This window comes from Pseudomonas sp. UBA6699 (assembly GCF_002454615.1).
GTDB lineage: Bacteria > Pseudomonadota > Gammaproteobacteria > Pseudomonadales > Pseudomonadaceae > Aquipseudomonas > Aquipseudomonas juntendi.
This window is the reverse complement of record NZ_DKJF01000125.1, coordinates 1-56091: the sequence shown is the minus strand read 5'-3', so window position 1 is coordinate 56091 and position 56091 is coordinate 1. Positions and strand designations below refer to the sequence as shown.

At 59.6% G+C, this 56091-nt stretch carries 58 protein-coding genes and 1 pseudogene (1 of these 59 only partly in view); 37 read left to right on the top strand and 22 right to left on the bottom strand.

Translation table 11 applies throughout. The features are described 5' to 3' along the window. Positions 1–193: the 3' end of a cytosine deaminase gene (gene codA, locus B3361_RS22855; protein WP_009686916.1), read on the top strand. Its footprint begins 1046 nt before the window's first position; 193 of the gene's 1239 nt are visible here — the last part of the coding sequence; its start codon lies off the left edge, out of view; its stop codon occupies positions 191–193. 48 nt (positions 194–241) lie between these two features. Here codA and B3361_RS22850 read toward each other — a convergent pair whose 3' ends face one another. Next, positions 242–1243 carry a threonine/serine dehydratase gene (locus B3361_RS22850; protein ID WP_054904710.1) on the bottom strand — a complete coding sequence of 334 codons (1002 nt, stop codon included), beginning with the start codon at positions 1241–1243 and terminating at the stop codon, positions 242–244. Positions 1244–1360: 117 nt separating this feature from the next. After that, on the bottom strand, positions 1361–1969 hold the full coding sequence (locus B3361_RS22845; RefSeq protein ID WP_054904709.1) for a helix-turn-helix transcriptional regulator: 609 nt from the start codon (positions 1967–1969) through the stop codon (positions 1361–1363). Positions 1970–2221: 252 nt separating this feature from the next. Between B3361_RS22845 and B3361_RS22840 the strand changes: the two genes are divergently transcribed. Beyond that, entirely contained in the window at positions 2222–3208 is a 987-nt protein-coding gene (locus B3361_RS22840) for a DNA-binding protein (protein ID WP_286920384.1), read from the top strand. A gap of 55 nt (positions 3209–3263) precedes the next feature. Next, positions 3264–3425 carry a DUF6021 family protein gene (locus B3361_RS22835; protein WP_166524956.1) on the top strand — a complete coding sequence of 54 codons (162 nt, stop codon included), beginning with the start codon at positions 3264–3266 and terminating at the stop codon, positions 3423–3425. Between the two features lie 98 nt (positions 3426–3523). Here B3361_RS22835 and B3361_RS22830 read toward each other — a convergent pair whose 3' ends face one another. From B3361_RS22830 to B3361_RS22820, 3 genes are all read right to left on the bottom strand, one after another. Beyond that, a complete protein-coding gene (locus B3361_RS22830) occupies positions 3524–3775 on the bottom strand; it encodes a hypothetical protein (RefSeq protein ID WP_054904707.1) in 252 nt (83 codons plus the stop codon). A gap of 14 nt (positions 3776–3789) precedes the next feature. Then, the gene (locus B3361_RS22825) at positions 3790–4290 is read right to left on the bottom strand and encodes a DUF4142 domain-containing protein (protein WP_054904706.1); all 501 of its coding nucleotides are present in this window, start codon (positions 4288–4290) and stop codon (positions 3790–3792) included. Between the two features lie 107 nt (positions 4291–4397). Next, complete coding sequence (locus B3361_RS22820) at positions 4398–5111, bottom strand: MgtC/SapB family protein (protein WP_009686909.1); 714 nt, start codon at positions 5109–5111, stop codon at positions 4398–4400. A gap of 396 nt (positions 5112–5507) precedes the next feature. Between B3361_RS22820 and B3361_RS22815 the strand changes: the two genes are divergently transcribed. Continuing rightward, positions 5508–5975, top strand: a complete 468-nt coding sequence (locus B3361_RS22815) for a sterol desaturase family protein (RefSeq protein WP_009686908.1) — start codon at positions 5508–5510, stop codon at positions 5973–5975. Positions 5976–5986: 11 nt separating this feature from the next. Here the strand turns inward: B3361_RS22815 and B3361_RS22810 are convergent, their stop codons facing one another. Beyond that, positions 5987–6880 carry a bile acid:sodium symporter family protein gene (locus B3361_RS22810; protein WP_154211342.1) on the bottom strand — a complete coding sequence of 298 codons (894 nt, stop codon included), beginning with the start codon at positions 6878–6880 and terminating at the stop codon, positions 5987–5989. Between the two features lie 183 nt (positions 6881–7063). On the opposite strand from B3361_RS22810, the gene B3361_RS22805 reads away from it, so the two are divergent. The 9 genes from B3361_RS22805 to B3361_RS22765 all read left to right on the top strand — a co-directional run bounded on the left by B3361_RS22805 (position 7064) and on the right by B3361_RS22765 (position 14684). Then, positions 7064–7930, top strand: coding sequence for a Dyp-type peroxidase (locus B3361_RS22805; protein ID WP_054904704.1), 867 nt, complete (start codon positions 7064–7066; stop codon positions 7928–7930). 84 nt (positions 7931–8014) lie between these two features. Beyond that, positions 8015–8923: an aldo/keto reductase gene (locus B3361_RS22800; protein ID WP_054904703.1), complete on the top strand. Its 909-nt coding sequence runs from the start codon at positions 8015–8017 to the stop codon at positions 8921–8923. Between the two features lie 4 nt (positions 8924–8927). Then, a complete protein-coding gene (locus B3361_RS22795; RefSeq protein WP_054904702.1) occupies positions 8928–10211 on the top strand; it encodes an NTP/NDP exchange transporter in 1284 nt (427 codons plus the stop codon). A gap of 147 nt (positions 10212–10358) precedes the next feature. Continuing rightward, complete coding sequence (locus B3361_RS22790) at positions 10359–10535, top strand: general stress protein (RefSeq protein WP_009686902.1); 177 nt, start codon at positions 10359–10361, stop codon at positions 10533–10535. A 58-nt stretch (positions 10536–10593) separates the two neighbouring features. Then, a complete protein-coding gene (locus B3361_RS22785; RefSeq protein WP_009686901.1) occupies positions 10594–10794 on the top strand; it encodes a hypothetical protein in 201 nt (66 codons plus the stop codon). A gap of 20 nt (positions 10795–10814) precedes the next feature. Then, positions 10815–12146: an iron-containing redox enzyme family protein gene (locus B3361_RS22780; protein WP_054904701.1), complete on the top strand. Its 1332-nt coding sequence runs from the start codon at positions 10815–10817 to the stop codon at positions 12144–12146. Continuing rightward, positions 12146–13099: a methyltransferase gene (locus tag B3361_RS22775; RefSeq protein WP_054904700.1), complete on the top strand. Its 954-nt coding sequence runs from the start codon at positions 12146–12148 to the stop codon at positions 13097–13099. Before B3361_RS22780 ends, B3361_RS22775 begins: the two co-directional genes overlap by 1 nt. Before the next feature lie 80 nt (positions 13100–13179). Continuing rightward, a complete protein-coding gene (locus B3361_RS22770) occupies positions 13180–13767 on the top strand; it encodes a nucleosidase (RefSeq protein ID WP_054904699.1) in 588 nt (195 codons plus the stop codon). 95 nt (positions 13768–13862) lie between these two features. Beyond that, positions 13863–14684 carry a Ku protein gene (locus tag B3361_RS22765; RefSeq protein WP_009686897.1) on the top strand — a complete coding sequence of 274 codons (822 nt, stop codon included), beginning with the start codon at positions 13863–13865 and terminating at the stop codon, positions 14682–14684. Positions 14685–14707: 23 nt separating this feature from the next. Here the strand turns inward: B3361_RS22765 and B3361_RS22760 are convergent, their stop codons facing one another. From B3361_RS22760 to ligD, 5 genes are read right to left on the bottom strand one after another with little or no spacing between them, the layout of a single operon-like run. Next, positions 14708–15367, bottom strand: coding sequence for a glycosyltransferase (locus tag B3361_RS22760; RefSeq protein ID WP_054904698.1), 660 nt, complete (start codon positions 15365–15367; stop codon positions 14708–14710). Then, a complete protein-coding gene (locus B3361_RS22755; RefSeq protein WP_054904697.1) occupies positions 15364–15963 on the bottom strand; it encodes a class I SAM-dependent methyltransferase in 600 nt (199 codons plus the stop codon). Before B3361_RS22755 ends, B3361_RS22760 begins: the two co-directional genes overlap by 4 nt. Before the next feature lie 11 nt (positions 15964–15974). Then, entirely contained in the window at positions 15975–16730 is a 756-nt protein-coding gene (locus B3361_RS22750; RefSeq protein WP_286920383.1) for a PIG-L deacetylase family protein, read from the bottom strand. Then, positions 16727–17770 carry an acyl-CoA dehydrogenase family protein gene (locus B3361_RS22745; protein ID WP_054904696.1) on the bottom strand — a complete coding sequence of 348 codons (1044 nt, stop codon included), beginning with the start codon at positions 17768–17770 and terminating at the stop codon, positions 16727–16729. Before B3361_RS22745 ends, B3361_RS22750 begins: the two co-directional genes overlap by 4 nt. Before the next feature lie 25 nt (positions 17771–17795). Beyond that, positions 17796–20297, bottom strand: coding sequence for a DNA ligase D (ligD, locus tag B3361_RS22740; RefSeq protein WP_054904695.1), 2502 nt, complete (start codon positions 20295–20297; stop codon positions 17796–17798). A gap of 128 nt (positions 20298–20425) precedes the next feature. On the opposite strand from ligD, the gene B3361_RS22735 reads away from it, so the two are divergent. Both B3361_RS22735 and B3361_RS22730 read left to right on the top strand, forming a co-directional pair. Further along, on the top strand, positions 20426–20890 hold the full coding sequence (locus B3361_RS22735) for a hypothetical protein (protein WP_054904694.1): 465 nt from the start codon (positions 20426–20428) through the stop codon (positions 20888–20890). Next, positions 20887–21111: a metallothionein gene (locus tag B3361_RS22730; RefSeq protein ID WP_009686889.1), complete on the top strand. Its 225-nt coding sequence runs from the start codon at positions 20887–20889 to the stop codon at positions 21109–21111. The genes B3361_RS22735 and B3361_RS22730 overlap by 4 nt, the downstream gene beginning before the upstream one ends. A gap of 60 nt (positions 21112–21171) precedes the next feature. Here B3361_RS22730 and B3361_RS22725 read toward each other — a convergent pair whose 3' ends face one another. Genes B3361_RS22725 through B3361_RS22710 form a run of 4 tightly spaced genes read right to left on the bottom strand, consistent with a single transcriptional unit; the run spans position 21172 to position 25026 of the window. After that, a complete protein-coding gene (locus tag B3361_RS22725; protein ID WP_054904693.1) occupies positions 21172–22125 on the bottom strand; it encodes a lysylphosphatidylglycerol synthase domain-containing protein in 954 nt (317 codons plus the stop codon). Then, positions 22125–23330: a cardiolipin synthase ClsB gene (clsB, locus tag B3361_RS22720; RefSeq protein WP_054904692.1), complete on the bottom strand. Its 1206-nt coding sequence runs from the start codon at positions 23328–23330 to the stop codon at positions 22125–22127. The genes B3361_RS22725 and clsB overlap by 1 nt, the downstream gene beginning before the upstream one ends. Continuing rightward, on the bottom strand, positions 23327–24100 hold the full coding sequence (locus B3361_RS22715) for an endonuclease/exonuclease/phosphatase family protein (RefSeq protein ID WP_033691360.1): 774 nt from the start codon (positions 24098–24100) through the stop codon (positions 23327–23329). The genes clsB and B3361_RS22715 overlap by 4 nt, the downstream gene beginning before the upstream one ends. Before the next feature lie 8 nt (positions 24101–24108). Beyond that, positions 24109–25026: a DUF72 domain-containing protein gene (locus B3361_RS22710; protein ID WP_286920382.1), complete on the bottom strand. Its 918-nt coding sequence runs from the start codon at positions 25024–25026 to the stop codon at positions 24109–24111. A gap of 195 nt (positions 25027–25221) precedes the next feature. On the opposite strand from B3361_RS22710, the gene B3361_RS22705 reads away from it, so the two are divergent. Beyond that, complete coding sequence (locus B3361_RS22705) at positions 25222–25773, top strand: ATP-dependent Clp protease proteolytic subunit (RefSeq protein WP_054904690.1); 552 nt, start codon at positions 25222–25224, stop codon at positions 25771–25773. A gap of 19 nt (positions 25774–25792) precedes the next feature. On the opposite strand, the gene B3361_RS22700 is transcribed toward B3361_RS22705, so the two are convergent. Then, the gene (locus B3361_RS22700; protein ID WP_154211339.1) at positions 25793–29572 is read right to left on the bottom strand and encodes a CheR family methyltransferase; all 3780 of its coding nucleotides are present in this window, start codon (positions 29570–29572) and stop codon (positions 25793–25795) included. Positions 29573–29880: 308 nt separating this feature from the next. Here B3361_RS22700 and B3361_RS22695 point away from each other — a divergent pair, with 308 nt between their 5' ends. Both B3361_RS22695 and B3361_RS22690 read left to right on the top strand, forming a co-directional pair. Continuing rightward, on the top strand, positions 29881–30087 hold the full coding sequence (locus B3361_RS22695) for a general stress protein (RefSeq protein WP_054904688.1): 207 nt from the start codon (positions 29881–29883) through the stop codon (positions 30085–30087). A 141-nt stretch (positions 30088–30228) separates the two neighbouring features. Continuing rightward, positions 30229–30498 (top strand): DUF6555 family protein, encoded by a 270-nt coding sequence (locus B3361_RS22690; protein ID WP_029886814.1) that lies wholly within the window; start codon positions 30229–30231, stop codon positions 30496–30498. A gap of 127 nt (positions 30499–30625) precedes the next feature. Here the strand turns inward: B3361_RS22690 and B3361_RS22685 are convergent, their stop codons facing one another. The 3 genes from B3361_RS22685 to B3361_RS22675 are packed head-to-tail and all read right to left on the bottom strand — an operon-like array spanning position 30626 to position 34346. After that, the gene (locus B3361_RS22685) at positions 30626–32830 is read right to left on the bottom strand and encodes a xanthine dehydrogenase family protein molybdopterin-binding subunit (protein ID WP_371105797.1); all 2205 of its coding nucleotides are present in this window, start codon (positions 32828–32830) and stop codon (positions 30626–30628) included. Next, the gene (locus B3361_RS22680) at positions 32827–33822 is read right to left on the bottom strand and encodes an FAD binding domain-containing protein (RefSeq protein ID WP_054904687.1); all 996 of its coding nucleotides are present in this window, start codon (positions 33820–33822) and stop codon (positions 32827–32829) included. Before B3361_RS22680 ends, B3361_RS22685 begins: the two co-directional genes overlap by 4 nt. Further along, positions 33819–34346: a (2Fe-2S)-binding protein gene (locus B3361_RS22675; protein ID WP_054904686.1), complete on the bottom strand. Its 528-nt coding sequence runs from the start codon at positions 34344–34346 to the stop codon at positions 33819–33821. Before B3361_RS22675 ends, B3361_RS22680 begins: the two co-directional genes overlap by 4 nt. Before the next feature lie 493 nt (positions 34347–34839). On the opposite strand from B3361_RS22675, the gene B3361_RS22670 reads away from it, so the two are divergent. Together B3361_RS22670 and B3361_RS22665 are read left to right on the top strand one after the other, a co-directional pair. After that, a complete protein-coding gene (locus tag B3361_RS22670) occupies positions 34840–35382 on the top strand; it encodes a hypothetical protein (RefSeq protein ID WP_054904685.1) in 543 nt (180 codons plus the stop codon). A 145-nt stretch (positions 35383–35527) separates the two neighbouring features. Further along, complete coding sequence (locus B3361_RS22665; RefSeq protein ID WP_286920381.1) at positions 35528–35758, top strand: hypothetical protein; 231 nt, start codon at positions 35528–35530, stop codon at positions 35756–35758. Between the two features lie 370 nt (positions 35759–36128). Here the strand turns inward: B3361_RS22665 and B3361_RS22660 are convergent, their stop codons facing one another. Then, positions 36129–36503, bottom strand: coding sequence for a helix-turn-helix domain-containing protein (locus B3361_RS22660; protein ID WP_286920379.1), 375 nt, complete (start codon positions 36501–36503; stop codon positions 36129–36131). Between the two features lie 160 nt (positions 36504–36663). Between B3361_RS22660 and B3361_RS22655 the strand changes: the two genes are divergently transcribed. The 11 genes from B3361_RS22655 to B3361_RS22605 all read left to right on the top strand — a co-directional run bounded on the left by B3361_RS22655 (position 36664) and on the right by B3361_RS22605 (position 46326). Then, positions 36664–37788 carry a phage/plasmid replication domain-containing protein gene (locus B3361_RS22655; protein WP_286920378.1) on the top strand — a complete coding sequence of 375 codons (1125 nt, stop codon included), beginning with the start codon at positions 36664–36666 and terminating at the stop codon, positions 37786–37788. Continuing rightward, positions 37785–38015, top strand: coding sequence for a hypothetical protein (locus tag B3361_RS22650; protein ID WP_286920377.1), 231 nt, complete (start codon positions 37785–37787; stop codon positions 38013–38015). The genes B3361_RS22655 and B3361_RS22650 overlap by 4 nt, the downstream gene beginning before the upstream one ends. Before the next feature lie 320 nt (positions 38016–38335). Next, positions 38336–38620 (top strand): propanediol utilization protein, encoded by a 285-nt coding sequence (locus tag B3361_RS22645; protein ID WP_286920376.1) that lies wholly within the window; start codon positions 38336–38338, stop codon positions 38618–38620. A gap of 234 nt (positions 38621–38854) precedes the next feature. Beyond that, the gene (locus tag B3361_RS22640; RefSeq protein ID WP_286920375.1) at positions 38855–39082 is read left to right on the top strand and encodes a hypothetical protein; all 228 of its coding nucleotides are present in this window, start codon (positions 38855–38857) and stop codon (positions 39080–39082) included. 135 nt (positions 39083–39217) lie between these two features. Next, a complete protein-coding gene (locus B3361_RS22635; protein WP_286920374.1) occupies positions 39218–40567 on the top strand; it encodes a hypothetical protein in 1350 nt (449 codons plus the stop codon). Positions 40568–40575: 8 nt separating this feature from the next. Beyond that, complete coding sequence (locus B3361_RS22630; protein WP_286920373.1) at positions 40576–40863, top strand: hypothetical protein; 288 nt, start codon at positions 40576–40578, stop codon at positions 40861–40863. Then, positions 40863–41954, top strand: a complete 1092-nt coding sequence (locus B3361_RS22625) for a zonular occludens toxin domain-containing protein (RefSeq protein ID WP_286920372.1) — start codon at positions 40863–40865, stop codon at positions 41952–41954. The genes B3361_RS22630 and B3361_RS22625 overlap by 1 nt, the downstream gene beginning before the upstream one ends. 79 nt (positions 41955–42033) lie before the next feature. Then, entirely contained in the window at positions 42034–43269 is a 1236-nt protein-coding gene (locus B3361_RS22620) for a hypothetical protein (protein WP_286920371.1), read from the top strand. Between the two features lie 832 nt (positions 43270–44101). Then, positions 44102–45382, top strand: a complete 1281-nt coding sequence (locus B3361_RS22615; protein WP_047149825.1) for a tyrosine-type recombinase/integrase — start codon at positions 44102–44104, stop codon at positions 45380–45382. A 73-nt stretch (positions 45383–45455) separates the two neighbouring features. After that, entirely contained in the window at positions 45456–45767 is a 312-nt protein-coding gene (locus B3361_RS22610; protein ID WP_009681873.1) for a hypothetical protein, read from the top strand. Between the two features lie 118 nt (positions 45768–45885). After that, the gene (locus B3361_RS22605; RefSeq protein WP_009681872.1) at positions 45886–46326 is read left to right on the top strand and encodes a hypothetical protein; all 441 of its coding nucleotides are present in this window, start codon (positions 45886–45888) and stop codon (positions 46324–46326) included. 351 nt (positions 46327–46677) lie between these two features. Here the strand turns inward: B3361_RS22605 and B3361_RS22600 are convergent, their stop codons facing one another. Continuing rightward, positions 46678–46953, bottom strand: a complete 276-nt coding sequence (locus B3361_RS22600) for a helix-turn-helix domain-containing protein (RefSeq protein ID WP_016487079.1) — start codon at positions 46951–46953, stop codon at positions 46678–46680. A gap of 142 nt (positions 46954–47095) precedes the next feature. Here B3361_RS22600 and B3361_RS22595 point away from each other — a divergent pair, with 142 nt between their 5' ends. The 6 genes and pseudogenes from B3361_RS22595 to B3361_RS22570 form a co-directional block, all read left to right on the top strand. Continuing rightward, the gene (locus B3361_RS22595; RefSeq protein WP_172828431.1) at positions 47096–47557 is read left to right on the top strand and encodes a hypothetical protein; all 462 of its coding nucleotides are present in this window, start codon (positions 47096–47098) and stop codon (positions 47555–47557) included. Between the two features lie 150 nt (positions 47558–47707). Then, positions 47708–48469, top strand: a complete 762-nt coding sequence (locus tag B3361_RS22590; RefSeq protein WP_033690120.1) for an SIR2 family NAD-dependent protein deacylase — start codon at positions 47708–47710, stop codon at positions 48467–48469. A 122-nt stretch (positions 48470–48591) separates the two neighbouring features. Then, entirely contained in the window at positions 48592–51012 is a 2421-nt protein-coding gene (locus B3361_RS22585; RefSeq protein ID WP_009681867.1) for a TerB N-terminal domain-containing protein, read from the top strand. After that, positions 51009–52304, top strand: a complete 1296-nt coding sequence (locus tag B3361_RS22580) for an ATP-binding protein (RefSeq protein ID WP_009681866.1) — start codon at positions 51009–51011, stop codon at positions 52302–52304. Before B3361_RS22585 ends, B3361_RS22580 begins: the two co-directional genes overlap by 4 nt. Then, a complete protein-coding gene (locus B3361_RS22575; RefSeq protein ID WP_033690117.1) occupies positions 52279–54519 on the top strand; it encodes a DEAD/DEAH box helicase in 2241 nt (746 codons plus the stop codon). Before B3361_RS22580 ends, B3361_RS22575 begins: the two co-directional genes overlap by 26 nt. Positions 54520–54742: 223 nt before the next feature. Next, positions 54743–55111: pseudogene (locus B3361_RS22570) on the top strand (IS66 family transposase); the annotation flags it as partial. 259 nt (positions 55112–55370) lie between these two features. Here the strand turns inward: B3361_RS22570 and B3361_RS22565 are convergent. Further along, a partial coding sequence (locus B3361_RS22565) for a hypothetical protein (RefSeq protein ID WP_286920370.1) occupies positions 55371–56091 on the bottom strand: 721 nt, incomplete at its 5' end.

The following is a 56091-nucleotide window of genomic DNA, read 5'->3' as shown; positions in this document are numbered from 1 at the left end:
GGACAACAGCGCCCGCACCCTGAACCTTGGCGAGCACTATGGCATCGAGGTGGGGCGCCCAGCCAACCTGCTGCTGCTGTCGGCACCCGATGACTACGAGATGGTGCGCAGCCAGGGGCATGCGCTGGTCTCGGTGCGCCATGGCAAGGTGCTGATGCAGCGCACGCCAGCCCAGGTGCAGCGCCTGCTCTGAGCGGTTGAGGTTGGGGCCCGGCGCTATGTCGGGCCCTGGCGTCAGCTGTCACCCGACCGCTTCGAGGAACTTGTCCAGAACAATGTTGCGGCCACACAGGACCACCGCAACCCGCTTGCCTTGGTACTGCCTGGCCAATTTCTGCATGCCGGCGACGGCAACTGCCGCAGCGCCTTCGATGATCCAGCGCTCGTGGCGGGCGATGTCGCGCATGGCTGCACGGATTTCGTCCTCGCTGACCAGCACCGTCCCGGTGACCAGCGCCTGGCACAGCGGGAAGCTGACAGCACCTGGCTCGATGCCACCGGCGGTGCCGTCGGAAAGGGTTTCGCGCGCCTGCACTTCGATGATCTCACCCGCCTGTAGCGAGCGCGCCAGTGCGGGGTCATTTTCGGGCCAGCAACCAATGATCTCGGTGCCCGGCTTGAGCACGCGCAGGGCGGCGCCGATACCGGCAATCAGCCCGCCGCCGCCCACCGCGACGAATACCGCGTCCAGGTCGGGTGCCTGCTCGAACAACTCCATTGCGAGGGTGCCTTGGCCTGCGATGACCTGCAGGTCGTTGTACGGCGACACGAACGGCACACCCTGCAGCCGCGCTTGCCTTGCGGCCTCCAGTTCTGCACCCAGTGGGTCGGTGGGCAGGCAGATGACTTCGGCGCCCAAGGCACGCATCGCTGCCAGCTTGTAGGCCGACGCTGAAGCGGCGCTGTACACCGTCACCGGCACCCCTGCGGCGTTGCCGGCCATTGCCAACGCCTGCCCGTGGTTGCCCGAAGACGCGGCGATCACCCCGGCAGCCCGCTGTTCGGTTGGCAGCAGGCGGATCTTGTTGCTGGCGCCGCGAAACTTGAACGAACCGGTGTGCTGCAGGTGTTCGCATTTAAGCAGTACATCGCAACCGGTCTGCTCCGAGAGGCGGGCGCTGCGGGTAAGTGGCGTCACACTGACGGCAGGGCGCAGTGCCGCATGGGCTTCCTTTATGGACCGAAAAAGCCCGTCCAACTGGGTGGCATCGATAATGGGCGCAAGAGCGGGAGTGGCTGCCATGCTGTAAACCTACATAGAGATGGAATATTCGTCTACCGTAGACGTTTATTCTATACGAGACAAGCAGGCGTGCACATGCGTCGCGGTGCTCATCCCAGCAAGCCAGCGATAGCGGGTTTAAAGGGCCTTGACCTCTTTCAGGTACTTGTACACGGTCGCGCGCCCCATGCTCAGTACGTTGGCCACATAGTCCACGCCACTGCGGCCTTGGAACGCGCCCTCGGCATGCAGCGCCTGCACCAGGCTGCGCTTGTCCTTCATGCGCAGCGTTTGCAGTGACAGGTTGCGCGCCTGCAGCCAGCCATGCAGGAAAGTGTTGATGCGTTCCTGCCAGTCATTGCGGAACAACGCGTCCGGTTGCGGCACCAGCCGGCTCATCTGGAAAAACGCATCCAGCGCAACACGGGCCTGCTCCAGTACCGACACGTTCAGGTTGATGCACATCAGGTGCTCGGCTTCGCCCTGGGCATTGCGCAGCACGGTGCTGATCGAACGGACCTTCTGGCCGTTCCAGTTGAGTTTCTCGTAAGGGCCAAGGTTCGTGCCCTGGAGCAAGTCGCCCAGTTCATGATCGATCGCCGAGTCGTCACCCAAGGTGCGTTGGGAGAAGTTGTTGGCGATGTGCACCACTGTCTGGCTGCGCAGGTCGTGGACGATGACTTCCGCGTGCGGGTACAGCAACAGCGCGATGCTGTCGGCAATTGCCTTGTAGTTATCCAGGGTCATTTGTTTCGGGTGCTTTTTCGCAGGGGCAGGAACCGGACCTTCATGGTGGCGGCAAAGCGACTGGGACACAAGGCGGGTGGTTGCAGAGCCTCGTACCGCTGCCAGCACTACCAAACACACAAATTCACCCCTCACATGCGATAAGCCGTGATTATTCCATGTGAGAAAACCTTTACTGACCAAGGCCGTCATTGGCATAATCAGTACGTAATTACATGCTACATAACACAGTACGGAATTGTAGGAGCACTCATGGCCCGGGGCGGCATAAACAAGGTGGTGGTGCAGCAGGCACGCCAGGCGCTGATAGCCCGGGGCGAAAACCCCAGCATCGATGCCATTCGTATCGAACTGGGCAATACCGGCTCGAAGACCACCATTCATCGCTACCTCAAGGAGCTGAACGGCCAGCAGTCGGTTGCCGCGGAAGGTGGCGTTGCATTGAGTGAGGTGCTGGCCCGCATGGTTGGGCAGTTGGCGACCCAGTTGCAGGACGAGGCCGATCTGACCATCGAGCAGGCCGAAAGCACGTTTACCCAGCAGCGTGAACAGCTGCAGGCGCAGCTCGAAAGCGCGCAGCAAGCCCTGGCCGCAGCGCATCAGCAGCACCAGATCGATGCCGCGGCACTGGCTGCCGAATCCGAGCGGCTGCTGTCCACGCAAAGCACGTTGCAGGCCGAACAGCTACGTAGTGCGAGCCTCAACCAGTCGCTGGGCGAGCTGCAGCTGCGCCTGGCAGACAAGGACGAGCAGATTCAGTCACTGGAAGACAAGCACCGCCATGCCCGCGACGCCCTCGAGCATTACCGCAGCGCCAGCCGTGAGCAGCGCGAGCAGGAACAACGCCGGCACGAGGCGCAATTGCAGCAGTTGCAGGTGGAAGTGCGCCAATTGCAGCAGGGCATGATCGTCAAGCAGGACGAACTGACCCGCCTGCACCGCGATAACGAGCGCTTGCTCGGTGAGCACCGCCAAGTGGCCAGCGAATGCCGGGCGCAGGGGGAATTGCTGGAGCAACGTGATGCGCAGATCCAGGGTTTGCGCACGATCCTGGCGCAGGCGCAGGGCGCCAGTGAGGAAATGCGCCGGCAACTGGAGACCCAGGCACAGAGCCTGGAACAACGGCGCGAGCTGTGTACCGAGCAAGCACGGCAGCTGAAACACTTCGAGGAACAACTGCGCGAGCGTGACGAGGCGTTGGCGCAGTGCCGGGCGCGGGTGGCCGAAGCAGCAGGTTAATCAAACTTTTTCGTGGCAGCGCTTTCTTCCCTAAACACCTCAAGGAGATAGCGCCATGTCTGATAAACAACCACCGCACAAACAGGGGCCGCACTCGTCGGAGCAGGCGGACAAGCAGAGTGACCTGGATTTCGACCCGGATTCGCCGGACCTCGACGATCCGCAGGTTGACCCGCAGGGCCCCGCCAAACCACCCAGGGATGTGGAGAAGAAATAGGGAATGCCCGCCAGCTGAGCGAAATGGGCTGGCGGGTTTACCGAGGAATTTGCCCGGCCTGTAAGACCAGGCGGCGCAAATCCCCGGTTTGCCAGCGCTTAGCCCTCGGCCCGCCTGGCGGCGTCCACACCGGCCGCCGACAGCTTGATGGGGTATTGGACGCTGATTTGGTGGTCGCTGCTGACCACCACGCTGCCATCATGAATCAGGCCGTCGTCCTGCAGGGTCTTGAGCATGCCTGCAACGGCCTTCTCGCCACGATAGTTGTCCAGCACTTCCTTGCCCAGCCCCTGTGGGTGAGCATGCAGCAGGCGGGTGAGTACTTCGCTTTTCAGTGCATCGTTACTCATGTCGAACCTCACGTTCACTTAGCGTGTTTGGCCTGTAGTGCCTTGGCGTGCTCCAGGTGCTGTTCCAGCTTGGGCAAGGTTTCGCTGGCGAAGGCCTTCAGCTCAGCCTTGTCGGAGGACGCAGCTTCTTTCTTGAACAGCTCGACCGCTTTCTCGTGCGCATCGACCTGGTTGTTGAGGTAAGACTTGTCGAACGACTCGTCACGCCATTCCAGGATCATCTTCTTGACCTTGTCGGTCATCGCCGCGTCGTCGGGTACCGAAATATCCAGTTTACGGGCGATGTCGCCGAGCTTCTGGTTGGCCTGGGTATGGTCGGTGACCATTTGCTGGGCGAAGCTCTTGATCTCTGCGTTCTGGCTTTTCTCCTGGGCCAGGTTGCCGGTAACCACTTCGGCGATGCCGGATTCTACCGCTGCATCGACGAAATCATTGGAGCTGGCTGCCAGCGTGTGGGCCGATACCAGGCCCAGCACCATCGATAACCCGACCCGCTTGATGAAAAGACTGCTCATGCTTCACTCCTTAAACCTTGGCGCGACCTCAGTGTCGCGTACGGTTGAGGGGCGGGGCAGGGCAAAGGTTTAATCTTTTTCACCACCGGCAGCGAACCCGGTGGCGCTCAATCCACGGCCAGCACCTGTTGCTGGAGTTGCCAACGCACCGAACTCACGCCCTTTTCCAGGCTGACCCGGCTGACCAGGCGCTCCAACTGCGCCGGTGCCTGGGCGGTGCCCAACAGCTCTGCACGCACCTCAAGCCTGGCCGGGTTGTCCAGGTCGGCACTTTGCAGCGACTGCAGGCGTAGCTGCGGTTCGGCCAGGCTGTGCAGCATCAGGCTGCGCACTTGGATCTCGTCCTCGGCGCGGCAGACGATGCGCACTTCGAAATGCTGTTCGTGCTCGCTGGCGGGCACCACGCCCTGGCGGTCAAGGCGTTGGGCGATGTCGCGCAGCAGGATATTCGCGCACAGCACCACCAGGCTGCCCAGCGCGGCCTCCAGCAACAGCCCCAGGCTGCACAAGACACCGACCGCTGCCGTGCACCACAGGGTGGCGGCGGTATTCAGGCCGCGCACATTGAAGCCGTCGCGCATGATCACCCCGCCGCCGAGAAAACCAATGCCCGAGACCACATAAGCGGCAACGCGTGAGGCATCGGCAGCGGCCATGCCGGGCACTGCCTGGGTCATCAGCACGAACAGGCAGGCCCCGGTACTGACCAGTGCATTGGTGCGCAGCCCGGTCAGGCGCTGGCGCAACTGGCGTTCGGCGCCGATCAGCGCCCCTAGCAGCAACGCGACACTGACGCGCAGCAGAAAAACGTTCCAATCCATAGCTCACCTCTTCCACGGGCACAGGCCCGCATGAGCGCCTTCACTGGGCGCGGTTGAAAAACCAGAAAGATGCGCAGGACCACGGGGGGAGGGAGGTGAAGCGGGGGTTACACGAAACCACCGTCTTGCCAGGCTGGCCAGACAGTAGAGGACACTGCCGGGCTAGCGCGCCACGTGGGCCTGTCGCAAGCGACTGGGGCTACTGTCCAAAGCGGGTCTCCTGTTGGGATGGCTAAATTGCGACGCGGACCATACGCCCCGCGGCAAAGCCGGTCAAGGGTGCAAAGATGACAATGGCTTAATCGGCACATGCCCTGCGGCAGCGCCTGCCACATGGAAAAAAAAACCATCAGCCGGTAACCTTGCGCCACCCTATGCGATCACCCGGACCGTTCCATGCTGCTCAATCTGACCGTGCTGTTCGGCACCCTGGTGGCCATGGAGGGCGTAGGCACGCTGGCCCACAAGTACATCATGCATGGCTGGGGCTGGTGCTTGCACCGCTCGCACCATGAGCCACAGCTGGGCATGCTCGAAACCAATGACCTCTACCTGCTGGCGCTGGCGCTGATAGCCGCCGCCCTGATCGCCCTGGGCAAGGGCGGCCATGCGCCGCTGCAGTGGGTGGGCGGTGGCGTGGCGGGCTATGGCGTACTTTATGTACTGGCCCATGATGGTTTCTTTCATCGGCACTGGCCGCGCCGGCCACGGCCGGTCAACCGCTACCTCAAACGCCTGTACCGGGCGCACCGGCTGCACCATGCAGTGAAGGGGCGCACCGGAGGGGTGTCGTTCGGTTTCTTCTACGCGCCGCCGTTGAAGGTGTTGAAACAGCAACTGCGGGGCAAGCGCAACCGGCGCTGACTGCCTGGCCGTTACCCGGCGGTGCCGCCTTCAGGCTGCGCCACGGCGTGCCCACGGCTCACCCACCAGCCGAAACCGGCGGCGGTGAAGAACATGATCAGGCTGTACAGTGCTGCCGGCACTGCCATGGTCGGGTTGTTCAGCAGCGACGGGCTCAGCGCCAGGGCAATGGCCAACGTGCCGTTGTGTATGCCGATTTCCATGCCGATGGCGATGGCCTGGCGCTTGGGGATGTTGAGCAGGCGCGGCACCCAGTAGCCCACCGCCAGGCTCAAGATGTTGAACAGCAGCGCCGCCAGGCCCACGACCGGTGCGTACTCGACCACCGTCTGCCAGTCCTTGGCCAGCGCCAGGACAATGGTGAATGCCAGAAACAATGCCGCCACCAGCTTCATCGGCTTTTGCATGCCCGCGGCAAACGCGGGGGCAAAGCGGCGAATCAGCATACCCAGCGCCACCGGCAGCAGAACAATGGCGAACACCTGCATGACCTTGGCGAACTGCAGCGGTATGGCCTGGTCCGACGCCATGAACCAGCTCAACGACAGGTTGACCAGCAGCGGCATGGTGAGAATCGCGATCAATGAGTTGACCGCTGTGAGGGTGATATTCAACGCCACATCGCCATGTGCCAGGTGGCTGAACAGGTTCGCCGTGGTGCCGCCCGGCGAAGCGGCCAGCAACATCAACCCCACCGCCAGCGCCGACTCCAGGCCAAAACCGTTGGCGATCAGGAAGCACACCAGCGGTAACAGCAGAATCTGGCAGGCCAGGCCCACCACCACGGGCTTGGGGTATTTCACTACCCGTGCGAAGTCGGCCAAGGTCAACGACAGGCCAAGGCCCAGCATGATGATGCCCAGGGCCAGGGGCAGAACGGCGGTGAGCAGGGGCGAGGCGGTCATCGGTAGTCTCTCGGGTGAAGGATCCGAAGCAGTCTAGGTGGGCCGGGGTGGATAGGTGATTGCAAAGAGCCAGCTCTTGGTAACCATTTGTTACCAGAGACATCCCTCATCGGCGCTGTATGGCGCGTTGCAGCAAGCCCGCAGGCGCAGTAGCATGCCGCCTTTTTCGAGGATTAGCCTGTCATGCCGTTCCAGCAAGGTCTGCTTGCCACCCCGGTGCCGGCCCACGCCCGCCACCTGTTCTTCACCCTGCAATCGCCCGAGGCGTTGCCTGCCGCCCTCGATGCCTTGCTACCGCAGGTCGATGGCGTGCAGGTGATTCTGGGCGTAGGCGCGCCCATGGCCAAAGCCCTGGGGCGTGAAGTACCTGGCCTGCGTCCTTTCCCGCTGCTGGATGCGGCGGTAGAGAACCCCAGCACCCAGCATGCGTTGTGGCTGTGGCTGCGTGGCAATGAGCGGGGCGACCTGCTGCTGCGGGCCCAGGCACTGGAGCAGGCGTTGGCGCCGGCCCTGCGCCTGGCCGACAGCGTTGACGGTTTCCTGCACCGGGGTGGGCTGGACCTGACCGGGTACGAAGACGGCACTGAGAACCCGGTGGACGAGGATGCGGTGCAGGCAGCGATCGCTGCCGATGGTTCCAGCTTTGCTGCGTTTCAGCTGTGGAAGCACGACCTGGCGTACTTCAAGTCGCTGCCCCAGGCCGACCAGGACAACATCATGGGCCGCCGCCTCAGTGACAACGAAGAACTCGACGACGCGCCCGAGTCGGCACACGTCAAGCGTACTGCCCAGGAAAGCTACGAGCCCGAGGCCTTCATGGTGCGCCGCTCGGTATCCTGGGCCGATCAGCGCGGCGCCGGCCTGGCCTTCGTTGCCCTGGGCCGCAGCTTCGATGCCTTCGAAGTGCAACTGCGGCGCATGAGTGGCCTGGAGGACGGCATCATCGACGGCCTGTACCGCTTCAGCCGGCCCCTGAGCGGCGGCTACTACTGGTGCCCGCCAATCAGCGCCACCGGTGTCGACCTGAGCCCGCTGCTGCAGGGCAGGTAAAAACATCCGGACACAGAAACGCCCACGCGCGCCGGGTAGAGCGACTAGCCTTGCAAGTTTCCCTGGCATGACGGGAGCTTTTCCATGTATGCACGTCGTGATGTCCTACGCGCGGGTGCTACGTTAGGCCTATTGGCCAGCGCCCCTTGGTTGCACGCGGCCACGCCGGCAGGCATGTTGACCCGCGCCGTACCGTCCAGCGGTGAAGCGCTGCCGGTCATTGGCGCCGGGACTTCCGGCAGTTTCGAGGTTGAAGCCGGTTCGGCTGCCTACCAGCAACTGCGGGCAGTGCTCAAGGCCTTTTTCGACGGTGGCGGGCGGGTGATCGACACCTCGCCCAATTACGGTGGCGCCGACAGCATTCTTGGCCAATTGCTGGAGGAGGGGGGTTGGCATTCACGCTGCTTCATTGCCACCAAGATTGCCGCCGACAGCCGCGCAGAAGCCCAAGCGCAATGGGCTGACAGCCTGAAGCGGCTGCGCACCGACAAGGTCGACCTGTTGCAGGTGCACAACCTGCGTGACTGGCGAACCCAACTGCCCTACGCGCGCGAACTCAAGCAGCAGGGCAAAACCCGCTATGTGGGGATCACCCATTACCTGAACAGTGGCCACGCCGAGGTCGCCGAGCTGGTACGCAGCGAGGCGCTGGATTTCATCCAGATCAACTACTCGGTCAGTGCCCCCCAGGCGGCCCGTGAATTGCTGCCGTTGTGCCAGGAGCGGGGTGTGGCGGTGCTGATCAACCGCGCGTTCGACGATGGGCGCCTGTTCACCCGCGTCAAAGACCAGCCGTTGCCCGGCTGGGCCGCTGAAGCGGGCATCGGCAGCTGGGCGCAGCTGTTTCTCAAGTTCGCCATCAGCCACCCGGCGGTGACGACGGTAATTCCCGCCACGGGTCGGCCAGATCGCCAGCTCGACCAGCTCAAGGCTGGCCAGGGCCCACTGCTTACCCAGGCGCAGCAACAGGCGCTGATCAGGCAATTCACCTGAGCGTATGACTGCCTGGCGGCGGCGCCTGAATCAAGGGCTGAACATACAGCCCGGCGAAGGCCCGGCGGTTGTCGCCGGCTTGCTGCTGTTCTATTGCCTGTTTACCGGTTACTTCATGCTGCGCCCTGTGCGCGAAACCATGGGCGTTGCCGGTGGCGTTGACAACCTGCAGTGGTTGTTCACCGGAACCTTCATCGCCAGCCTGGCATGCCTGCCGGTGTTCGGCTGGCTGGCCAGTGGCGTGCAACGCCGGTTCATCCTGCCTTGTACCTATGGTTTTTTTGTCAGCAACCTGCTGCTGTTCGCGGTGTTGTTTACCCGCACACCAGACAACCTGTGGGCGGCGAGGGCGTTCTACATCTGGCTTTCGGTGTTCAACCTGCTGACCATCTCGCTGGCCTGGAGCGTGCTCGCCGACCTGTTTTCTACGGCCCAAGGCAAGCGCCTGTTCGGCCTGTTGGCCGCCGGGGCCAGCCTGGGTGGCCTCAGCGGGCCGATTCTGAGCACGCTACTGGTGGCACCGCTGGGCCACGCCGGGTTGCTGCTGCTGGCGGCGGGATTCCTGCTCGGCAGCGTCGGGGCAAGCCTGTTTCTGCAGCGCTGGCGACAGCGGCATCCGTTGCCAGCGCATGCCGAGCGCAGCGCCGCAAGGCCGCTGGGCGGCAACCCACTGGCCGGTGCCACTGCGGTACTGCGCTCGCCTTATCTGTTGGGCATTGCGCTGTTCGTGGTGTTACTGGCAAGTGTCAGTACCTTCCTGTACTTCGAGCAGGCACGCATCGTCAGCCAGACTTTCACCGACCCTACCCGGCAAACCCAGGTGTTCGGCTTGATCGACAGCGTTGTCCAAGCCTTGGCCATCCTCACGCAAGTCTTCCTCACCGGGCGGCTGGCACGTCGCCTGGGGGTAGGCATATTGCTGATGGCCGTGCCGCTGGTGATGGCAGTGGGCTTCTTGTGGCTGGCGCTGGCACCGGTGTTCGCGGTGTTCGTAATGGTCATGGTGGTGCGCCGTGCAGGGGAGTATGCGCTGGTACGACCGGGGCGCGAGATGCTGTTCACCGTGTTGCCGGCCGAGGACAAGTACAAGGCCAAGAACTTCATCGACACCGTGGTGTACCGGGGTGGCGACGCCCTCAGTGGCTGGCTCAAGCGTGCCCTGGACGTGATGGGCGAACACCCGCAACTGGCCATGCTGATTGGGGCAGTAATGGCCGTGGCCTGGGCGGCCACCGGCGCTTGGCTTGGCCGCCGTCAGGCCAATATGGATAACCCGCCGCGCGACTGAAAGGCGCGCCAAATAAGGACTTGCCGCTTATTTAACGCCACCGGTCCGAAGCCTGCCAATTGAAACGAATCCCGACCCGAGCCTGTACTCCGAATTCATGTACGGCGCTGAAGCCGTGCATCCCGAAATCATATGAGGTTTCAGACCATGGCCACTAAAGACAATAGCCGTACCGGCAACCAACAAGGCAGCCAGGGCGGTAACAAGAACTCGGGCAACTTCGCCAATGACCGCGAAAAAGCCTCCGAGGCAGGCCGCAAGGGCGGGCAGCATTCCAGCGGCGGCCAAACCAGTGAATCGGGCCGCAAAGGCGGCCGCTCGTAAACGAGGCCCTGCAGTGCCGGGGAACCGGCACTGCCATCGAGTAGCCCTGGAGGTCGTTATGCAATGGTTACCTGTGGCGGCCCTGTCGGGCGCCCTGTTGCTGGTTGGCGGCTGTTTCGACCGAGACAATGGCCACCCCGGCAAAGACGACGCCGACACCACCAAGCCGTCCCTGCAAATGCAACAACCCAGTGAAAAGCCCGCCCCCCAACCTGCGCCCGATCCTGAACCGATGCCAGGTCAGAAACCCAGCCAATAAACGCGCATGAGGAAAACGGCATGACGGTCATGACACGCAAGACCGCCGCGACAGTTCCGGCCTCACTGGCCACAACCAGCCTGCAACAGCGTTACGAAGCCTTGCTGGCAGGCACTGATAACGCTGGCGCGCAATGGTTGAATGAGCAACTGGAGCGTGCCCGGCACTTGCCGGATGACCTGCCAGCCGACCCCGTGGAGCTTGAAGCCTGGGGCGCCCGCCACGCCGGGCAAGTAGCTCAAGGTTTTGCCGCCTACTTGGCACAACGCCAGCAAGGTGGGCCACGCCGCTATTTTGCCACGCGCGCGCAAGCGCTATGGTTCCTGCAACAGGTGGCACCGACCAAGGCGGTGGATGGTGCGTGGTTGCACAGTACCTTGCGGCATTGGGCAGACCCACGCTACCACGGGTTGATCCGGACCTACCTGGAAGAATTGGGCAGCGGTGATGTGCGCTGGAACCATGTGGCGATCTATCAGCGGCTGATGAGCCGCCTGGGTTGCCTGGAACCGTTGCAACTTGAAGACGAACGCTATTTGCAGGGTGCACTGCAGCTGGCACTGGGTCGCTACGGTGAGGACTTCCTCCCTGAGCTGATCGGTTACAACCTCGGCTACGAACAACCACCGCTGCATTTGCTCATTACCACCTATGAACTCGCCGAATTGGGCATCGACGGCCAGTATTTCCAATTGCATGTCACGATCGACAACGCCGCCAGCGGTCACGCCCACCTGTCAATCCAGGCCTTGCGCCAACTCAGCCCGCGCAGTGACCCCTCCGGGTTCTACCAGCGAGTACGGCACGGCTACCGCCTGAATGACCTTGGCGTGGATACACCCACCCTGGTCAGCCTTTTCGACCTTGAAGCGGAATTGGTGCAGGCCTTGGAACAGAAGCGCCAGTTTGGCCAGTTCATGCATTCAGACCGGTGCCGGCTGCAGGGGCGCACCATCAACCAATGGCTGGCGGAACCTGGCGCAATGCCGCACTTTCTGCAGGCGCTGCAGGCGCAGGGCTGGATTCGCCGCGGTGAAGAACCCGCGCAAAGCCGCTGGTGGGCACTCGTGGATGGGCCGTCAGCACCTATGTACGGTGTGTTCACCGCCTATGAAAAGCAGTTGTGGCACGACTGGATCGCAGCAGGTTGGCAGTCGCGGGTTCGTCGCGTGCTACCCGGAAGCTGGCAGTTGCCGGCATGCGCCGATGATGCGGCCATGGATGTCGACGCGCATGATATTGATGCGCTGATCGCACGCATGGCCGGCAACCACCACGCCACGCCTGAAGGGCTGCGGGCCACCCGTGCCTATCTGCAGGCCACAGGGATGATCCAGGAGGCACCGCGCTAATGGTCAGCGACCCTCAACGCCTGGCCAGTGACGGTGCATTATTGCAATTGGGCCGGCGCCTGCGCGCCGATGGCTATCGGTTTACCTGCGTGACACCGGCCACCCACGCGCGGGTCATGGCCCGCTGCGCAGGCGAGCAGGGACGAACGCTGCGGGATGTGTTCGGCTGGAGCAGGCCGTTCAGCGCCGGACTGCTCAGTGGCGATCAAATGGCCCAGCTGGAGCACGCGGGCGTCCTCACTGCTGCTTCTGGTGATGTGTGGCGTAGCACCATACGCTGGTCCACGCTGGATGACCTGATACTGGTCCACTCCGCGTACCCGACCGAGGCCGCGGACGCGGTGTTCTTCGGCCCAGACAGCTACCGCTTCGCCCAGGTTATCCATGACCACCTGCGACACACCCCCAACCGGGTTGAGCATGCCGTAGACATTGGCTGTGGAACCGGCATTGGCGCCTTGCTGATCGCGCGGGCGGCGCACCATGCGCAGGTTTCTGCGGTGGATATCAACCCGCTTGCCCTGCGCTACACCGCCGTGAATGCAGCGTTGGCTGACGTCAGCAATATTTCGGTGAAGCACAGTGACCTGCTGGACGATGTGCCCGGCAACTTCGACCTGATCGTTGCCAACCCGCCCTACATGCTCGATGTGGGCGAGCGGACCTACCGGCATGGCGGTGGCGCCCTGGGGGCCGCGTTGTCGTTGCGGATTGTAGAGCAGGCCCGTGAGCGGCTGACCCCGGGCGGCTCGTTGCTGTTGTATACCGGTGTGGCGATCGTGGACGGCCGTGATCCCTTGCTCGAGGCTGTTCGCCTGCGTCTGGCCGGCACCACGTGCTCTTGGGTGTATCGGGAAATCGACCCTGATGTGTTCGGAGAACAGCTGGCTGAGCCGGGTTATGAAGCCGTGGAACGGATAGCCGCCGTAGCCCTGACGGTTACGCGACTGTAGAAGTGGTACAGCGCACTTGCAATTAGCCTGAGTTGCTCGACAATGGCGCGCCCCTTGCCGCCACACGGACCACCCGCACCATGATGCTGACCACGCTATTCCCCGATATCTCCCTGGATGACACGTTGTTCGTCTTCGCCCTTGAAGCCGAAGCAGGCGAGGTGTTCCGCGAAATGAACACCGTGTTCACCGGTATCGGCAAGGTCAACGCTGCTATCGCCCTGACCAAGGCTATCGCTGTGCGCCGCCCCAGGCTGATCGTCAACCTGGGTTCTGCTGGCAGCCAGCGCCACGGCAAAGGCGCTGTCGTGTGCTGCAACCGTTTCGTGCAGCGCGACATGGACGTGACGCCGTTGGGTTTCGCCCGTTACGAGACGCCACTGGCGAATACCCCGGTGCTACTCGAACACGGTGCGGCCATACCCGGCCTGGCCCTGGAAACCTGCGGCAGTGGCGACAGCTTCGAAACCAACCACGGCGATGCGCCTTACGATGTGGTCGACATGGAAGCCTACGTGCTGGCCTTGATCGCCCGCAGCGAAGGTATTCCGTTCGTGTGCCTGAAGTACATCTCCGATGACGCGGGCAGCGAGGCTGCCGGTGACTGGGCCGTACAGGTTCACCTGGCGGCCGAAGCGTTCAAGCGTGTGCTGTTCAACGCGGTCTGATTGCCGGCCATTGGTGGCCGTGGGGCAATGCCATTAAACCTTCGTCACCCAGCGCAGTCACTGTTGGTATCGGCAGCCAACTTTGGAGCAGTGTCATGGCTCGGGCAATCTGGAAAGGCGCTATCAGCTTCGGGCTCGTGCATATCCCCGTGGCCCTCAACACTGCGGTGCGCACCGAGCGGGTAGACTTCGACTGGTTGGACAAGCGCAGCATGGAGCCTGTGGGCTACAAGCGCGTGAACAAGGTCACCGGCAAGGAAATCGACAAGGACAACATCGTCAAAGGCGTGGAGTATGAAAAGGGCCGCTATGTGGTGATCAGCGAGGAGGAAATCCGCAAGGCTCGCCCTGAAGCCACCCAGACGATCGATATCTTCTCGTTTGTCGAGGCTGGCGAAATACCCCTGCAGCACTTCGATACCCCGTATTACCTCACCCCCGACCGGCGCGGCGGCAAAGTCTATGCATTGCTGCGCGAGACGCTGGAAAAAACCGGCAAGGTGGCGCTGGCCACGGTGGTACTGCACACCCGCCAGCACCTGGCGCTGCTGCGCCCTCTGGATGACGCGCTGGTGATGATCACTTTGCGCTGGCCCGAGGAAGTACGCGGGCTGGAGACCCTGGAGCTGGACAGCAGTGTGACCGATACCAAGGTCGACAAGCGCGAACTGGACATGGCCAAGCGGCTGGTCGAAGACATGAGCGGGCCGTGGAAGCCCGAGGACTACCATGACGCCTTCCGCCAGACCATTCTGGACCTGGTGGAAGAAAAGGCCAGCAAAGGCAAGATCGCTACAGTTGAGAAAGGCAAGGCCGCCAGCGCCGAGAAAGGTGCGGACATCCTCGACCTTACCGAGCTGCTGAAACGCAGCCTCGGCGGCAAGAAGCCGGCGAAGAAGCCGCGCAAGGCTTCCTGAGCGAAGCCCCGCAAGCGCTTCGATCAAACCAGAGCCTGCAGCCCCGCCAGGTAATCGCCAAAGCCTTCCCGGGCGCGGCTGTCACGGCGGCTGCTGGTGGCCACGCTGTGCCTGGCCGTCCAGACGATCTGCGCGCCACTGGCTTGCAGGTCGCTGACCAGTTGCACGTCTTCATGGGCGGCCAAAGCCTGGAAGCCGCCGACTCGCGCATAGGCGTCGGCGCACACGCCCAGGTTGGCGCCATGAATGTGCCGGTGGCCCTCGCGCTGTTCGTAGCGGCTTTGATAGAGCTGGCGCAGGGCGGCCGTCTGCCACGGCTGCCAGTATTCGACGTGTACCGTGCCACAGACAACCTCGGCACTGCAGGCCAGCTGCGACAACAACCAGTGCCCCGGTACCCGGCTGTCGGCATCGGTACAGGCCAGCCACCGCGCACCACGGTCGACCATGTGCGCCGCGCCCACCCGCCGGGCCATACCAACACTGCCAGCCTCCACCTCCAGCACCTGTACACCAAAACGCCGCGCCACGGCGGCGCTGCCATCGCTGCAGCGGTCGAGCACGACCAGCACCTCGACCCGATGGCCAGCCTGCTGTGCCTGCACGGCGGCAATCAGCACCGCACGCAGGCAACGGCCGAGGCGGCGGGCTTCGTTGTGGGCCGGAATCACGACGGCGATCATGGGCAAGTCTCGTCAAGGTCGACCACACTGGGCTGGGCTGACCAGTACTCGAGCACGAAGTCCGCTTCATCATGCTGGAACAGTTTGTACAGGGGCAGGTGGCGGGCCAGCATGCGATGCACTTCACGCCCATCCTGCGGGCAACCGACAATGGGGTGCTTCCAGTGGCATGCCAGCAGGCCGCCGTCGTAAGACAGGCTGGCGACCGCTTGTTCGATGACTTGCAGCCAGTCGGTGGGGTCCAGGTAGTAGCCCACCTCGCTCAGCACGATCAGGTCGAAGCGCCCACCAGGCCAGTCTGCCGGGAGCCGCGCCAGTTCCACAGACGCATTGTGCACCTGAGCCAAGCGTTCGCGGGCCAGCCCCACGGCGGTGGGATCGAGGTCCTGGCATAGCAGTTCCCCGCTGCGTTCGGCCAGCAGTGCACTTAACTCGCCGTTGGCACAGGCTGGCTCGAATACCCGCTGGTAGCATTGACGGGGCAGGCTGGCCATGACCAGCTCGCGCTTGCGCTTCTCGTACCAACGGGTGCGAAAAGCCCACGGGTCTTCATTGGTCGCATACAAGTCGGCGAAATACTGTGGGTCGAGGCTCATGACAACTCCAGTCAAAGGAACACCAGTTCGAAAGGTTGCAGCAGGCAATCCAGCAGGTTTGCCGGTAGCACCGGCGGCCGCTCACCGTCTGCCTGCAACTGGCTGGCATGGGCGGCGAGGGCCTTGCGCTTGCGCGCCAACCGGGCTTCATCCAGCTGCAGGCGGTGGGCACGGGGCCAGGGCAGGCGAGGGTCGTCGGGTTGCGCCCAGTGCCAGGCCCAGACCGGGACCTCGGCCAGTTGCACTTGCCGCGCCAATGCCGCGTGGGCGGCGGCGCGCCCGACGGCCTCGTGGTCGCAATGACCGTCATTGCGCCAGGTAGCCATCAACAGGTCGTCCGGGCGCAACAATTGAGTCAGATGGCTGACGAGGAACGCTTCCTCTCGCGGCAATTGGCCGTCCTTGAGGTTGAGCCGGCGCCAGTCCACGCGGTTCGGGTCCAGGTCAAGCTGCTGCAATGCCAGGCGACTTTCCTGGGGGCGTTGGCGACGCAGGCGATGCTCGCTCCACTGGGTTGAGCCAGGGTGGCTGCTTTCACCATCGGTTGCGGAAATCAGCACCAGGTCGGCTTCACGGCCTTTGAAGCTGCTTAGCAGGCCGCCTGCCATGAGGATTTCATCATCCGGGTGGGGCGCAATCATCACCAGGCGGCGCCCAGGCGGGCAGAGCCGGGCGGGGTCGAGCCATGTGGCCCGGGCGAGGTGGGCCGCCTGCTGCCAGTCGGCCCAAGGGGTGCCGCTGCTGGCCTGGATCAAGTTCTCACTCATAGCTGCCACGCTCCTGCCGGCACCTGCGCCAGCTGGTGGCCCAGCGCTGCCAGGTCACGCTCCGCGTGGCTCTGGCGCAGATACACTGGTAAATCGGCGCTCAAACGGGCGAAGTGGCTGTTGCGGCAGAACGGTGTGGCACCCAAGGCCCGCCCGACATGGCTGATGACCTGGTCCACGGCCTGCTCGACCTGGGCACGGGTGCGCCGCACTTCAAAACTGGCATCTGCACCCGGCTGCCGGTCGATCCAGGCGGCGCATTCACGCAGCGCCGCACGCGCACCATACAAAGCGGCGTCCACCGCCCCGAGGTGGGCATCGGCATGCGGGTCGGGCCGCGGCTTGCGGCAATACTCGCGCAGGTAGTCGGCCAGGGCCTCGGCCGCACCATACCAGCACGCGGCGATACCGCCGCCGCCGTGCCAGAAACCAGGGCGCGCCAGGTACTGGCCAGGTTTGCCGATGAGCGTCGCCGGGGTGTTGTCGAAGGTGACCTCGACGCTGGCCGTGGTAGCCATGCCCACGGCTTGCCAATGCTCGATGTTCAGCCCCTGGTCAGGCTGCGACAGTTCGATGGCGACCAACTGCTGCTGACCCTGCTCATCCCAGGCCGTGAGCAATGCCCGGTCGATCTGCAACGCCCCGGAACACCAGGCTTTGGTGCCTTGCAAACGTACCCTGTCGCCGTCGCGGGAGGTTATGACCGCGCGGGCATCAGGTGGCTCGGCGGCCCACACGCCCCAAATGCCCTCTGCCACGTGATGTGCAGCTGCGCACTCCGCCAGAATCGCCAAAGCATCGGTGTGCCCTTCATACAGCTTGGCCAGGGCCAGGTCGCAACCCGCCACGCGGGCCAACGTCTGCCAACGGCGCAAGGTATTGCCCTGGCCTGGCAACGGCAGCAGGTCCAGGTGGTCGGCCTGCAGCGCCTGCATCAGCTGAGGCAACTGAGTGTCGAGGTTGAGGGGCTGTTGACGATCACCAAATGTACGCAGTAGGCGGTCGAAATGGGTCAGGTTGAAGTCCTGGACGATGCTCATGGGCGGGTCTCCTGATGCGTGGCCACTAGGCAAGCCCCAGCTGTTTGCGCATGCGCGCCGTAATGGATTGGCGGACCTTGCCCAGGTCCGCCCACGGGTCGTCGACCTCTGCCAGGCGCGCGGGCAGGTTGGCGATGTTCCATTGGTTGGCGGCTTTGAGCGCGGTCAGTTCCTCACGCCAGATGGGCACCGACACCGGCAGGCCTTCCCGTGCACGCAGGGAATAGGCACACGCGGTTGTTGCCCCCCTGGCGTTGCGCAGATAGTCGATGAAGATGCGCCCGATGCGGTTCTTGGGCCCTGAAACAGCGCTGAGGCGGTCCGGAAACAGCTTGGCCAGGTACTCGACGATGGCATGGCTGAAGGCTTTGACCTCGTCCCAACCCGCGCGGCGGGTCAGCGGTACCACCAAGTGTATGCCCTTGCCGCCGCTGGTCTTGATGAACACTTTCAGGCCAAGCTCGTCGAGCAGGGTGAGGGTGAGTTGAGTGGCTTCCAGCATGGCCTTCCAGGGCAGCGCGGGGTCAGGGTCGAGGTCGAGCACGAAGCGGTCGGGCTTGTCGAAGTCCTTGTCAGTGGCATTCCAGCTGTGCAGCTCGAGCATGTTCATCTGCACCGCGCCCAGCAGGGTATCGGCGCGGTTGATGACCATGGCCGCCTGGCCGGCCTGGGCCTTGTCGTATTCGAGCACATTGGGCAGGTGCAGCTGGCTGGCGTTCTTCTGGAAGAAAAGCTCACCGGCCAGGCCATCGGGTGCCCGCACCAATGCCACCGGGCGGTGCTGGATCTGGGGTAGCAACCACTGGCTGACGGCGGCGTAATACTCGGCCACATCGCGCTTGGTCACGCCCGTGGTAGCGTCGATCACCCGGTCAGGGTGGGTAAGGTGCAGGTCCTCCGAAAGTGGCGCTGCTTTGCCGCGTTTGCGGCGGGGCGTTGTGTTGGTGGGCATGGGGCGTTCCAGGTCGATGGCGGTGGCGGGCTTGTCATCGCGCAGGCCATGGAAGACCGAATGGCGCACAATGCCGTCCCGGGTCATCTGGGCATACGCCACTTCAGCCAGCAGCTGCGGCTTCAGCCAGTGCACACCGCGGGCTTCTGCGCCGCTGGGCGGGCGGGCCACGGCGGGCTTGGCAATTTCAAGTGGCTGCAGGCGCGTATGGATGCTGGCCAGGGTGGCAGCCGTGAAGCCGGTACCGACCTTGCCGGCATAGCGCAGCTCGCCATTGTCCGGGTCGTGCAGGGCCAGCAGCAGGGCCCCGAAGCCGCTGCGGCTGCCTTTGGGGTCGGTGTAGCCAACCAGCACGAACTCCTGGCGGCGCTTGCATTTGAGCTTGATCCAGTCCGCGCTGCGGCGGCCGCTGTAGGGGCTGTCTGCACGTTTACCGATCAGCCCTTCGAGTTCCAGGCGGCAGGCGCTGGCCAGCAGGGCGTCGACCGGTTCGTCGAAGTCGGCGGAATATTTGAGTACGTCTGACGCGTCGTGATCGAGGAGGGTTTTCAGCGTTTCGCGGCGATCCTGTAGCGGTGCGTGACGCAGGTCCTGGCCACCCAGAAAGGGCAGGTCGAATACGTAGTAAGTGATGTGCTCGTCCTGCTCGGTGTCGAAGGCGTTCTGTAACGCCTGGAAGTCCGCTGCGCCATTTTCGTCAGCCACTACCATTTCGCCATCCAGCCAGGCCGAATCGATGCCCAGGGCGCGCAATGCTGCGACTTGGCGGGGCATCTTGCTGCTCCAGTCATGGCCGTTGCGGGTGAATAGCCGCACATCGTCGCCGTCGATACGAGCCAGGATGCGATAGCCATCGAACTTGACCTCATAGCGCCAGTCGCCCTGGGGCGGCGTGTCCACCAAGGTGGCCAGCTGTGGCTGCAACTGGTTCGGCAATGCGGCTTGGCGAACCTTGCCGGGGCGCTTGCGCGTAGCCCGCGGCTTGGTGGCGGCTTGCTTGGCTGCCGGCTTGCGGGGGATCAGGGTGCGGTCACTGAGCACACTGTCGGGCTGCGCGTCGACGATGCTGTACTCGGCTTCGCTACGGGCCTGGGCATCGTGGGATTTGACCAGCATCCATTGTTCTTTCTTGCCCGCCAGGTGGGTGCGGAATAGGTGCCACACCCCGGACAGTTTTTCGCCTTGCAAACGAAACTTGAGCTTGCCCTTGGCATAGCCCTCATGGGCGTCGCCCTCCGGCTCCCAGATGCCGCGATCCCAGACGATGACATCGCCAGCCCCGTAGTGGCCTTCAGGGATTTGGCCCTCGAAATCGGCATAGTCCAGCGGGTGGTCCTCGACGTGCACGGCCAGGCGGCGCACGTTCGGGTCCAGCGACGGGCCTTTGGGGATCGCCCAGCTCTTCAACGTACCGTCCAACTCCAGGCGGAAATCATAATGCAGGTGGCTGGCGTCGTGTTTCTGAATGCAGAACTGCAGCGCATGGGCTTTTTTGCCACGGCTGCGTTTGCCACTGGGCTCGGGCGTTGCGTTGAAGTCGCGCTTGCGCGCGTATTCCTGCAGGGGCTTGGCCATGTCCGGCTCCGGGCAAATCGCACTCTGTAGAGGTGGGAGGCGCCGGGCAGGCAGGGAGTTCAAAAAACTCTGAATCTTCGGCCACCCGTTGCAGTCGACCGAATGCAGCCAACTGACGGAGAACGTACATGGCCCGAACAGAAGATCCTAAGCCCTACACCCCAACCGAGATCGACGACACCGAGGACCGCATGGGCAGCGTGCACGAACTGGACTTCGATGAGCGCCTTGACGAACGCCAGGGGCGAGTAGGGGACGAGCGCCCGGCGAGCGAGATCGAGCGCGAATTTCCACCAGAGCGTGTTGCCGAAAGCGGCATGACGGGTGGCGAAGCGCTGAGCGACAGCCTGCATGAAGACAACGTCACCTACGACGACCTGAGCCCGGATACGCTGCTGGATGAAACCGGCGCCCGTGACCCCCACGAGCCCGGCGGCGGCGACGGCCCGGCTGACATGGACCTGCGCGAAGTGGATGCCGACGAAATCGGTGGCGGCTTTGGGCTGGATGAAGCCGAACTGGCACGTTCCGCACCGCTTGACGGGAAACCCTGGACCGATGATGTGATCGATGACGAGGAGAGCAGATCATGAACCAGCAACGTTGTGCCTGTACCGACTGTTCCTGCACCGTGGATGCCAATGCCTTGCAGCGTGACGGCAAGGCCTATTGCTGTGAGGCCTGCGCCAACGGCCATAGCCATGGCGAGGGCTGCAGGATGCAAGCCTGCCATTGCAGCGAAAAACCGGACGAAAATGCCGTAGACAATGCGCTGGATGAGACCTTCCCGGCGAGCGATCCGATTTCCCCTTGAGCTCGCCTTGTTGGCGCGGCACCACGCCGCGCCGACGTTAAGCGCGCCTGCCCCGCACTATCAGGTTTGCACCGAATTGTCGCGCTGGCGCATGGCCTTGGCGCGCTTCTCAAGCACCAGATAAGTCACGATCGCAACCACCAGCGGTATCAGGTAATACAGGGTGCGATAGCCCAAGAGCGCGGCTACCAGCGTGCCCTGCGCCATCTGCCCGTGCAGCAGGGCGAGGAACACCGCTTCCAGCACACCCAGGCCCGCCGGGATATGTGCAACCACGCCTGCCACGCAACTGATCAACAGGATCCCGAGGATGGCGGGGTAGAAGGCGTCGCCCGGCAGCAACCAGTAAATCAGCAGCGCCATCAATGCCCAGTTGCTGGCCCCCAGCGCTACCTGGCAGAGCGCAAGGCGCAGGGTTGGCAAAGTGACTTCGTGCTCGCGCCAGCGCCACGTGCGCTTCTTGGCCAGGCCACAGGCCAGCAGATACGCCGCGGTGATTGCCAGCAACAGCACGCCGATCAGGCGCAGCCCTGTGGTGCCCACAGCCCAGTTGCCCGGCAGTTCGACCAGACCCAGGGCGAACACACTGCCGGCCAGCAGCATATAGCCCATCCAGTTGGTGAGCAGGCCCAGCGTCAGAATGCGCGTGATGGTGGGGGTATCGAGCCCCAGGCGCCCATACAGGCGGTAGCGCAAGGCAACCCCGCCGACCCAGGTGGTGAAGTTGAGGTTGAACGCGTAGCACACGAAGGCGACCGGCAGCACTTGCCGGGCGGGCAGCTGATGACCGGTGTAGGCGCGGGCCAGCAGGTCGTAGCTGGCGAACGTCAGGTAACTGCACACCGCAATTGCCAGGCCGATCACCAGCGTTCCAGGCTTGTAGGCGAGCAGCGACTGGCGCACTTCGTTCCAGTCCAGGTTGCGGGCCAATTGATACAACAGAACAGGGATCAGGATCAGGAACGCCACCGTCAATACGCGCTTGGCCCAGGTTTGCCAGGTTTTCCGTGCCATCAGGTATTGCCCTCGTGCAGGTCGCCGGCCGGGGCCTCGACGTCTGGCTGCAGCGAGCGCAGCCGTTGGCGGTGTGCCGGCAACCAGCCGGCGATGCGCGGGAAATGGCGCGCCGCATGGAAGCAGGCGAAGATCAGCGGTGCCCGCCACCAGTAGCCACGGATCATGCGTTCCAGAGTCACCGGCTTGCACTGCTCGTGCGCAAGTGACTGCAGGTGCTCGCCGAGCAGCTGGTTGAAAGCGCGGTCGCGGATGAACAGGTTGGCTTCCAGGTTCAGCGACAGGCTCAGCGGGTCGAGGTTGCTGGAACCCACGGTCGCCCACTCGTCGTCCACCAGCGCCACTTTGCCGTGCAAGGGCCGCTTGCAGTATTCATGAATGACCACGCCATCACGCAGCAGGTAGTTGTACAGCAACCGCGACAGTGCACGGACCCAGCGCATGTCTGGCTGCCCCTGCAAAATCAGGTGCACAGCCACCCCGCGGCGGGCAGCGTTGCGCAACTCGCGCAGCAGCCGGTAGCCGGGGAAGAAGTAGGCATTGGCCACTACGATACGTTCTTTGGCACCGCGAAACGCCTGCAGGTACTGGCTTTCGATGGCTGTCCTGCGCACGCCATTGTCACGCTCTACCAGCACGGCGGTGGTGGACCCGGCGGGCTCGGTCAACGGCCGCACGGCGCTTGGTTCCTGCAGCACCGGCGACATCAGGCGCTTGCTGGCGGCATGCACCTGTGCCACCACTGGGCCGGTTACCTCGACGGCATAGTCCTGCTTGGCCATGGGGCCGAAGTCGCCCAGGTGATCGGCGCTGTAGTTGATGCCGCCAATGAAGGCCCGCTCGCCATCGATGACCACGATCTTGCGGTGCAGGCGCCGGAACAGGTTGGTACGCATGCCCACCAGGCGCGGCTGCGGGTCGAAGGCGTGGAAACTCACGCCGGCATCTGTCATGGCCGCGATGAACGGCGCGGGCAGGTCGCCGGTACCGTAGCCGTCCACCACCACTTCGACACGCACGCCGCGGCGGGCCGCGTCGATCAGCGCCTGCTGCAGTTGTCGACCGACCTTGTCGTCGAAAATGATGAAGGTTTCCAGCAGGATTTCCTCCTGGGCACGGGCCATGGCCTCGAACACACAGGGGTAATAGTGCTCGCCGTTGATCAGCAACTTGATATTGTTGCCCTCTACCCAAGGTCTGTTCACAGGTGAATCTCCGCGGCCAATGGTGCGTGGTCGGAAAGGTGCGACCACGGGTAATTCGACAGTACCTGGGCAGCGCTCGGCATGGCGTTGCGCAGGTAGATGCGGTCAAGGCGCAGCAGCGGCAGACGCGCCGGGAAGCTGCGTGCCGGGGTGCCGAAGCGCTCGCCAAAAGCCTCTACCAGGTGCTCGCCTAACACGGCATCTGCCTTCAGGCGCCAGTCGTTAAAATCGCCGGCGACGATGACCGGCGCTTGCGGCGGCAGGCTGGCCAGCAGGTCGAGCAAGAGTTGGATCTGGCTTTGCCGATGGGCTTCGCGCAGGCCCAGGTGCACACAAATAGCGTGCACCTGATCGTGCCCTGGCACCTCGAGTTGGCAATGCAGCAGGCCGCGTTGTTCCTTGCCTTGCACCGACACATCGAGGTTGTTGAAGCGCTGGATGGGAAATTTGGACAGCAAGGCGTTGCCGTGGTCACCCTGCGGGTACACGGCATTGCGGCCGTAAGCGAACTGGGGCCACATGCTGTCGGCAAGGAATTCATATTGCGGGGTATCAGGCCAGGCCGGGTGGCGCAAGGCATGCTGCTGATGGCTGCCATGCACTTCCTGCAGGAACACCAGGTCTGCGCCGGTGGCACGGACCGCTTCACGCAGCTCAGGCAGGATGAAGCGGCGATTGAAGAAGGTGAACCCCTTGTGCACGTTCAGCGTGAGCACGTTCAAGCGGCGCACGGCGGTGGACTGATCGGTGCTGCGCGGCAAAGCAGTCATGGGTTCGTTCACAAGGCCACCTCCGGCACCACGCCCGGTTCGGTCATCAGTTCGTGGTCCAGCGACAGCTTCTGCAGCAAACGGCGGGCGTCGTAGGGCGCATGGACCTTCTGGTCATTGTCGAAGTAACAGTACACGTCACGCGCCGCGCGCCGAGGTGGCGGCCCCGGCACGATCAGGCGCGCGTCGTCTGCCTGGCCGCCCTGGCTCCAGTGCAGGATGCGCTGTTTCCAGCGGCGTAACGCACGCGCGGTGTAGCCACTGCTATAGAGCTCCACGTCGCCGTGCAGGCGCATGTACACGAAGTCTGCGGTGACATCTTCGGCATGCGGCCACTTGCCGGCACTTTCCGCAACCACCAGCGCAACACGGTGCTTGCGCAGCAGCTTGATGAACGCCTCGCAAAGAAAACTCTCGTGGCGGACCTCCACCGCGTGGCGCAAACGTACATTACCGGTGATTGCAAGGCCGCCACTGTCCCGCAGGCGTTCGGCACAGCCCTGTGCGCATGCGCGCGCAGCTTTGCGGTCACGTGGCAGCAACTGCAGGAACCGGGCAAAACGCTCTTCGTCAAACTTCATGTTCGGTGGGAACTGCCACAGGAACGGCCCCAGCTTGTCGCCTAGCAGTAGCGGGCCAGAGGCGAAGAAGTTGGCCACTGGCTCTTCAACCTCCTTCAGGCGCAGCACATGGGTGATGTAACGTGGCCCCTTAACCGCGAAAACGAAGCCATCCGGCGTTTCATCACGCCAGCGCAGGTAGCGCTCTGGGGTTTGCAAGCTGTAGAACGAGCCGTTTATCTCGATGCTGTTCACGGCCCGCGAGGCGAACGCCAGTTCATCGTCCTGGCGCAGGCCCTTGGGGTAGAAGTCCTTGCGCCAGGGGCCATAGCGCCACCCGGAAATGCCGATGCGGATATCGCTCACGCCGTCGTCCTCATCACCGGTTCCTTGTTCGGTTACTGTGGTATTACGACTGGCGCAGAGGGCCAAGGGTTCACCGCGTGTGATCAACGGGAACGGCCACTGACAGGTTGAACTTTGCCCGCGCAGACGATTCCACCGGGTAAGCGCCCCAGGCGCGCGAGCCCAGGAATTGACCTGCCAACCCTGGAGGCAAGCATGGCCAGACACATCATTCATTTCACCGGGCCGATCAATTCGTCGACCTGTGGCAACCTGATCAATACCTGCTCAAAGGCATTGCAGCAGGGCGCCGAGGTGCTGCAACTGAACATCGCTACCATGGGCGGCGAGTGCAGCTACGGCTTTACCTTGTACAACTTCCTGCGGGCGCTGCCGGTGCCGGTGCATACGCACAACCTGGGCACCGTCGAGTCCATGGGTAATATCCTGTTCCTGGCCGGGGAGTGGCGCACGGCATGCAGCTACAGCAAGTTCCTGTTCCACCCGTTCCACTGGACCTTGCACGGCTCGGTCGACCATTCACGCATGGCCGAATATGCGATGAGCCTGGATTACGACCTGCAGCTGTACGCGCAGATTGTGGCCGAGCGCACAGAAGGTGCGCCCGAGGTGCTGGACGTGCCGCGCTACCTCATGGCGTACCCGCGAATTCTGGGGCCGCAGGAAGCACTGCAAAGCGGCGTGATCCATGCCATCGACGAGATGCCGATTACGCTGGACATGAACCAGTGGAGCGTGCACGCCTGAGGTTCATGCCGGCCGACCATCAGTAAGGCACCGTGCCGATCAAGGTTTCGATGGCCTCCACCAGTTCGTCGTAGCCGACCGGCTTGTTCAGGTGCCGGTCGAAGCCGGACTGGCGTGACTTGTGCTGGTCTGCGCTGGCACCGTAGCCGGTGAGGGCAATGGCCGGGGTGTGGCGCAGATGGGCGTGGCTGCGCAGCGCCTTGATCAAGGCATGGCCATCCATCACCGGCATGCCGATGTCGGAGAGGATGATGTCGAACGCCTCACCGGAGGCCACCTCCAGCGCCTCGCGGGGGCAGCTGAAGGCGCGCACGCTGGCGTTTTCCATTTCCAGCAGCTCTTGCATGATCTCCAATACCTCTACCGAGTCATCCACCAGCAACACGCGCACGCCGTGCAGCCGGCCCTCCCGGGACTGCTCTGCAGGATTGGCGCAAGGCGGCGACTGCACGTTGCACAGGGGCAGGCAAACGGAGAAGGTGCAGCCCAAGCCCAAGCCGGCCGAACTGGCCTGCACGGTGCCGCCCTGGGCTTCGACCAACTGGCGTACCAACGAAAGGCCGATGCCCAGGCCTTCACGGTTCTGATTGGCCAGCTGGGGAGCCTGGCTGAACAGGTCGAAGATGTGCTCCAGGCTGTCGGGGCTCAAGCCTACGCCCTGGTCAATCACCTGCAGGCGTGCCTGTTGATCGTCACGGCTCAACACCAGGCGTATCTCACTGCCTGCCGGGCTGAATTTCAGGGCATTGTTCAGCAGGTTCCAGATGATCTGCTCCAGGCGCGTGACATCGCCTTCGATCATCACTGGCAAGCCGTCGGCAGGCAGCTCCAGGCGCACCAGACAGGGGTGTTGCTCAGCCACCACCACAGCGTGGATGCCGCGCAGGATGGCGCCAAGGTCTACCGGCTCGGTCTTGAGCTTGAGCTTGCCGGTACGGATGCGTGCCACATCCAGCAGGTCATCGATGATCCTGGCCTGGCTGCCAACCGCCTCGCAGATGGTGGCAACGGCCTTGCTGGCGTTGCCGATCTGCTTGATCGAGGGCAGGCGGCGGAGCATTTCCGCATTCAGCTGAATCAGGTTCAGTGGGTGCTTCAGTTCATGCGACATGATGGCGAAGAACTCATCCTTCATGTGGCTGGTGGTTTGCGATTCCGCCAGTTGCTTGCTCAAGCGTTCTTCGCCCAGGCGCACATGCTCTTCGGCAGCGTGGCTGCTGCTGATGTCGATGAAGGTCAGGACGGTGCCGTCGATTTTCTGCTCGCTGGAGCGGTAGGGCAGCAGGCGTGCCAGGTACCAGTGGTCGCGCTGGCCGCCAACTTCCCGCTCGATAACGGCCTCACCCTGGGCCACGGCGCGGGCATCATCAGCCATGGCCGGGTAGTCCAGGCGGTGCGTGATGTCGAGCAATGAGCGGCCGGTATCGACCGGTAAAATGTTGAACAGGTCGGCGGCGCGCGGCGTGAACCAGCGGATATGCAGGTTGCGGTCGACGAACACGGTGGCGATTTCGGTGCAGGCGATCAGGTTGCTCAGGTAGTCGTTGACCTTGTCGGTCTCTTCCACCTTGTTCTTCAACTCGTAGTTGACGGTGAGCAACTCCTCGTTGATGGACTGCAGCTCCTCCTTGCTGGTTTCCAGCTCTTCGCTGGCCGAACGCAGCTCTTCGTTGATTGCCTGCATTTCTTCGTTGGAGGCCGTGAGTTCCTCGCTGGATACCTGCGACTGCTCGATGGTTTCCTGCAGCTGCAGGCGGGTACGCTGGAGTTCACGCTCCAGGTTGTGCAGGACCATGCTGTCGGTCTGGCGGATGACGCCCGGCAGTGGCAGGGAAGGGTCGGGCACCCGCTGCTCGAACACCACCAGCAGGCAATCGCCGTTGTGCACGTCGTCCTTGTAAGGCTGCACGGTGATTTCCACCTGCAACGGCTGTTGGCCATCGCCCAGGTCGACCGGCCGGGAGGTGACCGCTTCGGTGCCTTGGCGCGCCTGGAACAGCGTACTGCGCAGCGCCAGGCGCAGGCTCGGCAGCACCAGGCCGAGCAGATTGCGGCTGGGCTCGCCGCCGCCCAGTTGCAGGAAGCGCCCGACACCCTCGCTCATGTGCAGGATATTGCCGTCCACATCCGCGATCAGGCTGGCCGGCATGCGCAGGGCCAGCGCGCGGTGGTGCAGTTCGGCATAGGAGGGCTTGCGCCCGGGCTTGACCTTGGCCAACGGGTCCAATGGCAGGCTGGCGCCAGTGCTGCCAGGCACCTGCCGCTCGGCGCGGCGCCCGGCATTGCTGACGTCACGGGCGCGGAAGATACGGTTACGCTTGTCCACCGGCGCGAACAGTTCACCCACCACGTCGGCTGACTCGGACGAGCCCAGGAACAGATGGCCGCCAGGGCGCAAGGCAAAGTGGAACATCAACAGGATGTCGCGTTGCACTTCGCGGTCGAGGTAGATCAGCAGGTTGCGGCAGACAATGAGGTCAATTTGCGAAAAGGGTGGGTCCGACAGCAGGTTGTGGCGCGCGAACAACACTTTTTCGCGCACTTCCTTGCGCACCCGGTAATGCTGGTCTTCCTTGACGAAGAACTGGCGCAGCCGGCTGGGCGGCACATCGGTCACGATCGCTTCGGAGTAAAAGCCGGTACGGGCGATGCCGATGGCCCGCTCATCGAGGTCGGTGGCAAACACCTGGACCTTGCGGTTGCGCTGCTCCAGCGCAAGTTGCTCACAGATCAGCATGGCCAGGCTGTAGGCCTCTTCGCCGGTGGAGCAGCCGGCCGACCAGACGCGGATCTCGTCATGGCCGTCGACGGGGTCATGCTCGCTGGCCAGCTGGGGCAGCACGTGCCGCTCCAGGGCCTCGAAGGCTTCGCGGTCGCGGAAGAAGTTGGTCACGCCGATCAGCATGTCTGCCAGCAACGCCGTGGACTCGGCGGGGTTCTGCTCGAGGTAGTGCAAGTAGCCGGCGAGGTTGCTTTGCCCGGTCACGTGCAGGCGGCGTTCAATGCGCCGCAGCACGGTGGCGCGCTTGTAGTGCTGGAAATCGTGCCCCGTGTTGCTGCGCAACTGCAGGAGGATCTCCTCCAGCAGCGGCTCGCTGGCCTGCGCGTCGCCTACGCGGGTGCCCAGCGCCGGGGGCAGGGTGTCATCCTCGATTTCCGGCAACCTGACCTGGCGGGCGTTACGCCACAGCTCCAGCAGCTTTTGTGGCATCTCGGCCACGGGCAGCACCAGGTCGACCATGCCGGTTTCGATGGCAGCCCGGGGCATGCTGTCGTACTGGGCATCGTCCGGGGTCTGAACCAGGGTCACGCCGCCTTGCTCCTTGATCCGCGACAGCCCCACGGCACCGTCGGCGCCGGTGCCCGACAACACCACGCAGAATGCATGGTCCTTGTGCACGTCGGCCAGGTCGCGGAAGAACAGGTCAATGGCCACGTGGTCGCCACGGCGGCGATTGGCGGGGGTCACGCGCAGGTAGCCGTCATTGGTCGAGAGGCGATTGGCCGGGGAGATGACATACACATGGTTACGCTCGATCGGCACCGGCTCGGTGACTTGGCGCACGGGCATCTGCGTGGTGGCCTGGATGATCCGGTCGGCCACGCTCTGATGATCCGGCGACAAGTGCAGCACCACCACGAACGCCATGCCGCAGTCGCTTGGCATATGCCGGAACAGCGTGCAGATGGCCTCCAGGCCACCCGCGGAGGCACCGATGCCCACCACCGGAAAGTCCAAGTGGCTTGGGCTGAGTGCAGGGTTTTGCGGCGCGGCGGGTTGCTTGGGCGAGGACTTCATCGACGGAGCCTTGTACAAGAGCCTTACGGGCGGTGCGTGACTGTGCAGTCACACCTGGATAGTGGGGCGATTATAGGCCGCTACCCTGCAGTTGTGACTGCTGCATGAGCGATAAAGTGCGCCCCGCCTGCAAACGGGGCGCAAATAGTTGGCCTGCACGTGTTTCGGGCCACCGGTCAGCTGCCGTCAAAACGTGTGAGCCAAGCGGGCAATTACAGGTTCGGAATCTGAACATGGCAACCTGGGGTGCGTGCACTGTATGAACGCACAGGTTGTGCGACCGCCTATTCATCGCAAGGAGAAACTACATGGCACAAGATCAGGAAAGTACCCGCCAGCGCGGCGGAACCAAAGAAACCAACCCGGGCAATTTCGCCAACGACCGTGAGCGGGCATCGCGCGCTGGGCACAAAGGCGGCCAGGCGTCGGGCGGCAACTTCGCCAATGATCGCCAGCGGGCATCGGAAGCCGGACGCAAAGGTGGCCGGAACAGCCACGGCACACGCAGCGAGTGAAGGTACTGCGCGAGCGGTAGTGTGCCTGTAGGCGTACACCGCTCGGGCGCCGCCGGTGCCTGTCGATCGATATTTTTTGAATCTTCTGCTGCTGCCCCGATCAATCAGGGTGTCATCCACGGAGAAGAGGAGGCCCCTGCGATGCCTGCCCCACAGCTGTTCATCATCGATTACCAACTGCATGGTCAGCCGCGCAGTTTCATCATTCGCCTGGACCGCCTGGACAATGCCGAAGCCTGGCATTGGGCAAGTTGCGATGCGGGCATTGGGATCATCCCCAAATTCGGGCGGGAAAAGATCAGGAAGGTCAGCCGCCCGATGGCTGAACGGTATGGGATTACTGCGGTGAGCTGGCGCCTGTCGGGGAGCAAACCGAATCAGTCGGTGGGCGACCCTGCGGCCATTGTCTAGCGGTAGCGCAGGGGCTGCTGCGGTTCCCTCCGCCCCCAGATGGCCCCAGTTCCGAGTACCGATTTGCTGAGAAATGAGGGGAGCGGCCTGCAGCCGCTCCCCTCGCATGCTTCTGACAACTTTCGCGTTACAGCACCTTGTCGAGTGTGATCGGGAACTCCCTCACGCGTTTGCCGGTTGCGTGGTAGATGGCGTTCGCCACTGCGGCAGCCACGCCGACCACGCCGATTTCGCCCACACCCTTGGACCCCAGCTCATTGACGACATCGTCGTGCTCTTCAACAAAGAACACGTCGATATCACCACAGTCCGCGTTCACCGGGATGTGGTACTCCGCAAGGTTGTGATTGACGATGCGACCCAGGCCATGGTCGGTCAAGGCCTCTTCATGCAGTGCCATGCCGATACCCCATACCACGCCGCCCAGGATCTGGCTGCGGGCCGTTTTCGGGTTGACCACGCGGCCCGCCGCCACGGCGCTGACCACTCGGGTGACCTTGATCATGCCAAGGTCTTCGTCGACCTGGACTTCGACGAACACCGCCGAGTGGGTCGCCGTGGAAAACGGTTGGCGCCTTGCACCAGGCTCAGCGTCGATTTGCACTTCGAACTGCGCGCCGGGGGCACTGGCGACGATATCTGCCAAGGCCACGCGAAAACTACCCGCGTGCAGGTAACCATCCGCGAAGACGATGTCCTCCCGCGCTGCGCTCGCCACTTGCGGATGCACCTTGCGGGCATGCTCCAGCACCTTGGTACGCAACACCTGGCAAGCCTGGCGCACGGCCGAGCCAACCGACGATACCGTGAACGACCCGCCCTGCAGGGGCGCGGTGGGCAGGGACGAGTCACCTAGCACGAAGGTGACATCCTCCACGCTGACGCCCGCAGCGTCGGCTGCAATCTGGGTCATGACGGTGTAGGTGCCGGTGCCGATATCGGTGGTGGCGCTGCTGACGGTGAGGTGGCCTTGGGCATCCAGGCGCGCTTTCGCGCTGGCCTTCATTTGCATGGCCTCCCAGACGCCGCCCGCCATTCCCCAACCGACCAACTGGTTGCCAGTGCGCATGCTGCGCGGTTGCGGGTTGCGGTGCTGCCAACCGAAACGCTCACTGCCTTGCTGGTAGCACGCCAGCAGTTCCTTGCTGGAGTAGGGCTTGCCCTCGTTGCCGTTGTTGGCGGCAAAATTACGCCGGCGCAGCTCTACCGGGTCGATATCAGCGGCACAGGCAAGCTCATCCATCGCGCACTCAAGCGCGACCACGCCTGAACCGGCCCCAGGGGCACGCATGTCCAGGGGCGTGTACACATCCAGCGAGGCCAGGCGGTAGTTGAGTTCAACGTTGTCGCACTGGTAGAGCATGCCGCTCCATTCCACCAGGTGCTCGGTGAAGTCTTCGAAGCGCGAGGTCTGCCCCAGCCCATCGTGACCGACCGCCAGCAAGCGCCCATCTGCAGCCGCCCCCAGGCGCAAACGCTGCTCGGTGCGGGGCCGGTAGCCGAACGTGAACATTTGCTGGCGCGTCAGGGTGACGCGCACAGAGCGCTGAAGATGCAGCGCCGCCATCACTGCCAGGGGCAGCTGGTACTGCGGGCGCAGGCCCGAGCCGAAGGCACCGCCGACGAAGGCTGCGTGCACACGGATCTGGGCCTTGGGCAGGCCGAACACCTTGTGCAGGTAGTCCTGGCAGTTCTGCGTGCCTTGGGTCTTGTCATGAATTTCCAGGCTGCCGTCGGGCTTGTAGTGCACGGTGGAGGCGTGGGGCTCCATCGGGTTGTGGTGCTCGTTGGCAGTCAGGTAGGTAGCATCGACCTGCACGGGTGCCCCAGCGAAACTGCCAGCGAAGTCGCCACGCGGGGCCGGTGTTTCTGCCGGCGCCACATGCGACGCCTTGGTAGCGCCCAGGTCTGTCTCGTGAGGTTCCTCTGCGTATTCGATCCGGATCAATGAGCCTGCATACCGGGCCACCTCCAGGGTGTGCGCCACCACCAGCGCCAGGGGTTGCCCGCTATACAGCACTCGATCGTTGAACAGGGGCCGAAAGGGCGCGCCCTCAGCTGCATCGGCGTCGCTGTAGTCATCGTCATAACTGGAAATATGCGGACGGTGCCCATGGTCGAGCACCGCGACAACGCCGGGTACGCCCAGCGCCTCGCTAGCGTCGATGCGCAGTACACGGCCGCGGGCGATGGTACTGGACACCACGCTGCCATGGAGCAGGCCGTCTTTTGGGTATTCGCCCGCATAGCGTGCCTGGCCGGTGACTTTAGCCACGCCATCCACGCGATCCAGAGGGGTACCGACTACCGATTTGTTGTTGACCATGGTCATGCCCCCACACCAGCGGCACGGTGCGCCGCGTCAGTCAATGCACGCACGATTGCACGCTGCGCCAGTGTTACTTTGAAACCGTTGTGGCTCAGCGGCTGTGCGCCTTGGAGCAGCGCCTGTGCGGCGTTATCGAACAGCGCCTCGGAAGGCACCTGGCCAACCAGCAGGCTTTCCACCGCCGGGTCGCGCCATGGTTTGTGCGCTACACCGCCCAGCGCCAGGCGGGCGTGCTGAATCACATCGCCATCCAAGCGCAAGGCCGCAGCGACCGACACCAGCGCAAACGCGTAGGAGGCTCGGTCTCGAATTTTCAGGTAGCGGTAATGCTGTTCGAACAGCGGTGGCGGCAGCTCTACGGCCGTTACCAGTTCATCGGCTGCCAGCTGGTTATCACGCTCCGGATTGTTCTCCGGCAGGCGATGGAAATCTGCGAACGGGATCTGGCGTTTACCAGCCGGTCCCTCTACGTGCACCACGGCTTCGAGTGCTGCCAGTGCTACGCACATGTCGGACGGATGAGTGGCCACACAGGCTTCACTGGCGCCAAGAATGGCGTGTATGCGGTTGCGGCCGCTACGAGCAGGGCATCCGCTGCCGGGTTCACGTTTGTTGCAGGGGGTGCCGGTATCGTAGAAGTAGTAACAGCGTGTGCGCTGGAGCAAGTTGCCGCCGGTACTGGCCATGTTTCTCAACTGCGGTGAAGCGCCCGCCAGGATAGCCTGTGACAGCAACGGGTATTGTTGCTCGATCATCGGGTGCCAGGCCAGGTCGGCATTGCTGACCAGGGCACCGATCATGACGCCACCGTTGGCAGTGGGGTGCAGCCCATCCAGCGCCAAGCCTGAAATATCGATCAGGCGCTCGGGGCGGACCACGTTTTCCTTCATCAGGTCGACCAGGTTGGTGCCCCCGGCAATAAAGCGCGCGCTGTCGCCAGCCAGGCTCACGGCTTCGCTGACTGACGCAGGCTTGTGGTAGCTGAAGGGCATCATGGCTTCGCCCCCCGTTGTGGTTGATCCGGGTGTGCCATCAGCGGCTGGGCTTCTTCGATTGCTGCGACGATGTTGCCATAGGCGCCACAGCGGCAAAGGTTGCCGCTCATCTGCTCGCGAATGGCCTCGCGGCAGTCGGCACGTCCTTCACCCACAAGCCCGACGGCAGAGCAGATCTGCCCAGGTGTGCAGTACCCGCACTGAAACGCATCGTGGGTGATGAAAGCCCGTTGCATAGGGTGCAGCACGTCGCCGCTGGCCAGCCCCTCGATGGTCACCAAGTCTGCGCCGTCGCACATGATGGCCAGGGTCAGGCAAGCATTGACGCGCTTGCCGTCGCGCAACACCGTGCAGGCGCCACATTGGCCGTGGTCGCAGCCTTTTTTGGTACCTACCAGGTCCAGCTGTTCACGCAACAGGTCGAGCAGGGTGGTCCACGGGTGGACTGCCAGTGTTCGGGGCTGACCATTGAGGGTCAGGCAGATGGGGTGTTCTGCAGCCCCATTGGAAGAGAGCGCGCTCATGGAAGGTCCTCACGGTCAGGGTTCACGCAGTTGGCTGCGTCTTTGTTGTGCGACCCGGGAGGTTGCGAAAACGTTCCACCGGTTTGCCAGGCGTGGAAAGGTGGTTGCGGGCATGGCGGGACGGCGTGCAGGCGTTATGGTAGTGAGGCGCGGGACTGAGAGCGAGGCTCACGGCTGCTGGCCGGTAGCCAAGAAGGGATGAGCGGGCGAGGGCACGAACCGTGGCTGACGTATTTGCGGGGAAGGGCCGGTATATTACGAACTACAACGTTAACTCAACTAAATGGATATTTAGCGTAGTTATTCCTTGAATTCATATAATAGGGGCAGGGTAGCTCATCTGTTGAGCTATGGGTAGCTCATCCTTGTTCGCTATCTTCCAAATTTGTACGGTATCTTTCGAGGTCACGCATAATCCGCACGTGTAATCGGTAACAATCCCCATAAATCAAAGGCTCCAGCCATCTGCGACGGCCATTCAAAGGAGTATGCAATGGGTCATTTTCCAAGCTGGATGCTTCACAGCGCTCACAATTATCTGAAAGCTGCTGAGGTTTTGGACGCACAGAACCTGCCGCACGTTGCCCAGGTCAATGCGGCGATTGGGATGGAAATCCTGCTCAAGAGCTTCATTTCTGTGCCTGACCAGCATCAAGGTACATCCGGAGAGACCTACAAGCTCGACGCCGCGGCGTTGGCATCAGCTCATCAGCATCTGCAATGCGCTGACAAAACCAGTCGTAAAACCCCTGACAAGCACGACTTGTTGACGTTGTTCCATGCGATTCCCGAAGCGATTCGTCGCAGCTTGGCCCTGGACGGCCAGGAAGATTCCTTCGAGCGGTACCGCGATGTGTTCACCAATAGCCGGTATCCGTATGAGTCGAGCAGTTGGAAATTTTCCGATCCGGTGCTGATGAGGTTGCTGAGGTGGACTTTGGCCAACGCGGTTGGCTACTACAAGGAGCGAGGCTCGCAGGATCCGTTCGTGCTGGGTTACATCGCTGAGGTCCAAGCTCGATCTGCAGCGCAGTGATCGAGGCCGGGGGGGCTGGCTTCATATCTGCCCACCCACGGCCCCGGCAGCTTCATACGAAGTTGCGCATAATGACAGGGCCTTATGTTGAGCGGCGTCCGGATAATGCCACCGGCTCCGGACGTCGCTTAATATAGGGTCCATTATGCGTATCCAACTCTCGCTGTCTGATCGTGCCGTGCGCGATGCCAAGGCCTACATGGCCAACCCCGATCCCGAACATGCCGTCGAGTCTCTGATTGATTCGTATGGCGTCCTGGTTGCCGACATTCGCAAGCTGCGCTCCAGGGTTCGCCAGCTCGATGATGAGTCCGCCGAGATTGATGACCTGGTGGCCAAGCTGAGATCGGTCGCCGCGCTGATCCAGGATCTTTGACGAACCATGACAATTGAGGGGCCGACCTCGACATATGAGGGGCGGCTTTGACATTTGAGGGGCCGGAGCTGAGTACCTGGTTGAGATCAGGAGCGCCGCGACCGTCTCAGCCAGGTGCTCAGGTGCGGCGGACAAGCGCAGCGCGTCAGTTTTCACGCTGTTTTGCCGGCTTTCCTTTGGCGTCCAACCGCTTTTGATCGAGCTGCAGCACCGTTTCCAGGGCTAATCCGATCATGACATTTGAGGGGCAGGGCTCCAGGTGATTCGCCTGCCGGCCGCCGAAGGCGGTGGGGGTTCTGTTACACCCCCACTTTGGTATGGAGTTCCATACTTTCGGATCGCTCAGTCTTTCCGTGGCTTGCCACGGTTCTTACCCCTGCACACCTATGCGCTTGCTGCCTTCATTGCGCTCACCCTTCATGTACTCTTCCATTTCCATACCCTGAAGGATCGAGCTAATCACGTTGAGAGCTATAGGTTTGTGGGTTTCGTTGAGGCTTCTGAACCGTCGAAGCAGGCCCAACATCTGTATCTCTAGCCCTCGCTCCTCGTCGCTGAGCAAGATCTCATCGGTGGTACATCTGAAGTACTTCGCCAGCGCTATGACTTTGTCAGGTGGTGGCAGGTTTTTGCCCTTTTCCCAGCTTGCAACCGTGTTTTCTGCTACTCCAACAGCTTCCGCCACGATTTTCTGCGAAACCTTACTGACTGCCCGCTTATTTCTGATGTTCTCACCGATGCTCATCGCCGCTTCATCTGAATGCCCATGATTTATTGACTATATCTCCTGTTTTTTTATACAGCTAATACGTGTATTGGTGTCAGCCACGACGTATCTCTTGCAAAGAGCCTAACACATGACGTAGCCTTACCTTCGTCGTGTATTGGGTTGACAGGGATTTGGGATGTTCATCGACTGGCTTAGCATTTCACAGGAGCATCCCCATGATCTGCCCAACCTCGGCGGTGTGAAGTTTTTGACCATTGATGAGGAAACCGGCGACGTCATTTCCTCTAAACGTCCAAAGCACAAGCACCGTGAGAGCTTTTCTACGTCTATCGATATCCATATTTCAGGTCGTCGCATTCGCGTCGATGGCAACCCAAGCAGAGTAGGGCGGCTAGACAACCTGTTTGGATTTTCTACGATCGAGCAATGTGTTGCGGTTTTTAACAAGATTCTGAGTGAGTACGGTCTCCCACCGTTTACAAAATGTACAGAGGTACTCCTGCGCGATGGTGTTTCCGGTGCAAAAGCAGGTGATCTCGTCGCCGACGGAGCTGTAATTCAACGTATCGACTTGACCACTAATTTTTCAGTTGGCCAGGGTAATGTAAGGCCATATTTACGCGCAGTTTCAAGTCAGCGAATCGGACACTCGATTGGCTTTTTATATCCGAATGGTCGCACAGTAGTGTGGACTCCCGAAGGTGGTGGCCAGGGCGGTCGTCTCCAATATCGAAAGGCATATGAAAAAGCTGCTGAGTTGATCAAGCTTCTTCGCCGTATCAAGCGTCAATTCGGAGAAGACTCCGATGAGTATCGTTACGTAGTAAAGGTTCGTGAGTATTGCCTTTCCGAAGGCATTGTCCGTATGGAACAAGAATTAAAATCTGAATATTTGAAGCGTGAAGGGCTGGCCTACTGGGGCCTTTTTAGAGAAGCCCGCTTTATTGACATACATAATGAATTCCTTGCTCTGGATGAAAACTTGCAGGTGACCGCTATGGACATGATGACTATTGCCGACCAGCTGTTTGAAGGCGGCCACTGTAAAAGTCGGCAAGCCGCTAACGCCACTGCAGCCTGTGCTCATTTATGGATGTCTGGCCATGAATTGGATTTCAAAAAGTCTCAAACCAAAATTTATGCTGCGCGGCTGAAGAAAATTGGCATCGTTATACGGAATGCTTGTGACACCACTCGATTCTCACCTGTGGTTGTTCGTCAGTCTCGTGAGGTTGTGAAATCGTCTGTACTTATTCCGTCCTGGTATCGTCGTCCTAATCATTTGCAGATTGCCGCATGAAGACGTTTTCAGTTGATCATACGCAGCTATCACCTAATCAACGTCGAATGCTGGATCAGCAGAGGCTTGTTCGCTCAATGTTGAATCCGGTATTGGCTGATCAAGTTGCTCAAACCATTGCAGCACTTGAAGTTCGAAAAGAGCAGGGCGCACAACCTGAAAAACAGTGGGTCACTGTCAGCGATACTCGGGGCACTATTTCAATTGCTGAATGGATGGGATTTTAGCTATGACACAAGCATACACTGCTGGCTTTGCTCTTTCTGTCTTTGGTCGGATATTTCCAAACAAGGAACAGGGGATTTTTATTGACTTTCTGAAAACCCAACCCCGCAAGCAGTAATTTCGTATTCAGAGTGGATGAGCTATTGATGAATGAATATGAATTTTCATTGGCCATGCTTGGCCTAGGTATTGCCTGCACTCCGTTTATGTTGTTTTTGCTTCGCTATATAGAAGACACGTTCGAATAAGTCAAACGCCCACCAGGGCACAGTTTAAGCCGACCATTAGTTGTCGGCTGCCAATAGAGCAGAAGAGGGCACTCATGTCTAACCCAAATACTATCGTTGTTGAAGTCACTGGTCAGTACCGCACCGGCACCGCTGCTAAAAGCGGGAAGCCGTATTGCATGTATACGGCCTTTGTCCATTTGCCGAACATTCCTTATCCGCAGATGGCTGATTTCTACGCTGAGCTGCCTAACCAGGTGCCCCAGCCTGGTACTTATGAATGTGATGTTATTGCGAGCGTTCGGGATTCCCGCCTGAGCTTTGAGGTCGATCCTCGCCAAGGCCGTCGCGTAAGTACTCCACAGGCTAAGACTGCGTAATGCCCGGTTTATTGCATTGCCCTGGTGATCTGATCATGCAGAGCGGTGCATCACCAATGTGCTCGGCTGATTGGTTGGTTGTTCCATATACTCCGCCATTTGACCCTTCACAGCTTGATCCAGTCATTTTGGGCCAAGCATTCGGCGCTGGATTTACCTTAGTTGCAACCTTTATGGTCTTCTCTATGGGTATTCGAGCGTTTCTAAATTTCATCAAAACGAGTTGAGGCTTATATGCTTAAGAAAATCGGTAAAAAAAGTGTCGCCGCTGTCTTCTTCACCGCTGTTGTTTCGGCAAATGCTTTTGCTGCGGGTGAGGCCTGGGACTATTCTTCGCTCACCTCAGGCATCGACTTTTCTTCCATCAGCGTCGGTGTTCTTGCCGTAGCGGCGTTGCTCGCTTCTGTTTATGCCGGTATCAAAGGCGCTAAAATCGTTCTTTCCTTCGTTCGCGGCCAATAACTGCTTTGCAATAAAAGGGCTCATCGCGAGCCCTTTTTTTATTTCCGAGCACTGACTTATGGATCAACTTTACTACTTCGCAATGTTTGTTATTGGCTCAGGCTGTGCTTTTGCCGTTTTCTGGGGGTGGTAATCGTGAGAAAAATAGTTCTTTATGCTTTATTTGCGCTTTGCGCTCCATTTATTTTTTCAGCTACTGCCCATGCTAATCAGGAGTATTGGGCTTGTTACAACGGCACCAGCGCTCCTAATCCAGCTTATGAAACTTGCAGGAGCAACGGTTATAGTTATCAAAATCCTGATGATGCGGCATTGCAATACACATATGCCTATCGTAGCTGGATGATGAACCTCTATGGATCTAATTTTCTTTCTTGGGAAGCAGAGAGCATCAATTGCCAGCCCGCCGGGCTTCCTTTTTACTACGTATATACCTGCACATTTAAATCAACGTTAAAGGTTTTCGAGAATGGCAAGCTAAAAACCATTTACGAGGGGCAAGATGATTTTGCTTGGGTGTCCCGCCCTTTTAGTTGTGAGGTAAACCAAGTTTTCAAGGGTTTACCTTCTTCCGTCATAACATCACAGGAAGGGAAGCGCATTGTTCTTTCTAGGGCTCCCGGTGAAAATGTTTGCAGTAACAGTTGTGACTATACCGCTGGCCGTAGTGAAAAATGCTACATGAGTATTGGTTCGGACAACGAAGGTTTCTGTAATTACCATTATTCGCTCACTTTCGATGCCGCTGGCCATGAAATAGCTTGCACAACTGATCCTTCCATTGTTCCCGGCGAAGTAGGTGATGAACTTACTGATGCTTGTCCTGAAGGATATGAGTTTGCCAACGGCAGTAAGCAGTGCACTCCCATCCCTACTGATCCTGGTAGTGGTGGCGGCACTGGCGGTTCTGGCGGTGGTTCCGGGGGGGGTGGAGGCTCTGGCGGTGGATCAGGTGATGGTGGCTCTGGTGGTGGTACCGGTGGTGATGGTGGCTCTGGCGGTGGTACCGGTGGTGATGGTGGCTCTGGTGGTGGTACCGGTGGTGATGGTGGCTCTGGCGGTGGTACCGGTGGTGGTGGTGGCTCTGGTGGCGGCTCAGGTAGTGGATCCGGTGGTGGTGGCACTGGCGGCGGCTCAGGTGGTGATGGCAGTACCGACGGCGGTTCCAGTAACGAGACATTTACCTCACCTGGCCCCCTTGATCTATCTAGTGCAGTTGCCGGTCGTGACTTACAAACGAGGTCTCAAATTGTTGAGATGAAGCAAAAGATGATGGACTCTAATACCTATGCCGCTGCAAAAACTTCTTTTGATGGATCTTCGCATGCTTCCGCTGTGTGTCCTGTAGGCTCCGTCAATCTCTTTTCACAAGAAATTGTTTTTGACAGTCATTGCAAATTGTTTGATTTGATTGCGCCTATTTTGAAGGCCGTATTTCTTGCTATTTGGTCTTTGGTTGCAGTTCGCATCATTCTTTCTGCTTGAGGTATTCTATGCTCTCTGCACTTGCTAGCTGGCTAAAATCTATTATTGAGCAAATTGCAACCTGGGTGATTGATCTGATATTCATGCTTTTTAGCTGGCTATGGGGTGCGCTTTTGTTTTTGCTAGACTCACTAGGTCTGGCTGAGCAAATTCATAATTCCGCCGCAGCTTTCGAAGCAATACCAGACTCTGTGTGGTACTTCATGAATATGTTTCAGATTCAATTCGGCCTAGGCGCTATCCTTGTTGCTTACGTGATTCGCTTCATGATTCGCCGTTTGCCGGTGATAGGATAATGGCAGTCCATGCATATGTTGGCAAACCAGGCCACGGCAAAAGCTACGGCGTTGTTGAGCGGGTAGTCATTCCTTCTTTGAAACAGGGCAGGCATGTCGTAACTAACATTCCGTTAAATGCGGATGATCTTCTTGCAGATTTTGGTGGAACTATTCAACAACTACCCGCTGACTGGTTTGATCTTCCAGATCTTTCTGACTACGTTCTTCCTGGGTGCGTTCTTATAATTGATGAGGCGTGGCGTCGCTGGCCTCAGGGCCAGAAAGCCAATCAGGCCAATCCATGGGATAAAACGTTGCTCGCTGAGCATCGTCATATGGTGGACGCCAAGAACAACTCTATGCGAATTGTAATTGTCACTCAGGACCTTTCTCAGATTCCGAGCTGGGCAAGAACACTTATCGAAACAACTTTTCGAGTCGTTAAGCTTTCTAAGAATGTTTATAGGGTTGATGTTTATTCAGGTGTTGTAACTGGTGATAAACCCCCGGCATCAAGAAGAGTTCGTCAGTTTCCAGGTCGTTTTGATAAGTCAGTTCAAGCTTATTATCAGTCTGCAACGCATTCTGCCACTGGCACCGTAGGCGATGAATCTGTTGCAGATAATAGTGCATCCTTCCTGCGCTCTTATGGCTTATGGTTCTTGGTTGGCGTTGTTGTGATTGGTCTTTTCTTTGGCATCATGGGTGTAAAAAGCTTTTTCAGTAAACCGGACGAAAAAAACAATCGAGACTTGCATCATGTAAATATTTCACATCAACCCCCTGCGCCTAAACCAGCTCCAGTCGCTCCGCAAATTAATTATTCCGAGGCTTGGCGCTTAACTGGTTTCATCCATCCATCGGAGCCAGATCCGAATGCTAAGGTTGATCTCTCAGTCGCTGTTCTTGTTGATGCCTCGGGTCGAACTCGTTATGTCGCGTTTTCTAGATGTCGTTTTTTCTCTGACTTTAAAGAGGCGTACTGCGATATAGACGGTGAGCGTGTCACCACTTGGACGCCGCGAAAAACCTCTTTCAGTATGCCGCCTATCATCGGGGGCTTAGGCGGTGGGACTGCTCAGCGTAGCGTAAGCAGTCCATCCGGCTAAGCCATCATCTTCGCTGCATCTAAATATTGATTAGAGCCGCATCCTGTCGTCGGCGTAAATAATGGGGTAGGGGGTTTGTATGTCTTATTTGCATCGCTTTATTGCTATTTTTTGTTTTTCGGTAGTTCTCTCATCAGTGCATGCGGACGACCTTCCTCAGCCATTGTCGTTCGACTTTCAGACAATTCAGGTTTCTGACGCTCTCCAGGTGCTGGCAGATTATCGTGGCTTGAATCTTGTCCTGGGCGATGGAGTGTCCGGTTCGCTTTCTATGCGGATGAAGGACGTTACCTGGGATGAAGCCATTGAGTTTGTCACTGGTCCTCGCGGGCTTCTTTATACGGTGGAAGGCAAATTTCTTCATGTCAGCCGATATCAATCACCAGGTGGCAAGCAGGATAGTTATGGTCCTTTTTCCTCACCACCTGGTGTTCCGTCAGCTTCTGCCATCCCTTCATATAAGGTTTCAGTTTTGAAGGTTCGTAATATTCCTTCCTCGGATGCAATCAAGGCATTCCCACTTGATCCTGGTGAAAGCTTGAACGCTGAGGAAGGTTCTTCAGTTGTTGTTGCTCGTATGAGTGATGAACGCTTGGTTGATTTGCGCACTTACTTGGATGCGGTCGATTATTCACGCAAGCAGGTAATGATTGAGGCTCGAATTGTTGAAGTTGACCGTTCTTACACCAAGAATCTCGGTGTTAAGTGGTCAGGTTCTGTTGGCAGCGGTGCCGGCACATTGACTGGTATCGTGCCGCTGGGTTTGACGCCGGCTGCGATTGCTGGATTTGGCATTACGTCCAGGTCGTTCAATTTGGATGCTGAGCTCGATGCTATGGAACAGGCCGGCAAAGGTCGTGTGATTTCCAGCCCGCGCGTGATCACCAGCGATCGCCACCAGGCCAAGATAATCAAAGGTTCTCAGGTCCCATATCAGCAGTCAGCTGGTGACGGTGCAACGTCCATTTCCTTTAAGCAGGCAGCGCTGTCGCTCGATGTTACGCCGCTTGTGAATGATTCTGGCGTGCTCCTGGACGTGATCTTGTCGAAGGACGAGCCGGATTATTCGAAGGCCATGAGCGGCGTGCCGCCGATCAATACAACGTCGCTGACATCGCGTGTGTTCTCAGGCTTCGGGAAGACGGTTGCCTTGGGAGGTGTTTATTCGGATGCTGACAGCATCGTCGTGCGCAGCGTGCCGTTCTTTGGGCAGATCCCGGGCTTGAAATGGTTGTTCAACAGCACGTCGACGGTGAAGACGCAGACCGAGCTGGTTTTGTTCCTGACGCCGCGGCTGGTCGATGCTGACATATAACTATTCTAAATAGTAATTTAGCGTAGTTAGACGATTTAGTGCTGAAATGTAGGGTACACCGCCCCGTGGGAAAAATCCAAGGATGCGCATAATGCATATTATGTTAAATGTGATGCTGCGTCATAAGCGTTATGTGTCCAATCCCACATACCTCCGGTCATGAGGCTATCGCTAAATGAGGCGACTCATCATTAGTCATGCTTAACCCATTGATCTGATTGAATAAAATCGACCATTAAGGCAATGCCCTGCGAATTAAAGCGACATCTGTGCTGCTCAGCCTCATCATCTGAAGCCAAAGTGCCCAATTTTTTGAGTCAGACATCGATTCCTAAACCTTTTAGCGTTGGCAATTAATGAGGAGTTTTTCCCACTCTTCGGAGTAAGCGTCGTGAATCGACGAAAAATCCTCCCTTCAGAATGCAAGATTGAGGCGACTCTCCCGCGCTCGTGCAACAGATTGAGGCGACTTTCCCAGGTTTTGGAATCAATAAGGCGACTTTCCCACGCCTTGGAAGTAATGAGGCGACTTTCCACCAGCACCGCTGCTGCGTTCAAGTATGGCTTTAAGGATGTTTGTGCAGCTTTTATATCAGTTAGGGAGTATAGGGAAGTATCCAAATTTAAGAGCGCTTGATGAGCGCATTTGCCTGAACCTGAAGGAGCGCGCAAGACATCTGTCATTGATCCAGTCACGGCACTCTCATGTTGCGCCTAGCTAGGCTTGTCGTTACCATCAGTCATTCGACGCTTTTTCTTCGCAAAAGGTTGAAACTTCCGATTACTGTCATAACTGGAAGTCTATTGTATTCAAAATTCTGGCTGGTACTTCATGGCGCGCGCACCCCAACCCTTGTTCGAAACCCACGATAACTTCATCGAGCAGGACTTCAGTTTGCACGGCTCACCGCTGGCCTGCGTCGGCGCCTTTCTGGGCGAGTGTAACGCCGCACTGGAGGCTGACCGCGGCTACGCCGCGGTACGTTCGTTTCTGCGCGCCTTTTCCGACAACGCCCAGACGTTCAACTCGTACCGCAGTCATACCGAGCGCTTACTGCTGTGGGCGCTGCTGGTCCAAGGCAAACCGCTGAATCAACTCAAACGCCAGGATGCCCAAGACTATCTGAACTTCTGTCGAAACCCGCCAGATGACTGGATGGGTCCGGTGACCCGCAGCCGGTTCGTCAGTAACCCGCACGCGCTCGATGCCCGCGAGGCCTACATCCCCAACCCCAAATGGCATCCGTTTAATAGCAAGTCCCGCAAAGTGATCGCTGCAGAAACTCCCAGCACCCCGGAGTATCATGCTGCGAATGGCACGTTGAATCAGGTGTATACGGTCTGCAGTCGCTTCTATGAGTTTCTTGTTGAAGATGGCTTTGCTCAGACGAACCCCTTTCGGCTCCTTAAAAAAGGCAATCGATTCTCCACGGAAGCGCTGGGAGTTACTTCTTCGCGGGCACTTACGCCGTTGCAGTGGGACTTTGTGCTGGATACCGTTGAAGCAATGGCGAACGCCGAACCGGAGCGGCATGAGCGAACATTATTTATTGTTGCTACGCTGTTCGCCATGTACCTGCGGGTTTCAGATCTCTCCGGTCGTAAAAACTGGAAACCCACAATGGGTGACTTCCGCTTGGATGATGAAGGCAATTGGTGGTACTTCGCGGTGGGTAAAGGCAACAAGGCGGCGAAGATTGCCGTGCGGGATATCTACGTAGAGCGCTATTTGAAACGTTATCGGCGATTCCTGGGACTTCCCGAGTTACCTCATCCAGGAGAAACTACGCCTCTGATCACGACGCTCAACGGCCGCGCCGGTTTGTCTGATCGACAGATCCGCGCCCTCCTCCAAACCGTGTTTGATAAAGCCGTAGAGAAGATGCGCAGCGAAGGCCGCGCGAACCACGAGATGGAAAGTCTGCGCTGTGCGTCTGCGCACTGGCTACGTCACACCTCGGCCACCTTTGACGCGCCGCTGCGAAATCCTAAGGACCTGCAGGAAGACTTGCGTCACAGCAACCTCAGTACGACCCAGAACACCTATTATCACTCGCATGATCAGGAGCGCGCACATTCGGTCAAGCGCATTGGCATGCGTGACCGCGGTTGAACTCGAATCACTTGGTCGCCGATCGCCAGCCTGCCCTCCAACATGGCACGAATCCATTTTCTAGGAATTCACAGTGAAAATTACCGGGCTGGTCGAGATTGAGTGCATAACCGATATCATGTGTGACGTCTGCGGGAATTCTACGCGCCTGGCTGCGGGCATTTATCAGTATGGAACCCTACAAGCCCACTGGGGGTATGGCAGCGAACACGACGGCCAGCGATTCGAGGTACACCTCTGTGAGCACTGCTTTTTCCAGACCCTGGCGTACGTGAAGCAAGAGCGACGTGTTCAACAGCTGTTCAGTGATGAGCCGAAGGCTGAGAGCGGTGATTTGGGCTTGGTCGCCCAGGACGACTACTTCCAGGACGCGGGCCGCCGTTGACTGGTCGACCATTAGTCAGCCGGTGGATCCGAATTAGTGGTGGTCTATCTCTCAGCGGGCAGCTCAGAACTGGCTGCTGGCATCCCCTACCCCCTAATTCTTAAGGAGGGTCTCGCAGATGAGCGAAATTCGAAAGGCGAGGAATGTTGCCGGTCGAGAGGCGATTTTCCAGTCCAAGGCACAATCCAGAGTCATGGCCAGCGGAGATTGGCTGACCTGGCCTGAGCTAAATGCGCTGCTGCCGGAGTTAGCAGAGCAACTCAGCGCCGGCGCTCCTGGCCGGTATTTAGACGGTGCAATCTTCTCTATCAACTACGAGGGCGTGGAGTACTTTCCACGTTTTGCCATCGATGCATGCGCCTTGGCCATTGCGGCCCGGGGAATACAGCGCGTCATCGCTGTGCTGGCCACCAGGCTGAATGGCTGGGGCATGGCGTTATGGTTCGAATCATCCAATTCGTATTTGGGCGGTAAGCTGCCGAAGGACATCATATCGTCCGACCCCGACGCGGTGGTTCAAGCCGCACAGTACGAGATAGATGGGGCCTTGCATGGTTAGCGCTGCTCGTAGCTAGGCCCATCGCCGCGCCTCGCTCGCTATACCCAAGAGACAAAACCGCTTTATTTAGCGACGCCCTCCTCCATTCAGGCTTCCGGCCGGCAGTCTTCGGCAGTGCTAGTCAGGAATCTTCCACGATTCTCGACACGGTGTCCTGTACAGGCCAATTGAAAAACGGGGAGCAGCGGCGGTGGCCATAGGCATTTTGGATGTAGAAGGGGCCACCTTAGCCATGGAATGATCTACGCATAGCTACGCTGCTCCCCGAAGCGGGTTTCAGTGAGCAGCGATGGTAGTCGATCCAGGACGACATGAACACTATAGCGCTCATTTTGGGCGCTGAATCGACGGTCAAGGCTTGAGCGCCTCTTTTTTCACCTGTTTGATCAGCCCGTCGAAGCTCACCTCCGGGTCTTGGATAAGATACGCAGATACGATGAGGCTGAGTGGGTGGACACCCATGCGGCCGGCCAGCTCTTCAATTTTTTGGATGGTCGGCGACTTGAGTCCTCGTTCGAGGGAGCTTACGTAGGTTCGACTACTGACTACGGCGAAATCTTCCTGGGTCAGATCGTGCGAAATGCGCATGCGCCGCAGTGCCTCACCCAGGGATTCACGGATTTCCATCATCATTCCTCATAAAAGGAATGATGAAGCGCTATCGAACACGATAGGGCTACAATCTATAGTGTTCATTGTGGGATAATTTGAGTTTTCCAGCCCTGGTGACTGGTCGCCTAGGGGTATGCAGCGCTCAGTGGAGCCCGTTTTGATCTATTTGTCCGAATCTCACACCCGTACTGTCCGTACGGGTTCCTATTGTGAAATTGAAGGGATGTGCTTTTGGGTAACCTTGCGGCCGCTTTTCAACGGTGAGAGCGAGCGAGCAGCTGTGGTTGAAGATGCCTACGAACTCAACGTCTTCCTGTCCCAGGCAACGGGCGTCGAGATCGCGCAGGTACAAATGCTATGCCCTCCTTCCATCACCGGACGTCCGCACTGGAGTCTGGAAGAGCTTCGTAAGATTGTGATTCACCGTGGGCTTGAGTCCTCGCAAAGCGCAGTGATTTACGAGACTGCGGTGGCCACCTACAAATTAGGTGACCTCGATTTACGCCTGCGGAAACGGTCACACGCGTTGTACTCAGCGCGAAACCTGAAAGCGCGAATCACCAGCGCGGCCCCTCAACCTAAGTCTGCTGACGAACCGCAGTTGTACGCGCACTTTTGATGTAGGAACGCACACCGTCGTTGAACGGTGAAGCGTCCACACATGTTTTTTCGGCGCGAGGCCCCCGAATTGGTTGTTCACTGATCCGATGCCACCCGCGGCCGCTCTCCTGGCAGCCTTCCCTGCCCCACGTTAGGAAGATGAGTACTCATGGACACCCTAGCAAAAGCCGCAGACGCATTGCGGGATGCGCAACATATCATGGTGTTTACCGGCGCTGGCGTTTCTGCCGGCAGCGGCATTCCGACTTTTCGTGACCGACTAACCGGGTTGTGGGAGCGCCAAGACCCTCAACGGTTAGAAACCGCGAAGGCATTTCGCGAAAACCCGGCGCTGGTTTGGGGCTGGTACCTATGGCGTCGCCAGCAGGTCATGCAAGCTCTGCCCAATGCGGCACATCAGGCGATCCACCGGTTATCTGGCAGCGGTCGGAGTGTCACTGTGGTTACTCAGAATGTTGATGATCTGCACGAGCGGGCGGGCAATCAGGACGTGCTTCATCTCCATGGCAGCCTGACGCTTCCCAAGTGTTTCAGCTGTCATCGCTCTGTCGCGGGATCGCTTGAATTTCCGAGCTTTCCAGCGGAAGGCGCATTGATAGAACCGCCCCGCTGCCGACGGTGCAACGGTCGCTTACGTCCAGCTGTGGTGTGGTTTGGTGAGGATCTTCCGCCAGGCGCATGGAAAACCGCCAGTCGAACAGCACGACAGTGTAATGTCATGCTTTCTATCGGGACTTCCGGCGTGGTCCGGCCCGCTGCTGACTTACCAGAAATGGCGTTGGCGTCTGGTGCAGTGGTGATACACGTCAATACCCTAGATGTATCCATGAATGGGCCGAAAGAGATCATGCTGATTGGCCCCGCTGAGAAAATACTGCCCGATCTGGTTGCTCTGGCGCTGAACGACTGAGTTATCGCAGCGCTGCCAGTGTTTATTTCGTCCAAGCTCTCCCTTCGTCTGTTCCACTTGGCGGGCCTTAAAAAATCCGTGAGAATGTCATTTGGCCATTACCAAATGTACGGAACACTCATATGCCACGGAAGCGCAAAGGGAGCGGCGGCGGGTCGATCGCTCTGTACGCCCTGTTATTTGTTATTGCCCTCTTGGCACAGATCCCTAAACAGGTGTGGATTGCCATTGGGGTCGTCTTGGGCATAGGCGTATTGATATGGGCCGTCAGACGTGCCACCCGGGCAAAGCCTTACGTTCCTGAAGATGACTTTTCTGTCGAGATCGCTGCGGTGTCTCGACACGCAACGTCCCCCAGTGTCACTGTCCAGTTCAGCACCAGTACCCGCGAACCAGACTTCCATACTGTCCAGGTCGGCTCCTCCAGCGACAGTCAGAGTTACGCCATTCCAAAGCCAAGTGCCAAGCCCGCGGGGGTTCGTTGGCTGGCTGAAAATGAGTCCGTTAACGTGGCTGGGTTGGCCATCCCCGGCGGACTGCTTTACATCACCGAGCGGGCGACTCAATTTGGCCAAACTGAACCGTCCCTGATCGACGCCACGCTCCGTGTCGCGCGCTCACCGATGAACCTCACCGAGCGACAGATGCCGTACTGGCCAAGCTACCGGAGCATCACGCCCGAGGCGCGGCGAGCGTACCTGCAATGGTTGGCAGGAGGTCGTCGCCAGCCTGCTGATGCGGGTTACGTGTTCCTGTTTTTCTATGGGCTTGAACGCCGTGCGCTGATCGATGCACCGACCGACCCTCAGGCCAAGGCAGAAATCCCGGCCATCAAGGCCGAGGTCGAGCGTTTACTTGGTCTTTACGGCGATAACAATTCTTTCCGCGGTTACGCTACCCGTTTCCTCGCCCATATCGACGCGGGCGCTGTTCAGCCTCAGAGCTACCTAAGCGAGCCCGGCGCCAGCCCCGCAGATGGGTATGAGCTACCTATGTCCCTGCGCGTTGCGCTGGGACAGATGGCCGTGGACAAGTATCCGCTTAATTCGAGCTGGGCATTGGCCTGGGCGCTTGCAGAGCCCAACATCTCCAGGCGCACACCTGTGACGCGGTGTCCCGAGCAATTCGCAGCGCTCTTCAAACACGAATTCGCGAAGCGCTATCCCAGCGGCATTGTGCTGCCTCAGAACAAGACCAAGCTGAAGGTCGCCTATCGACCCGCTACTGCCGGATTGAATATTCCGGCAGTAGCCGTAGGTGACCTTCCTGATGTCGCGGCGACCTCAGGAACGCGTAACAAGCTGCAGGTCATTGTCGAGGACTGCACCTCCGTACTCGACGCTTTCAGTCGGTACCTAGGGCGTAATCCAGACGCCGGAGATAGCCTGGAAGCCATCCTGCAGTTGCCAACCGAACTCTGGCCTATTGAGGCAAAAGCAGAGCTCGAACAGTTGGAGCAACGCGTCGGGGGCGAAACCATCTGCATGAGTTTCGGAGAGCTGGCAGGTCGATTCAAATCGGCCGGCGCGCTTTCCCGTGACAAAGTGATCGCCCTTGCCCGGGCGTTGGAGAGCAAGCGGATCGGATTGGAACCCGACGTCCTGTCTGGCAGCCGCACCCCCAAGTCTGAAGACACCATCGCGCTGTTCGCGGCGGACTCTGACGAAGGCACGCTTCGCTCTACCGATGCCTACAGCGCCGCAGCAGTGACGTTAGACCTGGCCAGTGCAGTCGCTGCAGCAGACGGTGACACCTCGCTTGAAGAAGTAAGTCTGCTCTCAGGCCACATTGACTCGTGGGATCACCTCTGCATCGCGCATCGCAAACGCCTGAAAGCGCACCTCCAAATTCAGCTGAAGCAACCGCCCACGCTGGCAAGCCTCAAGAAGAAGCTTGAGCCCTTGACCCTCGAGGCCAAACGGAAAATTGCCAGCTTCCTGGCCCACCTGGCACATGCGGATGGCGAGGTGACGCCGCAGGAAGTGAAGCTGCTTGAGCGCGTGTACAAATCGCTCGCTCTCGATCCGCAGTTCGTCTACAGCGATCTCCATAGTGCAGCCGTTCGCCCTTCCCAGGTCATGGAGGCAATGCCTTCGACTGTCGCGCCGGCGACTGCGACGGAGGCGTCAGAAGGCATGGGTTCAGGCTTCGCACTGGACATGAGCAAGGTCGCTCGTCTGCAACAAGAAACGGCAGAGGTGTCGGCGCTTCTGGCCAGCGTCTTCAATGAAGAGTCTCCCCCCGAAACATCTGGCGCCTCGGCACCAGAAACGCTTCAAGATCAGGAGGGCAGTAGCGCCGAACAGCTTGCTACCGTTCATGGTTTGGACGTCGAGCATTCTGCCTTCCTCCGCCTGTTGGTTTCTCGGACTGAATGGAGCCGCGCTGAGCTGGAAGACGCAGCCAGTGATATGGAATTGATGCTGGATGGCGCCCTGGAACGGATCAACGACACAGCATTTGAGCTGTTCGACATGCCCGTGACTGAAGGCGATGATCCCATCGAAATCAACCCCGAAATTCTGGATGAATTAGCCCTATGAGTAAGATACGAGCCAAGGATCGCGACGCGGTCATTCAATCGCTGCGTGCGGGTGTTGTGCCCCGTGTAGGGCAGCACCTGATCCAGGTAGGTCGGGCGGGTGAACTCGACTCGCTGCTCAAGGATGTGGATCGTCTCGCAGATGGCGGCTCCGCATTCCGCGTCGTCGTTGGCGAGTATGGCGCGGGTAAAACCTTCTTCCTCAACCTGGTTCGCGGCATCGCAATGGAGCGCAAGCTCGTCACCATGCACGCTGATTTGAATCCGGACCGTCGTCTTCATGCTTCGGGTGGTCAGGCGCGATCCCTTTACTCCGAACTGGCCAAGAACATGGCCACGCGCACCAAACCCGATGGCGGCGCGCTCCAGGGTATCGTTGAGAAATTCATTTCCCAGGCTAAAACGGAAGCCAAGGCTAAAGGTGTTGAGAGCGAGGTCGTCATTCGTGAGTACCTGGCGGAGCTCACCGAAATGGTCAACGGTTATGACTTTGCCGACGTCATTGCTGCCTATTGCCGCGGTTTCGAGGAAGGCAATGAACAGCTTAAGGCTGATGCCATCCGCTGGCTGCGCGGGGAATTTTCCACCAAGACCGATGCCCGCGCTGCGCTAGGCGTCCGCACGATCGTCGACGATGCCTCCGTTTACGATCAATTGAAATTGCTGTCGCGGTTCGTGCGTCTGGCTGGCTTCGGCGGACTGATGGTGTGCCTGGATGAGTTAGTCAACCTGTACAAACTGGCGAACACTCAGGCCCGGAATGCCAACTACGAACAGATTCTTCGGATCCTCAATGATTCGTTGCAGGGCTCGGCTGAAGGCCTGGGCTTTGTGCTGGGCGGCACGCCAGAGTTTCTGATGGACACGCGTCGGGGGCTCTACAGCTACCCTGCCCTGCAATCGCGTCTCGCAGAAAACAGCTTTGCGAAGTCTGGACTGGTTGACCTTTCTGGGCCTGTCATTCGGCTCAGCAGCCTGACCCCTGAAGACTTCTACGTGCTGCTGCAGAAGCTGCGCAATGTCTATGCCTTCGGCGAAGCTGAGAAGTTCTTGCTGCCGGACGAAGCCATCCCAGCGTTTATGGCGCACTGCAACCAGCGCTTGGGCGAGGCCTATTTCCGGACGCCGCGCACGACCATTACCGCTTTCATCAACCTGCTCGCGGTCATCGAGCAGAACCCTACAGCGGACTGGCGCACCTTGCTGGGCGCGGTGGAACTGGCCAAGGATGAGGCTGGCCAACAGGATCTTGAAGTTGAGGCCGACGATGAGCTCGCCAGCTTCAAGCTCTGACTCTTCTTCGTTTGAGCGTCTTCATCCCGAGGTTCAGCAATGGGTCTGGTCACAGGGGTGGACGTCGTTACGTGATGCCCAAGAGTGGGCGGTACCAGCGTTGGTGGGCGCTGATCGCGATGTGATCATTGCAGCGTCTACCGCAGCAGGCAAAACGGAGGCCGCATTCCTCCCTATCCTGACCAACCTGCTCAACGACCGCGAGCCCGCCGGCGCAGTGCTATATATCAGCCCACTCAAGGCACTGATCAATGACCAATGGGACAGGCTCAGCCGGCTGTGCGAGCGGCTAGAGCTCCCCGTCGTTGCCTGGCATGGTGATGTGGCAGCAAGCAAGAAACAACGGTTCCTGAAATCACCTGAGGGCATCTTGCTGATCACGCCGGAGTCCCTCGAAGCCCTCTTCGTAAACAGGGGCTCAAGTTTGCCCGGGGCTTTTCAGAACCTGCGCTACATCGTCATCGATGAGCTTCATGCCTTCATTGGCAGTGAGCGCGGTAAGCAACTGCAATCGCTCATGGAACGGGTTGAGATCGTCGTAGGCAGGGCGCTGCCTCGCGTAGGACTTTCCGCGACGCTTGGGGAGATGTCGCTGGCCCGGAAGTTTCTGAGGCCGGTTCGCCCGGATGACATCACCATCATTGAGTCGAAATCCTCTAACCAAGAACTCCAGGTGCAAGTCCGCGGCTACCTTGAACAGCCGATGCAACAGGTGGTGGCGGAATACCCTGGGAAATCGTCAACAGATGAAGGCGACGAACAGGAGGAGACCTCTGGCACCAAGGTGGCAATTGCAGGCCATCTGTACAAGGTGCTGAGAGGGCACAACAACCTGATCTTCCCCAACAGGCGCCAAGAGGTTGAATGGTTTGCCGACCGACTGCGCTCACTGTGCGATAACGATGGCGTGCCAAACGAGTTCTGGCCGCACCACGGTAGCTTGTCCAAGGAACTGCGCCAGGATGCCGAGCGCGCGTTGAAGGCGGGAGATCCTCCTGCTTCTGCCGTATGCACTACTACCTTGGAGCTGGGTATCGACATCGGTAACATCCGGACGGTCGCACAGATCGGTTCCCCACCCTCTGTGGCAAGTCTCAGGCAACGGCTTGGCCGCTCGGGTCGTCGACCCGGTGAGCCTGCAATGCTCAGGGCGTACTGCCGAGAGCGCCCCTTAACGGATCAGTCTGATCTCTCCGATCAGTTGCGTGAGGGCCTTGTCCAAACGGTCGCTATGATCCGCTTGCTGATCGGTGGATGGTTTGAACCACCTCGGTCGGGAGGCTTGCACGCCTCGACACTGGTGCAGCAGTGCTTGTCGTCAATTGCTCAGCTCGGCGGTGCCTCGGCAGCGCAATTATGGGGAAATCTCATAGCAAGCGGCAGTTTTGCGAGCGTCACCAAGCCTGATTTTCTGTCTTTGCTGAAAGGTATGGGTGAGAAAGAGCTGATCGTCCAGGACAGCTCAGGACTTCTGCTGCCAGGCGAACTCGGGGAGCGATTGATCAACCATTATGAGTTCTACACTGCATTCACGAGCGATGAAGAGTTTCGTTTACTCAGGGATGGCAAGCCACTTGGCTCGCTGCCCGTCAGCAAACCCCTGACCAAGGGGCAACGCATCATTTTCGGCGGCAGACGTTGGCAGGTTCAGAGTGTCGACCTGGAAGCGAAGATGATCGTAGTCACGCCGGCGCGGGGCGGCGAGCCCCCTCAGTTTGATGGGCTAGGTGCGCAGGTGGATGATCGCGTCAGGCTTGAAATGCGAAACGTGCTGATGGAAACCACCCCCTGTCCTTTCCTGGACAAGCACGCTCAAGTCCTTCTGGAGGAGGCTCGGAGTAACTTCCGTGCCCTCGGATTGGGTAGCACGGCAATTGTTGGCTCCGCCAGTGTCAGCTACGTGGCGACCTGGCGAGGGGACTACACCAACGATGCGCTGGCCTTGCTGCTCCGGCATGTGGGCATTCACTGTGAAAACACAGGGCTCTTCCTGGAAGTTGCATTCAGTGAAGAGGATACGTTGCGAGCGTTGCGCGTGGTCGGTCAAATGGATATTTCAAATGTAGAGCCCATCTTGGAGAGCGTAGAAAACATGATCCGAGAGAAATGGGATTGGGCCCTTCCCCGCTCGCTCCTAATGAAGTCATTTGCCTCGAGCCATCTTGATCTCCAGGCCGCGGTTTTAACAGCACGACTTCTTGGCGAAGAGGCGTAGGGCGAGGCTAGCGCCCATGGCGTCTCCTCTCCTAGGATTTAGGCCTTGTTGGATGAATCGAAATCATCTACGATCTCTTCATACACCACTTGGTTAGGAGTCAGCACGGTAGCTGATTTCGCCTTGGGATATGCGAAAGCACATAAAAGCCACCTCCTGGGTGGTTTTTTTGTGCCTGCTGTTTTGGCCCCTGACGGACACTTCCAGCCTGTAGCAAAGACCCGACGCAAGTATCCCGACTCCAGGCTTGCTGGTCCACGTAATGGTGGCCAAGTTTGCCGATCACTTGCCGCTGTACCGGTAGGAGAAAATTTTTGGCCGCATCGAGCTGGCAATCGCTTTCTCGACCATAGCCCAGTGGGTTGGGCAAACTGACGTGCAATTCCGGCCGCTGGTCGATGCGCTGAGTGAACCTGTGCTGAAGCAGAGCGTGATTCAAGCTGATGAAACGCCCGTGCAAATGCTTGCGCCGGGCGAAAAGAAAGCCCATCGGGCCTACGTCTGGTCCTACAGCACTACGTCGATCTTGACGCTCGACTTTAGCCCAAGTCGCGCTGGCGAACACGCGCGCAACTTCTTGGGCGACTGGAACCCACTCATATTAGGTCTGATAAGCGAACGTTATCTGGCCTTGGGAGTGCCGTTGGGGCGGACTCGCTGGCTCACGCCACTACCGTGGCAGCCGAAGCGCTTACTGACGCCTTTGCGGCGTGGATATTGATATGGGTCAGTACCGCCCTGCTGCTGCCACCGATTGCCCTACCTAGAGGGCACCTCCCGACCCGAAGCTGCCCTTCACGAAGGGCAACAATCTGCCAATGGCGGTCATTCAGGCCGATTACAAAGGGGTTTCATTCAGCTTGATCCACATTTTTCATCGCGGCTTTCATACTCTCAAAATATCGCTTTTCGAGTATACCCAGAGCCTTAAAGGCCTTGACCCGCTTAGTCGGATCGTCAATGTCTAAGTTCTCGCCAGCCTTATCCAACTCAGCATGCGCGAAGTCAGCAAATTTATCGATGATTTCGGGCATCGTCATTAACATGCTTGCGTCGTATTGCTGCAACGCTTTGGACGTGAAATAAGATCGCACAGCATGCGCCCGCTCCGAAACTTTGGAGCTCCATATCAGCTGCGCGAGACCGACGCCTTGCTGAATCCCTCCAAGCATTACTTCAATAAACTGTATCAAGCCGACGTGGCTAATCATGAGTTCAGCAGAATCATGATATTTTGTGTTAACCAACACATTTTTTAGCCGCCGATCTGCTGTCACGAAAATAGATTTTTCGCCCTTTTCAAATTCGCTACTGAGCACGGAGACCTGAATAGCATCATGCTCAATCAGCAAAGGCGTTTTACCATGAGACAGGGAATTGGCATACGCCCGTTCCATGATGCTGTAGAGCTCTGAAAATACGGTGTTTTTAGGTATTGAAACGACCTCAAAACCTTGTTTGATCAACCAAGTCTTGAGCTTGGACTCATTGCTGAACGGAGCAAACCGAGCTAGATAGTCCGGGAATGTGATCTCCTGGTTATTGGCGATCTGAATCGCCCCTGGTTTCCTA

Coding starts and splice junctions, on each gene's coding strand:
- B3361_RS22850 (WP_054904710.1), bottom strand. CDS start 1,243: ATGGCAGCCACTCCCGCTCTTGCGCCCATTATCGATGCCACCCAGTTG.
- B3361_RS22845 (WP_054904709.1), bottom strand. CDS start 1,969: ATGACCCTGGATAACTACAAGGCAATTGCCGACAGCATCGCGCTGTTG.
- B3361_RS22840 (WP_286920384.1), top strand. CDS start 2,222: ATGGCCCGGGGCGGCATAAACAAGGTGGTGGTGCAGCAGGCACGCCAG.
- B3361_RS22835 (WP_166524956.1), top strand. CDS start 3,264: ATGTCTGATAAACAACCACCGCACAAACAGGGGCCGCACTCGTCGGAG.
- B3361_RS22830 (WP_054904707.1), bottom strand. CDS start 3,775: ATGAGTAACGATGCACTGAAAAGCGAAGTACTCACCCGCCTGCTGCAT.
- B3361_RS22825 (WP_054904706.1), bottom strand. CDS start 4,290: ATGAGCAGTCTTTTCATCAAGCGGGTCGGGTTATCGATGGTGCTGGGC.
- B3361_RS22820 (WP_009686909.1), bottom strand. CDS start 5,111: ATGGATTGGAACGTTTTTCTGCTGCGCGTCAGTGTCGCGTTGCTGCTA.
- B3361_RS22815 (WP_009686908.1), top strand. CDS start 5,508: ATGCTGCTCAATCTGACCGTGCTGTTCGGCACCCTGGTGGCCATGGAG.
- B3361_RS22810 (WP_154211342.1), bottom strand. CDS start 6,880: ATGACCGCCTCGCCCCTGCTCACCGCCGTTCTGCCCCTGGCCCTGGGC.
- B3361_RS22805 (WP_054904704.1), top strand. CDS start 7,064: ATGCCGTTCCAGCAAGGTCTGCTTGCCACCCCGGTGCCGGCCCACGCC.
- B3361_RS22800 (WP_054904703.1), top strand. CDS start 8,015: ATGTATGCACGTCGTGATGTCCTACGCGCGGGTGCTACGTTAGGCCTA.
- B3361_RS22795 (WP_054904702.1), top strand. CDS start 8,928: ATGACTGCCTGGCGGCGGCGCCTGAATCAAGGGCTGAACATACAGCCC.
- B3361_RS22790 (WP_009686902.1), top strand. CDS start 10,359: ATGGCCACTAAAGACAATAGCCGTACCGGCAACCAACAAGGCAGCCAG.
- B3361_RS22785 (WP_009686901.1), top strand. CDS start 10,594: ATGCAATGGTTACCTGTGGCGGCCCTGTCGGGCGCCCTGTTGCTGGTT.
- B3361_RS22780 (WP_054904701.1), top strand. CDS start 10,815: ATGACGGTCATGACACGCAAGACCGCCGCGACAGTTCCGGCCTCACTG.
- B3361_RS22775 (WP_054904700.1), top strand. CDS start 12,146: ATGGTCAGCGACCCTCAACGCCTGGCCAGTGACGGTGCATTATTGCAA.
- B3361_RS22770 (WP_054904699.1), top strand. CDS start 13,180: ATGATGCTGACCACGCTATTCCCCGATATCTCCCTGGATGACACGTTG.
- B3361_RS22765 (WP_009686897.1), top strand. CDS start 13,863: ATGGCTCGGGCAATCTGGAAAGGCGCTATCAGCTTCGGGCTCGTGCAT.
- B3361_RS22760 (WP_054904698.1), bottom strand. CDS start 15,367: ATGATCGCCGTCGTGATTCCGGCCCACAACGAAGCCCGCCGCCTCGGC.
- B3361_RS22755 (WP_054904697.1), bottom strand. CDS start 15,963: ATGAGCCTCGACCCACAGTATTTCGCCGACTTGTATGCGACCAATGAA.
- B3361_RS22750 (WP_286920383.1), bottom strand. CDS start 16,730: ATGAGTGAGAACTTGATCCAGGCCAGCAGCGGCACCCCTTGGGCCGAC.
- B3361_RS22745 (WP_054904696.1), bottom strand. CDS start 17,770: ATGAGCATCGTCCAGGACTTCAACCTGACCCATTTCGACCGCCTACTG.
- ligD (WP_054904695.1), bottom strand. CDS start 20,297: ATGGCCAAGCCCCTGCAGGAATACGCGCGCAAGCGCGACTTCAACGCA.
- B3361_RS22735 (WP_054904694.1), top strand. CDS start 20,426: ATGGCCCGAACAGAAGATCCTAAGCCCTACACCCCAACCGAGATCGAC.
- B3361_RS22730 (WP_009686889.1), top strand. CDS start 20,887: ATGAACCAGCAACGTTGTGCCTGTACCGACTGTTCCTGCACCGTGGAT.
- B3361_RS22725 (WP_054904693.1), bottom strand. CDS start 22,125: ATGGCACGGAAAACCTGGCAAACCTGGGCCAAGCGCGTATTGACGGTG.
- B3361_RS22715 (WP_033691360.1), bottom strand. CDS start 24,100: ATGACTGCTTTGCCGCGCAGCACCGATCAGTCCACCGCCGTGCGCCGC.
- B3361_RS22705 (WP_054904690.1), top strand. CDS start 25,222: ATGGCCAGACACATCATTCATTTCACCGGGCCGATCAATTCGTCGACC.
- B3361_RS22700 (WP_154211339.1), bottom strand. CDS start 29,572: ATGAAGTCCTCGCCCAAGCAACCCGCCGCGCCGCAAAACCCTGCACTC.
- B3361_RS22695 (WP_054904688.1), top strand. CDS start 29,881: ATGGCACAAGATCAGGAAAGTACCCGCCAGCGCGGCGGAACCAAAGAA.
- B3361_RS22690 (WP_029886814.1), top strand. CDS start 30,229: ATGCCTGCCCCACAGCTGTTCATCATCGATTACCAACTGCATGGTCAG.
- B3361_RS22685 (WP_371105797.1), bottom strand. CDS start 32,830: ATGACCATGGTCAACAACAAATCGGTAGTCGGTACCCCTCTGGATCGC.
- B3361_RS22680 (WP_054904687.1), bottom strand. CDS start 33,822: ATGATGCCCTTCAGCTACCACAAGCCTGCGTCAGTCAGCGAAGCCGTG.
- B3361_RS22675 (WP_054904686.1), bottom strand. CDS start 34,346: ATGAGCGCGCTCTCTTCCAATGGGGCTGCAGAACACCCCATCTGCCTG.
- B3361_RS22670 (WP_054904685.1), top strand. CDS start 34,840: ATGGGTCATTTTCCAAGCTGGATGCTTCACAGCGCTCACAATTATCTG.
- B3361_RS22665 (WP_286920381.1), top strand. CDS start 35,528: ATGCGTATCCAACTCTCGCTGTCTGATCGTGCCGTGCGCGATGCCAAG.
- B3361_RS22660 (WP_286920379.1), bottom strand. CDS start 36,503: ATGAGCATCGGTGAGAACATCAGAAATAAGCGGGCAGTCAGTAAGGTT.
- B3361_RS22655 (WP_286920378.1), top strand. CDS start 36,664: ATGTTCATCGACTGGCTTAGCATTTCACAGGAGCATCCCCATGATCTG.
- B3361_RS22650 (WP_286920377.1), top strand. CDS start 37,785: ATGAAGACGTTTTCAGTTGATCATACGCAGCTATCACCTAATCAACGT.
- B3361_RS22645 (WP_286920376.1), top strand. CDS start 38,336: ATGTCTAACCCAAATACTATCGTTGTTGAAGTCACTGGTCAGTACCGC.
- B3361_RS22640 (WP_286920375.1), top strand. CDS start 38,855: ATGCTTAAGAAAATCGGTAAAAAAAGTGTCGCCGCTGTCTTCTTCACC.
- B3361_RS22630 (WP_286920373.1), top strand. CDS start 40,576: ATGCTCTCTGCACTTGCTAGCTGGCTAAAATCTATTATTGAGCAAATT.
- B3361_RS22625 (WP_286920372.1), top strand. CDS start 40,863: ATGGCAGTCCATGCATATGTTGGCAAACCAGGCCACGGCAAAAGCTAC.
- B3361_RS22620 (WP_286920371.1), top strand. CDS start 42,034: ATGTCTTATTTGCATCGCTTTATTGCTATTTTTTGTTTTTCGGTAGTT.
- B3361_RS22615 (WP_047149825.1), top strand. CDS start 44,102: ATGGCGCGCGCACCCCAACCCTTGTTCGAAACCCACGATAACTTCATC.
- B3361_RS22605 (WP_009681872.1), top strand. CDS start 45,886: ATGAGCGAAATTCGAAAGGCGAGGAATGTTGCCGGTCGAGAGGCGATT.
- B3361_RS22600 (WP_016487079.1), bottom strand. CDS start 46,953: ATGGAAATCCGTGAATCCCTGGGTGAGGCACTGCGGCGCATGCGCATT.
- B3361_RS22590 (WP_033690120.1), top strand. CDS start 47,708: ATGGACACCCTAGCAAAAGCCGCAGACGCATTGCGGGATGCGCAACAT.
- B3361_RS22585 (WP_009681867.1), top strand. CDS start 48,592: ATGCCACGGAAGCGCAAAGGGAGCGGCGGCGGGTCGATCGCTCTGTAC.
- B3361_RS22580 (WP_009681866.1), top strand. CDS start 51,009: ATGAGTAAGATACGAGCCAAGGATCGCGACGCGGTCATTCAATCGCTG.
- B3361_RS22575 (WP_033690117.1), top strand. CDS start 52,279: ATGAGCTCGCCAGCTTCAAGCTCTGACTCTTCTTCGTTTGAGCGTCTT.